Here is a 56396-nt window from a genome sequence, read left to right as displayed (position 1 = left end):
GTCTTGCGCATCGTCCAGCTGGATGATGGCAAGGTCGGTTTCCGGATCGGACAGAAGCACCCGGCCCGAATATTCCCGCCGGTCCGACAACACCACCCGGATTTCATCGGCATTGCCGACCACATGGTTGTTCGACACCACGATCCCGTCGGAACTGACGATCACCCCGGACCCGAGCGAGTTCTGCACCCTCTCGCGTGGTTCCACCTGAAACAGTTGGGAAAAGAACGGGTCATCGGCAAAGGGGCTTTGGCTGCGAACCACGCGGCGGGCGTAGATATTGACCACCGCCGGCCCCGCCTCGCGCACGATCGGCGCAAAGGACAGCTGCACCTCGGCCAGCGATCCCGGCACCCGGTCCTGCGCCTGCACCGGCAGGGCCAACAGTCCTGCCACCAAGAAGATCCAAAGCCTGCGCATCACACCGCCCCCTGCGTTACCTGCCTTCAACAAAGGCCCGGACAGCCGGGAAATCAAGGGGAAGGGCCGCCGCCTGCCGTCAGGAAAGTTGCAGGCGCCGGGCCCGATAGGGCAACTGGCTGGCCCCCTCCCCGTCCGCGACCGCCTGCGACAACCGAAGGCGCAGGTCGGGCGGAAAGGCCGTTCCATGGGGTTTGGGCCGCTGATTTACATGCAATTCAATCATTTCCGAAACGGCGACGGTCGTCGTGCCTTCCTTCATCTCGGACCAAAGGTGAAAGCACTTGTCGTTGAAATCCAGCAGACGGGTTTCCACCTCGACAACCACGCCTTCCTTGACCTCGCGCAGGAACCGTTTGTGATCTTCCAGCAGGTAGATGGTGCAGCCTGTCCGCTCTCGATAGGCGCGGTCGAATCCGACCGCATCCTGGAATCCGTCCACCGCATAGCTGAAGATCAGCCCGTAATAGGCGTCCTGCATATGGCCGTTATAGTCGATCCATTCGGGGCGGACCGTGGTCTGGTATCTGAAAACCTTTGTCATAGCAGCCCGTAGAAACCTGCGGCGGTGTCGTGAAAAATGGCGGCGTGCTGGGCGGCCGGCACGATCTTTTCAATCGCGCGGGTGATTGTCGCGTAGTCGCTGTACAGCGAATCCACCGGAAAATTCGACCCGAACATGCAACGGTCTGGCCCGAACTGGTCCAGACAGGTTTCGACAACGGGCCGGATGCTTTCGGTGGTCCAGCCGTGGTCGAACATCCCCAACCCGGACAGCTTGCAGGTGATCTGGGGCCGGGCCGACAGGGTCCTCAGCCGCGCCGCCCAATCCCTCAGCCCCGCGGCGCTGCGATCATGGGGGGACCCGGCGTGGCACAGCGCGATGGAAGTATCCGGCGCATGGTCAAGGACCCGCGCCATGTCGTCGTAAAGTTCGGGGATCAGTTGCAGGTCGAAGGACAGGCCCCTGCCCCCGACCTGCCGCAAACCATCGGCAAACCGGGGGTCGGCCAAAAGGGCATTGGTGCCGGTCTGCGCATCCTCGCCCGGTGCGCGCCCGACGATCTGGCGCACGCCGCGCAGGGTCGGCAGGGTCTGGAACCGGTCCAGTTGGGCGGCAAGGTCCGGACTTGTCAGGTCACAAAAGGCAACCTGCGCCATGGGCCAGTCCGGCGTGGCATCTGCGACCGACTGGATCCACTGCGCCTCTGCCCAACCATCCGCCGCGCCGACCTGAATGTGCACTGATGCGGAAAACCCCACCGCGTCGCGGCGGTATGCGTCGATCAGGTAATCCCGCTGGATCGGCGAGGGATCGCCAAAGAACCGTTCGACACCACGCGCCATCAGCCACGGATAGTTCACCGCGCTCAGGTCCCAAAGATGGTGATGGGCGTCAATCCGCATGGTCGTATCCGGTTGTTTCTTTCAAGAAGTCCCGCCCCTGCATCTTCCAGAAATGCAGAAGGTCGATAAAGACCCAATTCTCGGCCAGCTTGTTCCCGGCCCGCCGGTAGATGTCGATCACCCGGAACTCTCCGGGCGTGTCGCTGCCCGGCAGCCCCATGAACCCGCCGGTCGGCACGGCGGTGAAATTGGGCCAGCCAAAGAAGCCGCCATAGTGGCCTTCGGCCAGCCGGGCGATATGCGTGGTCTTCGACCGGTTGCCGAACCCCGCGCGGAACGGGCCTGAATGCTGTCTGGCATAGCGTTCGATGGTGTAGGTCGCGCCAACCCCCTCTGGCCCCCACCAGATCATGTCGTCATGCCATGTCCGGGCCAGTTCTTCCTGCAGCGGCAGGCCGGACTTCCACTGTCCAAGGTCAGTGATCATGGCGTTGATCGCCGCAAGTGTCGCCTGACCTTCGGCCTCGGGCTGGGCGGCATACAGCAGCCCGTCGTGGGTGATCGGGCCGGGCTGTACCAGATGCGCCGCAGTCTGATTGGGAAAGGGGCATTGCCCCGCCTGCGTCATCAGGTGCGGAATGTCGAAATACATGGCGGTTTCAGCGATCCGGCCCCCCTCCACCCGGTAGAAGGCGCAATACCGCAGGAACGCCATCTTGCCCGTCGGACGGATCCCCAGCCACGGCTGGTCGAACAGGCCCATCAGATGCCCCATGGACACGACCCATGTACTTTCGAACCCATCCATCTGGTTGAGCCCGGCAAAGAAGATGTCTTCGCGCCGCTGGATCCGGGTCAGGGCAGATTTCAACGGGTCCCAGAAGACCCGGCCAAGGGCGGCGGCGCCGGTTAATTCGCCAAAGGGGTGATAGGCGCGCCACAGGTGATCCGGCGCAAGGAACGGCGCCAGGGATTCGGCAGACGCGCCGGGGCTTGCCCCATCAAGGGCGACGTGAGAGCCGCGGACCAGGTCTTTCGCCGCTTGGAGTTTTGTCATGATTTCAGTCCTGTAGACGCAAAATGCAAACGTATGCAAAAATAGCTTGCCAGACTCGGTCGCCCAAGTCTACCGTATTTGCAAGCGTATGCAAAACGACAGCGACAGGAGGCGGCCTTGGCCGAAATCAAACTATCCGGCGTATCAAAACGCTGGGGGAATTTCGTTGGTGTCGACAAGTTTGACCTGACCATCGAGGATCGCGAATTCCTGGTCCTGCTGGGGCCTTCGGGCTGCGGCAAGACCACGACGATGCGGATGATCGCAGGGCTGGAGGACCCGACGGACGGCCAGATCCTGATCGACGGCAAGGTGGTCAACGACCTGGAGCCGAAAGACCGCGACGTGGCGATGGTGTTCCAAAGCTACGCGCTCTACCCCAACATGAACGTCTATGAAAACATCCGCTTTCCGCTGCGGGTCCGTGGCATTGATCCGTCGACCCACAAGGACAAGGTGATGCGCGCCAGTGCGATGGTCGAACTGGACGATTTCCTGCACCGCAAGCCCGCCGAACTGTCGGGCGGCCAACGCCAGCGTGTGGCCCTTGCCCGTGCCATCGTGCGCGAACCCAACGTGTTTCTGATGGATGAGCCGCTGTCGAACCTTGATGCCAAGCTGCGCGTGTCGACGCGGGCGGAGATCAAGAACCTCAGCCATGAACTATCGGTCACCACGATCTACGTCACACACGACCAGATCGAGGCAATGACGCTCGCCGACCGGGTCGTGGTCATGGAAAAGGGGATCGTGCAGCAGGTCGGCAGCCCGACCGAGATCTACGACCGCCCGGCCAACACCTTTGTCGCAAGCTTCATCGGCAGCCCGGCGATGAACCTGATGCAGGGCGTGATCGAAGGCGGCACGTTCAAGGCCGACCGCGTGTCGATCCCCGGCTTTTCCGCATCCGACGGCCCCGTCACACTTGGGTTCCGGGCCGAGGACGCCACCGTTGGCGGCGCGGGCGCCGAGATTTCCGCGCCAATCTACACGCTGGAACTTCTGGGCGACGCGACCATGGTCAGCGTGCGGATCGGCGGGGCGCTGATCAGCGCGAAGGCCGACAAAACCTTCCGGGCCGAAATCGGCGATGCCGTTTCCATCGGTGTCCCGGCATCCATCTGCCATCTGTTCGACGCCACCACGGGGGCGCGGATCGACGGCTGATCAGACCACCCCGACACATCCGGCGGGGCAAGAAACGATGCGAAAGACAGGCGCATCACAATTCTGAAACAGGGAGCCAAAATGTGTTTCTGAAACAACTGACCACTGCCAGCGCATTCGCTGTTCTGGCCGCGACAAGCGCAACCGCGTGCGAAATCAACGCCCGCGTCAACGTGATCGGCAACGAATTCCCCGCCATCCAAACCGTTGGCGCGGGCGCGCAGGAATGCGCGGGTGCCGAAGTGTCCACCAACCTGACATCGGAACACCAGACCCTGAACGTGCCCGGTATGCAGGGCAACCCGGCCGAATACACTTCGGCGATCATCGCGAACTCTTCCATCGTGGCGCTGATGAACGAAGACGTGATCCGCCCGCTGGATGACCTCGTTGCGGCCCACGGTGGCGCGCTTAAGCAGAACCAGCTGATCACCATCGACGGCAAGATCATGGCCGTGGCCTTCATGGCCAACGCCCAGCACCTTGTGTACCGGTCCGACGTTCTGGAACAGATCGGCGTGGAACCCCCCACCACCTATGAAGAGATGCTTGCCGCGGCGGAAATGATCCGGTCGCAGGGGATCATGGAAAACCCGGTCGGCGGGGCCTATGCCTCTGGTTGGAACCTTGCCCAGGAATTCAACAACATGTTCCTTGGCTACGGTGGCGAATTCTTCAAGCCGGGCAGCGCCGAGCCGAACATCAACACCGAGGCGGGTGTGAACACGCTCAACATGATGAAGGCGCTGTCGGAGTATATGAACCCCGACTTCCTGACCCATGACAGCAACGCGACCAACGCCGAATACCGGGCGGGCAACGTCGCGCTGATGAACATGTGGGGCAGCCGCGCCGCGACCCTCGTGACCGCCGAAGGCGTCCCGCAAGAGGTGATCGACGGTTTTGCCATTGCCGGCCCGATGACCGTCGGCGGCGGCGAAATCCCGGCATCGACCCTGTGGTGGGATGGCTGGACCGTGGCCAAGAACATCTCTGACGAAGAGGCCGAGGCCACCTTTATCGCCATGATGAACGGCATCCGCCCGGACATCATGCAGGACGAGGACATCCGGACCCAGGCGGTCTGGCTGATCGACGGTTACGAGCCGACCCCGGCCGCCGTCGGCGTCTTTGCCGCAGCGAACGCGGGCACCAAGCCCTACCCGATGCTGCCCTACATGGGGCTGCTGCACACGGCGCTCGGCAACGAACTGTCCGACTTCATGCAGGGCAAGGAAAGCGCCGAACAAGCCCTTGCCGATGTCGAAGCCGCCTACATCGCGGCCGCGAAAGAAGCCGGCTACCTGTAGCCCTACCTTTCCGGGTGGAGGGGGCTCTCCTCCACCCGCTCTCTCCCCCTCTCTCACTTTCCTGACGACTGAACGACACTCCATCCCCGACGGCGAGGCCCATGAAACACCGCACCTTCTTCTGGTTCTTTCTGCCGACCGGTCTGGCCATGCTGCTGTTCATCGCAGCGCCAATCGTGTCGGTCGTCACCCAGTCCCTCTATACCCCGCACGAGGCCGTCCTCGTCACCGTCGAAAGCTGCGGCCCCTTCGGCTGCACCCAGGAAACGAGCATCGACCAAGAGGCCACGCGTGCCGTGCGCGAAGCGCAGCCCCTTGGGCGGTTCGTCGGGCTTGATATCTTCCTTGACCGCGGTCACCTTGCCTTTGCCGAAGTGGCCGAGGCCTGGAATACGACGGATAGCCTTGGCGCCTTCTTCAAGCGGCTTGGCAACCTGCCGTTCTACCGGGCAATGGCGTTTACGCTGACCTTTACCTTCACCGTCACCCCGCTTTTGATTGTGCTGGGCCTGATGATCGCGCTTGCCGTCAACCGGGTCAGCGCCCGCCTGAAGGGCATCGTGATCTTCTTCTCGCTGCTGCCGATGATCGTCACGCCGCTCGTCGGATCGCTGATCCTGTTCTGGATGATCGACAGCCGGGGCGTGCTGGGGTCATTGATCCAGTGGATCGCCAATGACCCTTCACTGTCACTCAAGGCGTCGACCGGGCTGACCTGGGTCATGCTGATCGTCTATGGCGTCTGGCACGCCGCGCCCTTTGCCTTTGTCGTCTTCTACGCCGGGCTTCAGACCCTGCCGCAGGACCAGTTGGAAGCGGCACAGATCGACGGTTCCACGCGCTGGCAGCAGGTCCGCTTTGTCACGATCCCGCACCTGATGCCGCTGGTGACCTTTGTCGCCCTGATCCAGCTGATGGACAATTTCCGGGTGCTTGAACCCATCGTCGGCTTCAGCGCCTCGGCCCATGCACAGTCCCTAAGCTGGATGATCCTGAACGATCTGAGCGGGGAAACCCGCCAGCTCTCCGCCGCCTCCGCGACCTCGGTCATGACGATCCTTGGCGTCGCAATCCTCCTGTCGCCTGTCCTTGTCCGGACCTGGCGCGATTTCCGGAGCAAGCACTGATGTCCTCCCAAGCACGACGCACACCGACCGGCCTGAAGATCGCGACCAACGGCTTTGTCCTTGTGTGGCTCCTTCTTGCCGCGTTCCCTTTCGTCTGGACGCTGTGGGGATCGTTCAAGGTCGAACTTGATTTCTTCTCGATCGCGGATTGGACCAACGCGCTGACCGGCAAGAACACCCAAGACACCTATGGATCGCCGGTAACCGGGGCGGGCTACTACGGCGCATGGGTGAAAGAAGAGTTCTGGCGCGCGGTGATCAATACCTTCATCGTCTGCTTCTTCGTTGTCTGCACCTCGCTGACCATCGGCACGCTCGGCGGTTATGCCCTGTCGCGGTCGGGCTATCGCTATACCTTCTGGCTGCTGATCACGGCCTTGATCTTTCGGGCGATGCCGCCGATCACCCTTGTCGCCGGCTACCTTCTGCCGTTCTTCGAATGGAACCTCTGGGGCATCCTGCCAACCACGATCATCGTTCTGGTCGCCATAAACCAGCCGTTCACGCTGTGGATGCTGCATTCCTTCTTTCAGAACATCCCCAAGGAACTGGACGAAAGCGCCAAGGTTGACGGCTGCACCCAGTTTCAGGCCTTCCGCCACGTGATCGTTCCGGTGATGTGGCCGGGGGTCATCACCACCGGGCTGTTCAGCTTCCTTCTGGCCTACAACGACTTCGCCGTGACCTCGATGCTGCTGTCGGAATCCAACCGCACCATGGTGCCCGAAATCGCCGCCTTCCTGGGCACGACCTATACCGAAGGCAACGTGATGTTCGCGGTTGCCGCCGTTGTCTCGGCCACCGCGCCGCTGTTCGTCCTCGTGATGTTCTTCCAGCGCCAGATCGTCAGCGGCCTGACCGCCGGGGCGGTGAAAGGATGACCGGTGCACGCCCCGAACAGGCGGTCCTCAGCCGCGACACCGACCTGTCGAAGACAGGCGAAACCCGCGCCGTGATCGAAGGGATGGTGGACGGGCTGAACGACCACCGCATCGACGATATCGGCAAGTTCTTTGCCGATGGGTTCCGCTGGATGGGCAATCAGGGCTGCGGCACCAAGGTGGGCCTGCAGGCGTTTCAGGACAATTGGCAGCGCCCCTTTCAGGCGGCCTTTTCCGACAAGGTCTGCGTGGATGAGGCGCGGCTTTACATGGGGGAATGGGCCGCGGCCTTTGGCAGGCAAGAGGCCGTGCATTCCGGCGAATTCATGGGCGTCGCCCCCACCGGAAAACGGGTCGAAATCCGCTACATGGATTTCTGGAAGGTCGTGGACGGGAAGATCACCGACAACTGGGTGATGGTCGATTTCCCCCATGTATTGGCCCAGCTGGGCGTCGATGTGTTCGGCGGCCACGGCTGGGAGGCATATGACCGGGGGGACCGCGTCCCGCCGCGTCCGGACGAAGAACAAGGATAAGAACATGGCAATCGAATATCTCAAGCGCAGCAAGCCAGAGGCGGAAAAGGCCGAAGACGATGCAAAGGTCCGCGCGGTCGTCGAACAGACGCTAGGAGATATCGAGGCGCGCGGCGACGCCGCCGTGCACGAACTGGCGGTCAAGTTCGACGGCTACGACCGCCAAAGCTATCGGCTGAGCGCGGCCGAGATCGAGGCGATCATCGCCAAGGTCAGCCCGCGCGACATGGCCGATATCAAATTCGCCCAGGAACAGGTGACGAATTTCGCCCGTGCACAGCGCGCGTCCATGACCGATATCGAGGTCGAAACCCTGCCGGGCGTAATCCTGGGCCACAAGAATATCCCGGTGCAATCGGTGGGTTGCTATGTTCCCGGGGGCAAGTTCCCGATGGTGGCGTCGGCCCATATGTCGGTGGCCACGGCCAAAGTCGCGGGCGTGCCGCGCATCATCGCCTGCACCCCGCCGTTCAACGGCGAACCGAACCCGGCGGTGATTGCCGCCATGCATCTGGGCGGCGCCGATGAGATTTATGTCCTCGGTGGGATTCAGGCGGTGGGCGCGATGGCCATCGGCACGGAAACGATCGAACCGGTGCACCTTCTGGTCGGGCCGGGCAATGCCTTTGTCGCCGAAGCAAAGCGCCAGTTGTTTGGCCGCGTCGGGATCGACCTGTTTGCCGGGCCGACCGAAACCATGGTCATCGCCGATGAAACCGTCGATGCGGAAATGTGCGCGACCGACCTTCTGGGGCAGGCCGAACACGGCTACAACAGCCCGGCCTGCCTGATCACCAACAGCCGCAAGCTGGCCGAGGATACGATGACCGAATGCGAACGGCTTCTGACCATCCTGCCGACGGCCGGGACCGCATCGGTCAGCTGGGCCGACTACGGCGACGTGATCCTCTGCGATACCTATGAAGAGATGCTTCAGGTCGCCAATGACATGGCCTACGAACATGTGCAGGTAATGACCGACCGGGACGATTGGTTCCTTGAACATATGACCTGCTATGGCGCCCTATTCCTTGGTCCTCGCACGAACGTTGCGAACGGCGACAAGGTGATCGGCACCAACCACACCCTGCCGACCAAGAAGGCGGGGCGCTATACCGGCGGCCTGTGGGTCGGCAAATACCTCAAGACCCACAGCTATCAAAAGGTCCTCACCGACGAGGCCGCGGCAATGATCGGCGAATACGGGTCGCGCCTGTGCATGTTGGAAGGCTTTGTCGGCCACGCGGAACAATGCAACCTGCGGGTCCGCCGCTACGGTGGGCGCAACATCCCCTACGGAGCCGCCGCCGAATGACCGACCGGCACACAGCCAATAAGGACATGATCGCGCCCCTGCGCGCCGCCCTGTTCGACTGGGACGATGCCGCAATTTCCGAAACGCTTGGCGCAATCTGCGCCTCTGATGCGCTGTTCCGCCTGTGCCACCCGTTCGGGGATATGGTGGGCGGGGCGGCGTTCAAGGCGCAGGCGCTGGACGTGCTGCGCGCCGCCTGGCCCGATGTGGAACGGCGCGACTGGATCGTCAAGGCGGGTCAGGACGAAGGCGGGGCCGACTGGGTCGGATGTGGCGGGCATTTCATCGGGACCTTCGTGGCCCCCTTTCTTGATATACCCCCGACCGGGCACCTTACCCATATGCGGTATCACGAATTCTTCCGCATCAAGGATGGCAAGATCGTCGAATATCAGGCGATCTGGGACATCCCCGAGGTGATGATGCAGGCCAATGCCTGGCCCCTCGCCCCATCCCTGGGCCGCGAGTTCTGCGTGCCCGCACCGGCCAGCGGCGACGGGATACATCGGGCCCCGCGCGACCCCGACCTCAGCCAGAAAAGCTGTGACCATATCATCGACATGCTCAGCCACATGACGCGGCACCCCGCCCAGGGCGGACCGGAGGTGATGGAGATGGACCGGTTCTGGTCTGATAAGATGAACTGGTATGGACCGGCCGGCATCGGCACCGGCCGGGGTATCGCCGGGTTCCGCAACTGGCACCAGATCCCATTTCTGACCGCTATGCCGGATCGCGGAGGGCACACCGAAGGCACGACCCACCATTTCTTTGGCGACAACGATTATGTCGGCGTGACCGGCTGGCCGAACATGTGCCAGACCCTGTCGCACGGCGGGTGGCTGGGCATTGCACCATCCGGCAAGCGGATCACGCTCCGCAGCCTCGATTTCTGGCGGATCGAAAACCGCAGGATCCGTGAAAACTGGGTGCTGGTTGATCTTCTTGATGCCTACCGACAGCTTGGCGTCGATGTCTTCGCGCGGCTGCGGGAATTCAACAAGGCACGGGTGCCGGGGGCGGTGCCCTTCCCCGTGGGGGTGTCATGATGGAACTTCCGGCAACGCCCAGCTTTCGGCTGACCGGTAAGCGCGCGCTTGTTGTGGGCGCCTCGTCGGGCATTGGGCTGGCCTGCGCGACGGCCCTGGCCGAGGCGGGGGCGGATGTGACCCTTGCCGCCCGCCGGGTCGAGGCGTTGACCGACCTAGCCGGGGCATTTGCCGCGCGGGGATGGGCGTCTTCCGTCCTGCCGCTTGACCTGGCCGATGTCACATCGGTGCAAGGGGCGCTTGCCGCGGCAGAGCCGTTCGACGTGGTGTTGAACGCCGCCGGTTTGGCGCGGCACGGGCCGGCGTTGGATACGACCCCCGAAGATTTCGACGCGGCCATGGGGATCAACCTGCGGGGGGCCTATTTCCTTTTCCAGTCGGCCGCCCGCCGGTTGATCGACCGCGGCAAACCCGGATCGCTGATCAGCATCTCAAGCCAGATGGGCCATGTCGGTGGACAAGACCGCGCGGTCTATTGCGCGTCCAAGCATGGGGTCGAGGGGATGACAAAGGCCATGGCCATCGAATGGGGCCCGCACCAGATCCGCGTCAACACCATCTGCCCCACCTTCATCCTGACAGACCTGACACGCCCGACATTCGACGACCCCGCCAAACGCGCCTGGATCGAAAGCAAGATCAAGCTTGGCCGCGTCGGGAAGGTAGAGGACATCATGGGCGCAGCGGTTTATCTTGCCTCGGACGCGTCGGCCATGGTGACCGGCAGCGCGATGATGATTGACGGGGGTTGGACGGCGGACTGATGACACAAGGCAAGGTCACATCGGCGGAAGTCGCCGCGCGCGCAGGCGTCAGCCAATCGGCGGTCAGCCGGGTTTTCACGCCCGGCGCCTCGGCCTCGGCCAAGACGGTGGCCAAGGTCCGCAAGGCAGCGGAAGAGCTGGGCTACCGCCCGAATGTCCTTGCCCGCGCGATGGTGTCTGGCCGCAGCCGGATCATCGGGCTGGTCGTGGCCTATCTGGAAAACCAGTTCTACCCGATCGCGCTGGAGCTTCTGTCCAACGCGCTTCAGGCGCGCGGCTATCACATCCTGATCTTCACCGCGCCCAATTCGACCGACGGGATCGAAGGTGTGATGCAGGACCTGATGGATTATCAGGTGGACGGTATCATCGCCGCCTCGGTGTCGATGAGTTCGGACCTGAGCGAACGGGCGCAGGCGCTGGGGATCCCGGTGGTGCTGTTCAACCGCAGCCAGAACGACGTGGGCGTTTCGAACGTGACCTCGGCCAACCGGCTGGGCGGACGCAAGGTTGCGGAATTCCTGCTGGCGGGCGGCCATGAACGGATCGCCCATATCGCGGGCTGGCAAGGCAGTTCGACAGGTCGCGACCGGCAGGCCGGGTTCCTCGAGGCGCTGGAAGAGGTCGGACAGGTGCCCTTTGCCCTTGTCGATGGCATGTACAAACGCGAGGTCGCCAAATCCTGCGCCACCCAGCTTCTGTCGGGTCAGACCCGGCCCGACGCAATCTTTGTCGGCAACGACCATATGGCCTTTGCGGTCATCGACGCGGTGCGCGAGGTCGGGCTGACACCGGGCCGGGACATTTCCATCGTGGGCTTCGATGACGTGCCACTGGCCAGTTGGGGGGCCTATGACCTGACCACCCTGCGCCAACCGGTGAACCGGATGGTCGACAGCACGGTCGACCTGATCCTTGGACAGATCGAAAGCGGCGACACAGTGCCCCAGGAAATCGAAATCGAAGGCAAGCTGATCCTGCGCGGATCGGCCAGAATTCCCGAAGGATGGACATCATGAAGGGTTTCGACCCCAAATTCACCGACTTCCCCGACTATATCATCGGGATCACCAAGGAGATTTGGGAAGACCGCGGCATCGCCACGCTGCACCATTACTATGCGCCCGATATTGTGGTGCGGTCACCGGGGTCCGTTGTCGTTGGCAATCAGGGCGTCATCGCCGCGACCATGGCGACGCTGGCCGAATTCCCCGACCGGCAATTGCTGGGCGAGGACGTAATCTGGTCGGGCACCCCCGAAACCGGAATGCTGTCGTCGCACCGCATCATCTCGACCGCGACCCATGCCCGCGACGGGGTCTATGGCGCGGCATCGGGCAAGAAACTGCGCTACCGCATCCTTGCCGACTGCCATGCCAGGGACAACGCCATCGACGACGAATGGCTGATCCGCGACCAGACGGCGATTGTCCGGCAGATCGGCTGGGACCCCACCGACTATGCCCGCGACCTGATCGCCCGCGAGGGCGGGGCCGAGGCCTGCGTCAAGCCATTGTCGCCAACCACCGACAGACCGGGGCCCTATAAGGGCCGGGGCAATGACAACGCATGGGGGCAGCGCCATGCCGAGCTGCTGACCCGGATCATGGGCGCGGATATGGCGGCGATCGAAGCAGAGTACGACCGCGCCGCGACGCTGCATTATCCCGGCGGCGAAACCGGGCACGGCTGGGCCGACGCCGATGGGTTCTGGATGGGACTGCGGGCGGCCTTCCCCGATGCGGACTTCCGGATCGACCACCAGATCGGCCGCGACGATCCCAACATGCCGCCCCGATCCGCGCTTCGCTGGTCGCTGCATGGCAAGCATAGCGGCTGGGGTGCCTTTGGCCGCCCCACCGGGGCCGAGGTCTATCTTCTGGGCATCAGCCACGCGGAATGGGGCGAATTGATCGGCGGGCAGATCAAGCTGCGCCGGGAATGGACCTTGTTCGACGAAACCGCGGTCTGGAAACAGATCCTTCTTCAGACCGGGGCGCTTTGATGCGCCAGCCCGAGGACATCCGTCGGATGCATGTGTTGTTTCAGGCGCGGCGCGCGGAACGGCTCAACCCGCATCCGCCGGGGCATGGGGTCTGACCCTTTCCACCCTCAGACCCCATTTCCAAAGGATACCCGAATGACACCGCAAGACATGGAAACCCGCATCGTCCGCTACGGCGACCTGCAACCCTGCAAGACCGCGTTCATTGATGCGCATACGCCGGGCAGCGACCAGAAGGAAAACTTTACCATCATCGGTGGCGGCGTGTCGGAATCCCCCGACCAGCACGTCCACATCACCATCCCGCATGGCTTCAACATCGGCGCGGCGGGGCAGCCACCGAAGTGCCGCAACTCGCTTCACGATCATCGCACGGCCGAGGCGTTTTTCGTCCTGTCCGGGCGCTGGCGGTTCTTCTGGGGCCGTTGGGGCGACGCGGGCGAAGTGATCCTTGAAAAGGGCGATATCTTCAACATTCCGACCGGCGTGTTTCGGGGGTTCGAAAATATCGGCACCGACTACGGGATGATCATGGCGATCCTTGGCGGCGACGATGCCGGGGGCGGCGTCATGTGGGCGCCGCAGGTGATCGAGGACGCCAAGGACCACGGCTTGATCCTTGGCGAGAACGGCAAGCTGTATGACAGCAAGAAACAGGAACGCCTGCCCGACGGGGTGAAGCCGATGCCGCTGATGTCGGACACTGACCTTGCCAAGCGGGGCGAACCGACCACGGCGCAGGTGCTTCCCAACCACGTCGCCCGCTATCCGGACCTTGTGGCCCTGTCCGACCGCAAACCTGTGACAGTGATTGGCGAGACGGGCGTGCTGCGCGACCGGCCCGGGTTCGAGGTCGATTTCATGACCCGGGCCTCGGCCCGCGACAGCAAGCAGACCGCACCGTATCCGACGGTCCTGATGCCGGTGCATGGCTATTGGAAGGTCACCTGGGATGGCGGCAGCGCGACCCTTGCGCCCGGCGACACGATGAGCGTTCCGGAAAACCTTGGCTATACCGTCGTCCCGTCGATGACGGGCGAGGCATCGCTCTACCGGATCGTCGCGACGGAAGACCCCGCTGGTCCGACCTGGCAAGGCTAAGCGGTAGGCGGCGGCCGGGGTGTCCGGCCGCTGCCCCCAAAGAACGGAGGTTCCCATGGCAAAGATCAAGACGACCCATGTCGGGTCGCTTCCCCGGACGCAGAAGGTGGTGGATTTCATCTTTGCGCGGGAACGCAACGAAACCTACGACCCGGCCGCATTCGACACCGCCATGACCGAGGCGGTGTCCGCCACGGTCCGCCGTCAGGCCGACGCCGGAGTCGGGATCGTGTCGGACGGCGAGACCTCGAAGATCTCATATGCGACCTACGTCAAGGACCGCTACACCGGCTTTGACGGCGACAGCCCCCGCAACGCGCCCGCCGACCTGAAGCTGTTTCCCGGCTTTCTGGAACGCATTGCCAACGAAGGTGGAACCCCGCAATACGCGCGCCCGATGTGCGTGGGCGAGGTGAAGACAAAAGGGCAGGGGGAGTTGCAGAAGGACATTGCCAACCTCAAGGCGGCGATGGCCGAACACGGGGTGGAACGCGGGTTCATGAACGCGGCCAGCCCCGGTGTGATTTCCCTGTTCCTGCAAAACGCCCATTACCCCACGCGCGAGGCCTATCTGGCCGCGCTGGCCGACGCGATGAAGGAGGAATACGAAACCATCGTCGCCTCTGGCCTTGATCTGCAACTGGATTGCCCCGACCTCGCCCTGTCGCGGCACATGCTGTTCACCGACCTGAGCGACGACGAGTTCCTGAAGGTCGCGGCAAGCCATGTCGAGGCGCTGAACCACGCGCTGTCCAATGTGCCGGAAGACCGGGTGCGCATCCATATCTGCTGGGGCAATTACGAAGGGCCGCACGTCTGCGACATTCCCATGGCCAAGATGTTCGACACGCTGATGTCGGCCAAGGCCCGCTATGTGCTGTTCGAAACATCGAACCCGCGCCACGGCCACGAATGGACCGTGTTCCGCGACCGCAAGGCCGACATTCCGGACACCAAGGTGCTTGTGCCCGGCGTCGTGGACACCACGACGAACTTTGTCGAACACCCGGAACTGGTGGCGCAGCGGATCGAACGTTTTGTTGATATCGTCGGCCATGACCGGGTGATCGCTGGCAGCGACTGCGGCTTTGGCACCTTCGCGGGCTATGGCACGGTCGATCCCGATATCGCCTATGCCAAGCTTGGGGCGCTTGCCGAAGGGGCCGCGTTGGTCAAGTGACCCTGCCGCTGATCCTGTTGCCCGGCATGATGTGCGATGCCCGCCTGTTCGGGCCGCAGATCAATTCCCTGTCGCCCGACCGGCCGGTCGGCGTTGTCGATATGATCGGCGCGGACACGGTGTCGGGGCTGGCGGCGCGGGTGCTGGACCAGGCGCCGCCGCGCTTTGCCCTTGCCGGGTTGTCCATGGGTGGGATCGTCGCGATGGAGGTGGTCCGGCAGGCCGCGCAGCGGGTCGTGGGGCTGGCCCTGATGGACACCAACCCGCTGGCCGAGGCCGATACCGTCAGGTCCCGCCGTGGTCCCCAGATGGCGCGGGCCTGTGCCGGGCGGCTCTACGATGTGATGCGGGACGAGATGAAGCCCAATTACCTTGCCCGCGGGCCAGAGCGGCAGAACGTGTTGGACCTCTGCATGGAGATGGCGATGGACCTTGGGCCAGAGGTGTTCTGCACCCAATCCGTTGCCCTGCGCGACCGCCCGGACCAGACCGACACGCTACGCAACTACGCCTGCCCGTCGCTCGTCCTCTGCGGTCGCGAAGACGGGCTGTGCCCGCTGTCCCGCCACGAATTGATGCACGGCCTCTTGCCCCGCTCCACCCTCGTGGTGATCGATGGGGCGGGCCACCTGCCTTGCCTTGAAAACCCCGCCGAGACGACGCGCGCGCTGCGCGACTGGCTAAAGGAGATCGACCATGAACACCGAACTTCTGACCCTGCTGAGGTCGGTTGACACGCCAACCGTCTGCAACGCGATCGAGGTGGTCGAGGGCAAGCGCGGGTTCGACAAGTTCACGCGTGGCACCGTCCTGTGCAGCGACCCGGCGGCGGGCGCCATCGTCGGCTATGCCCGGACCGCCAAGATTGCAGCCCTTGCCCCCCCGACCGAGGCGGCGGAGGTGATCCGCGCCCGCCGGATGGCATATTACCGGCATATGTCCGAAGGCCCGCGTCCCGCCATCGCGGTGGTCGAAGACCTTGATGGGGCCGATGCCATCGGCGCCTATTGGGGAGAGATCAACACGACCGTGCACAAGGGCCTTGGCCTGTCCGGGGCGCTGACCAATGGGGTGATGCGCGATCTGGGCGACCTGCCCGACGGCTTTCCGGTGATCGCCGGATCGGTCGGCCCGTCACATGGGTTCGTCCATGTGCGCGAGGTAGGCACGCCCGTGACGGTCTTCGGACTGACAATCGTCGACGGGGACCTTGTCCATGCGGACAGGCACGGGGCAGTGGTTATCCCCAGCGACTATATCGCCGAAATGGAGCAGGCCGTCCGAAAGCTTCTGGATACCGAACGGCTGATCCTTGAACCCGCCCGGCAACCGGGGTTCGACTTTGCCAAGTTCGAAACCGCCTGGGCGGCGTTTGAAAAGGCCAGAACCTAGGGACAGGACGCTACCGCATCCAGAACCCTTCGGCCTTGATCTTGTTGCGGATCTTCTTTTCCGGGCGCGGCAGGTCGTTCTGGTCGAACAGGGCCCGCACCTTCTGCCCCCGGCCCTGATAGACCATCCGCTTGATCGGCTCGTAGCCCTTCAGCACCTTCTTGATCTTGTTCGGCGCGGTGACCTCTTCCAACACCTGAACCACCTTGTCGCTTTCGCGGGCGTAAAGCAGCGGGAACATCCGGTAGTGGCAGGTCACATCGCCGTCGAGGCCCGCAAGGTCCGGCCCGGGCCGCCCGCCGCCGAAGGAATGGATGACCAGCGGCAGAACCACTTGATCCAGCCAGGGGTCCAGCGATTGCACCGCCAGCTCCTCGGGCCGGTTGTCGCGCACCTCGACTGCCCAGTCGGTGAACCGCTTGCCAAAGGCCGCCGGGTCAGCCCCGAAAAACCAGCCCGCGTTGAAATAGAGGTACCGCTGCCAGTATTCATCGGGCTGCGACAGGTCGAGCGTGCTTTCGAACTCCAGCCCGAATTTGTCGTAAAGCGATTTCCATACAACCGTGTAGCCCGGCCAATACAGCTCTTCCTCGGGCCAGGTCCCTTCGCGGCGCATCGACGCGGCGGGGCGGTTGAAATCGATGGGCAGCGCGGTCAGTTCGTCAAGGATCAGCGTATCACTGTCGAAGAAGACGAAGGGTTCCCCGGCGGGCAGGGCCGCAAGCCCCTCGATCTTGTTGCCATAGGGGTAGACCTCGCCGAAGTGCCGGTTTTCGAACGGAACAATCTCGGCCCCCAGTTCCTCCAGCGCGTCGCGAACCGGCGCGGCGATGCGCGGGTCTTTCATCCAGCGCGGGCCGGGTTGCGGTTCCGCCACGATCAACCGGCCCGAAAACCCCGGCGATTTCGCCCGCAAGGAGGCGGCGAACAACAGCGCCTCGTATTGCAGGCGACCGCCCTGCCCCACCACCATGATGTTGAAATTCTGGCCAGAAGCTTTCTTTCGCGCCATAGTCTGCTCGTACCCGCACTGATTTTGGGACCACTATAGGGCCGGGGCCTGCCCGGCGAAAGCCGCGATAACAGGAAGGATTTGACCATGTGGGAATTGATGCTGCCCTATCTGATCGGAACCGCGCTGGGGATCACGCCCGCGCCCGATGGCATGGCGCCGGACACTATGGCCGCCGCCCCCGCCGCCGCCGAAACCGCGCTGGAAGACCTGTCGGTCCGCGAACCGGAACCGCAGGTGCCCACCGGCAAATTCACCACCGCCGTGGAAATCAAACCAATCCTCGGCATGACCAAGGGCAATTGGGTCGCGGTGCGGCTGTATGAAGGGCAGGACCTTCTCTACTTCACCCATCTTCTGTCCTGGCGCTGTGGCATGTGGGAGGTGCGATATGGGCTGAACGGCGCCCCCGCCGAAACGGTCTTTCCGCTGGAACCCTGCCACGAAGACACCGCCAGCCCGAATTCCATGACCGATATGGTGAACTACCTGCCCTATGTGACGCTGCCGCCGGAAAGCGTGGACAGCATCTATGTCGAGATCTTCTATGACGATGGCACGTCGGATTTCGCCCAGTTCAACCGAAACGAGGTGCTGATCCCCTGATCGGCGCCGCGCAGTTTTGCCCGTGCCCTGCACGGGCAGCGCCCGAACCGCCCCACGGGGCGGGCGCTTCTCGCCCTCCCCTCGGTTCGGACGCGTCGCGTCTGACCATCCCTTAGAACCACCTATCGGGGCACCACGGTAAAGCCTTCGTCCTCCGTAGGCGGGCTGAAGTGCTTTGACACCTGCGCGAATTGCGCCTCGGTCGCGGCAAAGGGGTGGTCGCCCGCCGCGTTGCGGGCGTGCAACCGCTCCAGACAGACCGCGTCCGGCGGGGTCAGCAGGTGCAACCGGTGGTCCGCGCCGCTGTCGTCCAGCACCCGCCGCATCCAGGCCCGCTGCCCCGGCGTGTTGGCCGGAAAATCCAGAACCACAGACACCCCGGCCCACAGCAACCCCGCCACATGCGGCCCCATCGCGGCCTGAAGCCGGGTGGAACAGCGGACATAATCGGCAAGGCTGGTCATCTGGTCCCCGTAAAGCGCGGCAAGCCAGTGATCCTCGGAGATCAGGACCGCCCCCGACTCCTCGGCGATCCGGGCCGCAAGGGTCGACTTGCCCGCGGCGATCTTTCCGCAAAACAGGTGAAGCATGGGACGGGTCGTTGTCATGGGGACATCCTTGCACGAAGACCAAGGGCCCGCGCAATCGTGCCGTCACCATCGTTTTGACCTTGGGGGGATGGTGGGCGACCCTGGAATCGAACCAGGCATGGGTCTCCCCGGCGGAGTTACAGTCCGCTGCCGCACCTTGCAGCTCGTCGCCCGAACGGCGCCCGAAGGGCCGTTGCGAGGGGCTGAATATGCGCAGCACGTAGCCCCGTCAAGGCGAAATTCGCCCCCTTTTCCGGCTTTCCCTTGCACCCCGGCGCGGCCCGTCGCATTCAGGGGGGAACATGCGAAATCACAAGGCGCCATTGCCATGAAGAAACCCAAGTGGGTCGTCGAAAAGGAACAGGCCAAGCGGGCGGCCGCCGCCGAAACCGTCTGGCTGTTCGGGCTGCACGCGGTGCGCGACGCGCTGTTGAACCCCGCGCGGACCCGGCTTCGGCTGGTCGTGACCCTGAACGCCGAGGCGAAACTGGCCGATGCCATCGCCGCCTCCGGCATGACGCCCGAGGTCTCGGACCCGCGCAAATTTGCGGCCCCCGTGCCCGCCGACAGCGTCCATCAGGGCGCCGCGCTCGAGGTCAAACCGCTGGATTGGGGACGGCTGGAGGATGTGGCGATCCCGACGGGCGACCGCCCGGCCCGGATCGTCCTTCTGGACCGGGTGACCGACCCGCATAACGTCGGCGCGATCCTGCGTTCCGCCGAGGTGTTCGGCGCACTGGCAGTCGTCGGCGTGCAGCGCCATTCGGCACCCGAAACCGGGGCGCTGGCCAAGACCGCCAGCGGTGCACTGGAGCGGCAGCCTTATCTGCGCATCCGTAATCTGGCCGAAGGGATGGAGGCGCTGAAGGACATGGGCTACCTCGTGCTTGGCCTTGATGGCGAGGCGGAGCAGACCATCGAACAGGCGATCGCGGGGCAGCGCGACCGGCCCGTGGCGCTGGTCCTCGGGGCCGAGGGGCCGGGGCTGCGCGACAAGACAAAGACCACCTGCGACGCATTGGTGCGGATCGACTTTGCCGGTGGGTTCGGGTCGCTGAACGTCTCGAACGCGGCGGCGGTTGCCCTATATGCATCGAAAGGCTGATGGATAGGAGCGTGCCGTGCCGGTAACCAAGATCGCGACCTGTTGCTACTGCGGAAACCGGGCGGTTCTGGAACTGCGCGGCAAGATCCGGCACGAACTGGCCTGTTCCAGCTGCGGCGCCCCCTTGCACGACCTAAAGCGCATTCCGCGGAAAGACGACACCTCGGCCCGGAAATCGGTCCCGGCGCATCGGTCGGCCCCGGCCCATCCGGCCCGCTCCATGCCCCATGATCCGCCCGACCGGCCGCGCAAGGCGAAACGCAAATCGCGCAAGGGGTTCCGGCTCTGGGGCAAGATCGCCGAGGAAATCTGGGACGGGATCGAAGATATCTTCGACTGAGTTTGGAAGACCGCCTCGCCGGGTCGCGCAGCGGCCCGGCACACGCCCGCCCGCCCCCAAGGCGGGCGTGTTCCACGCCCACCCGGGCGGACGCGTGCCTCATCGACATTTTTGATCCCCCAATCGAAAAGGGGCCGCCTTTCGGCAGCCCCTTCCCGGTGATCCGTTGGATCGGCAGATTACATCATGCCGCCCATGCCGCCCATGTCGGGCATGCCGCCGCCCGCCGGGGCGTCTTTCTGCGGCTTGTCGGCAACCATGGCTTCGGTGGTGATCAGCAGGCCAGCAACCGAGGCCGCGTCTTCCAGAGCGGTCCGGACAACCTTGGCCGGGTCGATCACGCCGAACTTGAACATGTCGCCATATTCTTCGGTCTGCGCGTTGAAGCCGAACTTCACGTCGTCGCTTTCGCGGACCTTGCCGGCAACCACGGCACCGTCAACACCCGCGTTCTGGGCGATCTGGCGCAGCGGCGCTTCGATGGCGCGGCGCACGATGGCGATCCCGGCGTTCTGGTCGGCGTTGGCGCCTTCCAGACCTTCCAGACCCTTGCCAGCCTGAACCAGCGCAACACCACCGCCCACAACGATGCCTTCCTGAACGGCGGCACGGGTGGCGTTGAGCGCGTCATCGACGCGGTCCTTGCGCTCTTTCACTTCAACTTCGGTCATGCCGCCGACGCGGATGACGGCAACACCGCCAGCCAGCTTGGCCACACGTTCCTGAAGCTTCTCGCGGTCGTAGTCCGACGAGGTTTCTTCGATCTGGTTGCGGATCTGGGCCACGCGGGCTTCGATCTCGGCCTTTTCACCGGCGCCGTCGACGATGGTGGTTTCATCCTTGGTGATGGAAACCTTCTTGGCGGTGCCAAGCATGTCGATGGTGACGTTTTCCAGCTTCATGCCGAGGTCTTCCGAGATGACCTGACCGCCGGTCAGGATCGCGATGTCCTGCAGCATGGCCTTGCGGCGATCGCCGAAGCCCGGAGCCTTGACGGCAGCGATCTTCAGGCCGCCACGAAGCTTGTTCACGACGAGGGTTGCAAGGGCTTCGCCTTCCACGTCCTCGGCGATGATCAGAAGCGGCTTCTGCGACTGGATCACCGATTCCAGCAGCGGAACCATCGGCTGCAGCGAAGACAGTTTCTTCTCGTGCAGCAGGATCATGCAGTCTTCCAGCTCGGCAACCATCTTGTCGGTGTTGGTCACGAAGTAGGGCGACAGGTAGCCACGGTCGAACTGCATCCCTTCGACCACATCGGTCTCGGTTTCCAGACCTTTGTTTTCCTCGACGGTGATGACACCTTCGTTGCCGACCTTCTGCATCGCGTCAGCGATCTGACGGCCAATTTCGGCTTCGCCGTTGGCGGAGATGGTGCCGACCTGCGCAACTTCGGCGCTGTCGTTCACGGGGCGCGACGCGGCTTTGATCGCCTCGACAACCTTGGCGGTGGCAAGGTCGATACCACGCTTCAGGTCCATCGGGTTCATGCCGGCGGCAACCGATTTCATGCCTTCGACCACGATGGCCTGGGCCAGAACGGTGGCGGTGGTGGTGCCGTCACCGGCTTCGTCGTTGGTGCGGGAAGCAACTTCCTTCACCATCTGGGCGCCCATGTTCTCGAACTTGTCTTCCAGTTCGATTTCCTTGGCGACAGACACACCGTCCTTGGTGATGCGCGGGGCACCAAACGACTTGTCCAGAACCACGTTGCGGCCTTTCGGGCCCAGGGTCACCTTCACCGCGTTGGCAAGGGTGTTGACGCCCTTGAGCATGCGGTTGCGGGCATCGGTATCGAATTTGACGTCCTTAGCAGCCATTGCTGTATTCCTCGTCTAAAGTTGGTTTCAGGGAAGGGGCGTATCTCAGGCGATGATGCCGAGAATGTCGCTTTCCTTCATGATCAGCAGGTCTTCACCCTCGACGGTGACTTCGGTGCCGGACCACTTGCCGAACAGAACGCGGTCACCGGCCTTGACGGCCATCGCGATCAGTTCGCCGGAATCCTTGCGGGCACCTTCGCCACAGGCCACGATTTCGCCTTCGGCGGGCTTTTCCTTGGCGCTGTCGGGAATGATCAGACCACCCTTGGTTTTTTCGTCGGATTCGACGCGGCGGACCAGAACGCGGTCGTGCAGCGGTTTGAAAGCCATCGTTGCAGCTCCTTGACTGTCAGTTATCTCTGTCAGACCCCTCCTCCGGGGCCGTTAGCACTCATTCAGGTCGAGTGCTAACGGCGGAGAGGTATGGGACGGCCCCGCCTCTGTCAAGAACCGGATGGGCAAAAAAGTCACGCAATCGAGAGGAGAGTTCCAAAGGGCTTTGCGGAATCGTGTCACCGGGCTATCACCCCCTCACTAACCGCCCGAACCCCGGGCCGGAAAAGGAGGCTGCAATGTCGAGAGGTTATAACTTTACCGCCTGCTAGGCCGGTTGCAGCCCTATGGCGGACCGCTTGCCTGTCCGCCTTCGTCTTGAACAGACCCTTTTCCAGGACCAATCCCATGTTTCCCCCGATCTTCGTGGTCGACCATCATGTCGTCCCCGCCCCCTTTCCCGCCGATCCACGGCACAAGGACCGCCCCCATGTCCGGCGCGGGCAACCGGAACGGCTTGACCTGCGGGTCGATCCGCACGCCGCGCCGCATGGCCCCGCCGATGCGCCCATTCCCGATGTGCCCATGGCACAGCACCGGGCGCTTCTGATCGAACTGGCCAGCGACCCCCGCTTTGGCCGCGATGACCGCCCTGCCCCGCGGCCCGGCCTGCGGGTGCGTCTTGGACAGGCGTTGATGCGGCTGGGCTGGCGACTGGTGCGCGGCCCGCACGGCGAACCACGTCAGGCGGGCTGATCCGGTGGACACCGGACCGACCCGCCGCTAGCTTTCCCGAAGACCCGTTTTCAGGAAAGTGTTTACCATCGTGCGCCTGTTGCAGCCCCTCGCCGCCCTTGCCCTGTCCCTTGTCACCGCTGCGCCCGCCGCGGCCCTATGTGACGGCCCGCCGATCACCGAGGACCTGACCAGCGCGGAACTGGCCGACCTTGACGCGCTGATCGCGGCGACCCGCTTTGCCGATGGGCTTTATTGGCAGGCGACCCGCGGGAACGAGACCCTTTATATCCTTGGCACGATCCACTTGCCTGATGCCCGGCTGGCCGGTGTTTTTACAGAGGCCTTTCCCGACCTGTCCGCTGCCGACCTTCTGCTGGTCGAGGCGACGCTGGAGGACCAACGGGCGCTTCAACGGCATATCGTGTCGAACCCGCCGCTGTTCACCATCACCGAAGGCCCCACCCTACCCGATCTCTTGGACCCCGAAGTCTGGGCCGCGCTTGAACAGGCAGCGCTGGCGCGGGGTATCCCCGGCTTCATGGCCGCGAAGATGCAGCCGTGGTTCCTGTCGCTGAATCTGTCTATGGCGCCCTGCGCAACCGCTGCGATGGCCGCCGGGGACGTGGGGCTTGATACCATGCTGATGAACGCGGTGGCCGACACGGACACTCAAGTGCAATCACTGGAAGACTGGCGCACGACATTGGATTTCCTTGCCTCCGGCACCTTCGAGGAACAGATCACCGGGCTGGAAGCCAGCCTGATGCCCAATGACATTCAAGACGCGATGATGGTCGCCCTGACCGACGCCTATTTCGACGGACAGCCGATCCGGGGCTGGTATCTGGCCAAGGTGTCGGGCCGGTTCGTCCCCTCGCTGTCGCCCGAGGAATACGACGCGATGTTCGCCGAGATGGAACAATCCATGCTGGTCGACCGCAACGCCGCATGGATACCCGTGATCGAAACGGCTGCGGCGGCGACCGACGGCCCCGTCTTCGTCGCCTTTGGGGCGGCCCACCTGCCCGGCGACACCGGGGTTCTTGCGCTGTTGCAGGCGGGCGGCTGGACCATCACCCGGCTGGACGGCTGACCGGGACCGCTTGACCCGGTTTCGAAAAAACCGAAACTGTGGCGGCAACCCTTCATGGCAGGTCCGGCATGGAACGATCCCCGCTCAGCCTCAAATGGCTCGAAGCTTTTCAGGCCGTGGCACGGCACGGCACGCTTAGCGACGGGGCGCAGGGGTTGGGCGTGTCAGTCAGCACCGTGTCGCACCACCTGACCTGCCTTGAACAGGCTTTGGGCACGCCGCTACTGGATCATGCCAAACGCCCCATGAGACTGACCCCCGCCGGTGAAACCCTGCTGCGCCGGGTGGACGAGGCGATGTGGCTTTTGCGGATGGGGGTGTCGGACCTGTGGTCCGGCGATCTGGCCAGCGTGGTGCGCCTGTTGCGCATCGCCCATCTGGAAGACTTCGACACCGATGTCGCCCCCGCGCTGGTGCAGCACCTGTCCGCCGCCATGCCGCGCTGCGATTTTTCCATGCTGTCGCGCCCCTCGCACGAGGTGGTCGAGCTTTTGGAAACCGAACAGGTGGACGTGGGCATCGCCGCCGCGATGGACCGTGAATCGCCGGGGCTGATCGAGGAGCCGATCCTGCGCGACCCCTTCATCCTTGTCACGCCCCGGTCCCTGCCCGGCCCCGCCCCCGACCTGACAGCCTTACAGGGACAGGCCGACGCCCTGCCGCTTCTGCGCTACAGCCGCAAGCAGCAGATCGGCCGCCGGATCGAGGCGCAGCTGCGACGGCTGGGCGCGCGGTTTCCGCAACGGATGGAGTTCGAAAGCACCCATGCCATCCTAGCCATGGTCGCCGCCGGGCGGGGCTGGACCATCACTACCGCGCTGACCTTTGCCCGCGCCCAGCGCTATCACGGCGATCTTTGCGCCGCGCCTTTTCCGGGGCGGGCCTTTTCCCGGACCATTGCCCTGATCTGCCGCGAAGACCTGCCCGCCCCGATCCGGACGCTGATCGAAACCGGGTTGCGCGGGGCGGTGCAGCGGCAAGTCATTGACCAGACCGTGGCACGTTACCCGTGGCTGGCCGGCCGGTTCGAGATGCTGGGGGCGGGGTGACCGACCGACAGAGGCAGGCGACCGTCCGGGTGGGCGCAGAATGCGCCCGCCATGGGGCGGGCGGGCGCATGCCGGGCCGCAAGCGACCCGGCGGGGTTACCCCACGGGCCTGATCGGAAACGCCGCCCGGATCGCCCGGTCCTGTTCCGTGCTCAGGTAGTTGGGGCGGTGCGTGTCCAGTATATCCCGCGCGGTTTGCCGTGCCCTGCCCCAGATGTCCGGCGCGCCCTTTTCGGCCCATGTCACCGGCGGGTCGCGGTCGGCCAGCGGGGGATAGTAATAATCCCGCTCCATCGCCGCGTGGGTCTGGGCGTGGCCAAGGAAATGCCCCTCGCCCAGCACGCTGTCGCAAATCGCCTCGAACCCCAGTGTTTCCTCGCTCACCTCGATCCCGCGCAGCGTCCGGTAGATGTGTCCGATCATCTCGTTGTCCAGAACGAAGGCCTCGAAACTTGCCCCCAGAAGCGAGGCGGTCATGCCCGAGCTTTCATAGATCAGGTTGCCCCCGGCCAGACCGGCGGCCAGCGCGGTCAGCCCCTTTTCGGCCCCGTATTGCGCGTCGATCGCCTTGGCATCGGTCATTGACGCGGCCACCCCAGACGGCAGCCCCAGCCAGTTCGACAGTTGGGCAGAGGCGGCGTTCATCACCGCGATCTCGCCACCGCCCCCCGCGAAGGCCCCGGTGCGCAGGTCGATCACCAGCGGCCAGTTGGAAAACACCATCGGAAACCCCGGCCGGATCGCATGGACCATCACAAGGCTCGCCAGCGTTTCCGCCAGCGATTGCGCCAGAAACCCGGCAAGGGTCGCGGGCGCGGTCGCCCCGGATTGCGCGGCGGTGATGCAGGACATGGGGATGTTGTGCCGGATGCATTCATAGACCACATCCACCGCGTCCTCGCCAAACCGCATGGGCGAGATGACCGGGCTGATATGCGCCTTGAGGAAGGGGCGTTTCGAAAACGCGCCATCTCCCCCCGCCACGATATCCAGCAGCGAAACGATGGGGGCCACGTGGTCTGCCACGGTGAAGGAGGTCGCGACCGGCTTCGTCGTGTTGCGGACCAGAGCGTAGGCCGTGTTCACATCGAGGTCGAACACATCCGGAAGGTCGGTGGCGACGCAGCAGCGGGTGAACCAGCTGACATTGTCCAGCCGGTCCTGAAGCCGGGTAAAATCATGCAGGTCCGCAAGGGTCGAGGGGCGGTAAAGCCCGGTCTCAAGGTCCAGCGTCTGCACCGCCGCGCCGCCGGTTCCGAAATGGACCGCCTCGCCGCCCACTGTGATCGACCGGGCCTCGTCCCGTCCGTGCAGGGTGAAAACCCGCGCGGCCGCGGCGATGGCGTCCTCGACCAGCGCGCGGGGAAACAGCACCCGGCCCCGTCCATCCGCGACCGCGCCCACCGCCAGAAGATCAGCGCGCAGGCGGGCGGGCACCTCGCCCATGCCCAGGTCCGCCAGAAGCCGCAGGGCGGTGTCATAGATCGCCCGCAGATCGGGTTCGGACAGGGGCCGGTACTGCCCGCCCCGCTGCCCCGGCGGGCAGGGGTTGTCCGGCCCCGCTGCCCGCAGCGCCAACCGGTCCTGTCGTCCGCCACTGCGCCTGCGCGGCCTGTCCATTGCGCGTCCCTCCTGCCCGTCACGGATCAGCAAAGGCCAGTTCCTGCAGGGGATCAACGAAACTGTCGCGCCTGCGCGTATTTCGCATTCCACATTCGAATATTTCGAAACTGTGCCCCGCCGCTTGATCCTCGGCGGCAAAGCGGCGGACATGGGCGCGACGCAGCCAAGGGGACAGGCGATGAAGACACGGACAAAGGTTGTGGTGATCGGCGGCGGGATCGCGGGCTGTTCGACCCTTTATCACCTGACACAGGAGGGCTGGACCGATGTCATGCTGCTGGAACGGGACGAGCTGACATCCGGCACCACATGGCATTCGGCGGCTCAGGTGACGAATTTCGGCATGAACCAGACGATGGTCGGTCTGAAAAGCCATTCCATCGCGCTGTATAAAGAGCTGTCCGAAGACCCCGACTATCCGATCAATTACCACCACGGCGACGGTGGCATCCGGCTGGCCAATACCGAGGCGCAGATGGACGGCTACCGGCATTTCGCGTCGATGGCCCGCGGCATGGGCGTGCATTTCGAGGTGATCGACGCCGCGGAATGCGCCCGCCGCCACCCGCTGATTTCCACCGACAACCTGATCGGCGGGCTGTGGGACCCGCTGGACGGCGACATCGACCCGGCGCAGCTGTGTCAGGCGCTGGCCCGCCGCGCCCGCACCGCCGGGGCCGAGGTGCACCGCCAGACCCCCGTCACCGCCCTGCGCCAACTGTCCGACGACACATGGGAGGTGGAGACGCCCAAGGGCACGGTGCACGCCGATATCGTCGTCAACGCCTGCGGCTACAGGGTGAACGAGGTCGGAGCGATGATGGGCGTCCACCACCCCGTCATGTCGATGGAGCACCAGTATTTCCTGACCGAGGAAATCCCCGCGATCCGCGACGCGGGCCACCGGATGCCGCTGATCCGCTGCCCGATCAGCGACTATTACTGCCGACAGGAAAAGAACGGCCTTTTGGTCGGGTTCTACGAACAGGGCTGCAAGACATGGGGGATGGACGGGATCGACCCGAATTTCGTCAATGCGCTCTGCCCCGACGATCTGGACCGGGTGACGGATGTGCTGGAAGGGGCCTTTGCCCGGATGCCCGCCCTGACCGAGGTCGGTATCCATACTGTCGTCAACGGGCCGATCACCTATACGATCGACGGCGCGCCGCTGGTCGGGCCAATTCCGGGCAAACGCAACGCCTTTTGCATCATCGGCCTGCGGGCAGGTCTGGGCGAAGGCGGCGGTCACGGCTGGCTTCTGGCGCAGCAGATCGTCCATGGCGAGGCCTGCTATGACACCTGGGTTCTGGACCCGCGCCGGTTCACCGGCCACGCCAATGTGGAACTGACTGCCCTGAAGGCGATCGAGGATTACCAGAACGAATTCCGCTTTCACTATCCGCACGAACACCGGCCCGCCGGACGGCCGATGAAGACCACCCCGTTGACCCCGATCCTTGCCGCCGAGGGGGCGGAATTTGGCGTGGTCAACGGCTGGGAACGGGTCGATTACATCAAACCCGCGCCCGATTTCACCGAGACGCTGGGGTTCCGTTTCAACGAGGCGCACGCGGTCGTCGGCGCCGAGGTGGAGGCCGTTCAGACCGGGGTCGGCCTGACCGAGGTGAACGGGTTCAACCGCTACGAAATCACCGGCAGGGACGCTCAGGGCTTCCTTGACCGGATGATCTGCGGACGTCTGCCGCGCAAGTCCGGGCGGGTCGGCCTTGCCTATCTGCTGAACCACCACGGGATGCTGAAATCCGAGGCGACCATCGCCAACCTGCCCGCCTCGGACCGGGGGCCGGACCGGATCTGGTTCGGGTCGGCGGCGGCGGCGGAATATCACGACATGGACTGGCTGCGGGCGCATCTGCACCCGGGCGAGGATGTGACGATCCGGTCGCTGACCAACGACTGGACCATCCTTGTACTGGCCGGGCCGAAGGCGCGTGATGTGTTGTCGGCCGCGTCGCGTGGCGATTGGTCGGCGGCCGCGTTCCCGTGGCTCTCGGTGCGCGAATGTTTCGTCGGCATCGCCCCGGCCGTGGTCATGGCGGTCAGCTATTCGGGCGAACTGGCCTATGAAATCCACGTGCCCAACGCCCAGCTTTATGCGGCCTATCTTGCGCTGCGCCGCGCAGGCGACGCCCACGGGCTGCGCCTGTTCGGCAGCCGCGCGGTAGATGCGATGCGGCTGGAAAAGGGATACCTGCACTGGAAATCCGACATCCTGACCGAATTTGACCCGTTCGAGGCCGGGCTGGGCCGGTTCGTGACGCTGGACAAGCCCGGCTTTGTCGGACGCGAGACGCTTTTGGCCCGCACCGCCACGGGACCGCGCAGGCGGCTTGTGACACTGGCGGTCGACTGTAACGACCGGTCGGCGCGGCCCGGTTCATCGGTCATGGCCGATGGGCAGGTCGTAGGCACTGTCACCTCGGGCGAATGGGGATACCGAACCGGGCTGAACCTTGCGCTGGCCTATCTGGACCCGGACCGGGCCGAGGTCGGGACGGAAATGGCCATCGACATGCTGGGCACCCATTTCCCCGCCCGCGTCATCCCCCCCTGCCCCTATGACCCGGACAACAGCCGGGTGCGGGCCTGAGCCGGGGAAGGTCAAACAACACAGGCAAGCGACCGCCCCACTTTATCCCCGCCCCGCTTCGTGCCACATAGTCAGGATCAGAAACGCGCGGGGGGAGAGACAGGCATGGCATTCGGCAAGGGGCATCACCTTCACCTGATCGACGGGTCCGCCTTTATCTTTCGGGCCTACCACGCGCTGCCCCCCCTGACCCGCAAATCCGACGGGCTGCCGGTGGGCGCGGTATCGGGGTTCGTCAACATGCTGCAACGTTATGTGGACGGTAACACCGGGCCGGACGCGGCCACCCATGTCGCCGTGATCTTCGATTATTCGGGCAAATCGTTCCGCAACGACATGTATGACCAATACAAGGCCAACCGCCCGCCCGCGCCCGAAGACCTGATCCCGCAGTTCCCCCTGACCCGCGAAGCGACCCGCGCCTTCAACATCGCCTGCGAAGAGATCGAAGGCTACGAGGCCGACGACATCATCGCCACGCTGGCCTGTCAGGCCCGCGATGCCGGGGGCCGTGTCACCATCGTGTCGTCCGACAAGGACCTGATGCAGCTTGTCGGCGGCGGAGTCGAAATGCTTGACCCGATGAAGAACAAGCGGATCGACAGCGACGGTGTGGTCGAGAAATTCGGCGTCGGCCCCGACCGGGTGGTCGATGTGCAGGCGCTGGCCGGTGACAGCGTGGACAACGTCCCCGGCGCGCCCGGCATCGGGATCAAGACCGCCGCCCTTCTGATCAACGAATTCGGCGATCTGGAAAGCCTGCTGGACCGCGCCGAGGAAATCAAACAGCCGAAGCGCCGCCAGACCCTGATCGACAACCGCGCCCAGATCGAACTGTCCAAGAAACTGGTTTCGCTCGATTGCAACACGCCGCTGGATTTCACGCTCGACGATCTGGAGGTGCGCGACCCGGTGCCGGACATCCTGCTGGGGTTCCTGGCCGAAATGGAGTTTCGGACCGTCACCAAGCGGGTCGCGGACAAGCTGGGGGTGGAACCGCCCGTCATCACCGACAAGACCCCGGAAGGGGCCGACCCAGTGGAACCGGACGCCCCGGCACAGGTGCCCTTTGACGTGGACGCCTATGAATGCGTCAGCGACGCCGCCGCCTTGCAACGCTGGATCGACCGGATCCGCGCCCGTGGCTATGTGGCGGTCGATACCGAAACCACCGGGCTTGATGAAATGCGGGTGGACCTTGTGGGCATCTCGCTTTGCGTCGATCCGGGCCGGGCCTGCTATATCCCGCTGATCCATAAATCCAGTGCCGCCGACGACCTGTTCGGCTCCGACGACCTCGCCCCCGGCCAGATGGGCGTGACCGAGGCGCTGGATATGCTGCGCCCGGTGTTGGAGGACGCCTCGATCCTCAAGATCGGGCAGAACATGAAATACGACGCCAAGATTTTCGCCCGATATGGCGTCACCGTCGCCCCCATCGACGACACGATGCTGATGTCCTACGCGATGAATGCGGGCCTGCACGGGCACGGAATGGACCTTTTGTCCGAACAATACCTTGGCCATGCCCCGATCGAGATCAAATCGCTTCTGGGCACCGGCAAATCAGCGATCACCTTTGACCGGGTGCCGGTCGCGGATGCGGTGAAATATGCGGCCGAAGATGCCGACATCACCCTGCGCCTGTGGGAACATCTGAAACCGCAACTGCACCTGAAGCAAGTGACGACGGTCTACGAGACACTGGAACGCCCGCTGGTGCCGGTGCTGGCCCGGATGGAGATGGCGGGGATCAAGGTGGACCGCGATACCCTGTCGCGCATGTCGAACGCCTTTGCCCAGAAGATGGCCGGGTTGGAGGCGGACATTCACGCCCTTGCCGGCCGCCCGTTCAACGTGGGCTCCCCCAAGCAGCTGGGCGAGATCCTGTTCGACGAATTGAGCCTTGAAATGCCCGACGGAAAGAAGCCCGCGCGCGGCAAGACCGGGGCCTATTCCACCGGCGCTGACGTGCTGGAAGACCTTGCCACCATCCACGACCTGCCGCGCCGCATTCTGGACTGGCGGCAACTGGCCAAGCTGAAATCGACCTATACCGACGCGCTTCAGGACCATATCAACCCCGACACCGGGCGGGTCCATACCTCTTACTCCATCGCCGGGGCGAACACCGGGCGTCTGGCCTCGACCGATCCGAACCTGCAAAACATCCCGGTCCGGACCGAGGAAGGCCGCCGCATCCGCGAGGCCTTTGTCGCCGAGCCCGGCAAGGTTCTGGTCAGCCTCGACTACAGCCAGATCGAATTGCGCATCCTTGCCCATGTGGCGGGGATCGACGCGCTGAAACAGGCCTTTGCCGAGGGGCAGGACATTCACGCCGCGACCGCGTCTGAGATGTTCAACGTCCCGCTGGACGAGATGACCCCGGACATCCGTCGGCAGGCCAAGGCGATCAACTTTGGCGTCATCTACGGGATTTCGGGGTTCGGCCTTGCCCGCAACCTGCGCATCCCCCGCGACGAGGCGCAGGGCTTCATCGACCGCTATTTCGAACGCTTCCCGGGCATCCGCGCCTATATGGATGACACCGTGGCCTTCGCCAAGGAACACGGCTACGTCCAGACGCTGTTCGGCCGCAAGATCCACACGCCCGAGATCAACGCCAAGGGGCCCGGCGCGGGCTTTGCCAAGCGCGCGGCGATCAACGCGCCAATTCAGGGGACTGCGGCGGATGTGATCCGGCGCGCCATGGTGCGGATGGACGGGGCGATTGCCGGGCTGCCCGCGAAGATGCTGCTGCAGGTTCACGACGAACTGCTGTTCGAGGTCGAGGAAGACGCGACCGACGCGCTGATCACCCGCGCCCGCGAGGTGATGGAGGGGGCCGCCGAACCGGCGGTGAAACTGGCCGTGACCCTGAAGGCGGACGCCGGACAGGGGGCAAACTGGGCCGAGGCGCATTAGGGATGGATGACTGGTGTCTTGCCCGCCTGCCGCGCAGCGGCGGGCACGCGTCCGCCCGCCCCAAGGCGGGCGCGTTCCGCGCCCACCCGGTCGGACGCTCTGAGCCGGGCATCCCGGCATGAGCCGCCCGCGTCCCCGCCCCCGTGGCCCCAAGGGTCCGACCCGGTTGATCGCCTTCAACAAGCCGATGAACGTGCTGTCGCAGTTCACTGACGATGGCAACTGGCCCGGGCTTGGCCGTTGGCTGGACCTACCGGGGATGTATCCGGCGGGCCGTCTGGACCGCGACAGCGAGGGGCTTTTGCTGCTGACCAATGACGGCATCCTTCAGGCCCGGATCACCGACCCGAAGGACAAGATGCCCAAGACCTATTTCGTCATGGTCGAAGGGACGCCGGATGCGGCGGCCCTTGATGCCCTGCGCAACGGGGTCGAGCTGAAAGACGGGATGACCCGCCCCGCGAAGGTGGATCAGGTCGCGGAACCCGGCTGGCTCTGGGACCGCGACCCGCCGGTGCGGTTCCGCAAATCGGTGCCGGATGCGTGGCTGCGGATCACCATCACCGAGGGGCGCAACCGGCAGGTCCGGCGGATGTGCGCCCATGTGGGCCTGCCCGTGCTGCGGCTGGTGCGCTGGTCGGTCGGGGCCTACACCGTCGAAGGGCTGCGGCCCGGCACATGGGCCGAGGTGGAACCGCCCGCCCGGCAGTAGCCCGCGCATTGCCTGCCCGTGGGGTGGCGAACGGCCCGATTGGCCACGCACTTTATCGCGCCACATCCGAATGACGTCCGGCTTGGGCGGAACCTTTGCCAGATCGCCAGCCCGCCGGGACGGGCAGGCGATGCGCGGGCGGCCTGCGGCCTTGTTCCCGCGCCAACATGCGAACTAGGTCAGGAACGATCCCGCCGTCATTGTCGCGGGCACCTTGACCCCCAGCCGGGTCAGGATCGCGGGGGCCAGCTGCAATTCGTCGATCACCACGTCCGGCGCCGGCCCTTCGCCCGCCCCGAAATAGTAGAGCGCCACGTCCTGCTGGTCCTCGCCCCGCCCGCCGTGGTGGCCGCGGTCCGACTGGCCATGGTCGGCGGTCACGATCACCTCGTATCCCGCCTGTCGCCAGCGGTGGATGAAGGGCGCCAGGACCCCGTCCAGCTTGAAACAGGCCGTGTCCATTTCGGTGCAGTCATGGCCAAACCGGTGCCCCATGCTGTCCAGCGTGCAGGTGTGAAGAATGCCGTAGTCGATCCCCTTCACCTCGGCCAGACGGGTCAGCGTGCCGAACAGATCGTAATCCGCCGGGGTCATCTGGTTGTCATGCCCATAGCCATGCATGGTGTGGAACCGGCCGTGGGTGATCGGCCCCTCGGGTTCGTCGTATTCGATATCCCGCACCACGTCGAAGGGGGCGCGGTTGAAGAACTCGGACCAGTAGGAATGGGTGACAGCCCCGGTCTTCAAACCGGCCTTGGTGGCTTCGGAAAATACATCCGGCAGGTCCAGCCGCCGGATATCGGCATTGTCCCAGATATGATGCACCTGCGGCGGCACCCCGGTGTGGATCGAGGCATAGCAGGAGGCCGAGGTCGAGGGCAGAACCGACCGCATCTTCCAGACCCGCGCCTCGCCCGACTGAACCCAGCCTTCCAGATTGCCGAACAGGCGGCGCCAGTTGCGATAGGGGACACCGTCAAGGATGATCAAAAGCAGTTTGGGCATTGGTTATCCCTGTTTGACTGAACCAGCCCCGCAGCCCGGAGCGTTACAAATGCTTGCGCGGCACGGCATGGGTATAGTCGCGGTGGAACACGATCTCTTCGCCCTCCCAGGCGGTCAGCGTGGCGGTCATGTGCAGCACGGCCGCATCCGCCCACATCCGGGTTTCCGCAACCGTCCGCACCGACCAGTCGCCCCGCGACAGCCGCTGTTCCCAGCGGATATCGGACCGAGCCGACAGGGGATCATTTGGATGGATCGTCCAGCGTTCGGTCAGGTCGTGGCCAGTGATCAGCCCGTGATCGAGGTTTTCCACATCGCTGCTGAAATCCTCGACGATCAGGGTGCGGGTGCCGGTCAGCATATCCTCTTCGATGCGGCGGGTGGCATGGCCGTCCGAGACCGTCCGATGGGCCCAAGGCATCGCGGTTTCCGGCGGTTCGAAATGGCATTCATCCGCCCCGGCGCCGGGATGGACCGGCAGGGACAGGCTGCCCGCAGACAGGGTCAGGGTTGCGTCATGGGCAGTGGGCCAGATGAAGGGCCAATAGGTGGTCGACAGGGCGATCCGCAGCCGATGCCCGGCGGCCAGCCGATAGCCGCATTGGTCAAGCACAAGATCGACATCGACCTCCTCTCCCGGCGTCAGGTCGGTCGGGTCCGCGCGGCTGTCCCGGTGGGTCAGGTTCAGCATCCCGTGGCAGATGCGAACCGAAGACCCATCCGGCGCCACGTCGCACAACCGGGCGACAAGATTGGCGCGCGGCGCGTCCGACGACAGGCGCAGCCGCAGGCGCGGCGCCCCCAGAAGCGCCAGCGGCGCGTCCAAGGGGGCGGTGTCGAAACAGGTGGCCATCGCATCCTCGGGGGCCTGATCGGCGGGCATTTCCGCGTTCAGCCCCATCGGGAAGAATTCGCCCGAATACAGCCCATGATGCTGCGGCGTGTGAACCACGGTCGACAGTGGCCCCGCATCCCCGGCCAGGCCCGCGCCGGTCAGGTAAAGCACCCGGTCGTCGGTGCGCGGCGTAGGCCAGTCGGCCTCGGCCACCCATGTGCCCTTGCGCGCTGGCGTTGACGGGTCCGGCGGTTCGCTGTCCAGCATATAGGCGCGATAGGCCGGGTCGTCCTCTGCGCCGTTCTCGATGCCTTTCAGCCAGCGGTCCCAGAACCGCAGCGCCTCTTGCAGGAATCCGATCCGGGGGCCGGGGGTGGCGGTGTGCGGGTATTGGTGGACCCACGGCCCGACAATCCCCTTGGCCTGTCCGGGCAGGTTGGTCACCAGATGGCTAACCGTGTTCATGTAGTTGTCGGCCCAGCCGCCGAAGGACAGGACCTTGGCGGTGATCCGGCTGTAATCCTCGCAGACCGACCCGTGCTGCCAATAGGCGTCGCGGGATTGATGCGCGGCCCAGACCGGGGCCAGAAACGGGTTCGCCTCCAGCCGGTCCAGCCATGTCTGCCGCCACCCCTGCCGCAGCGCCGGATCTGGCGGGCGCGAGGAATAGGACAGCATCACCGCACCCCAGCCGATGTTTTCACCCAGCAGGCAGCCGCCCTTGAAATGCACGTCGTCGGCATAGCGGTCCACGGTCGAACAAACCGAGATGACGGCCTTCAGCGCGGGCGGCTGAAGAAAGGCGGTTTGCAGGCAGTTGAACCCGCCCCAGCTTTTGCCCATCATCCCCACCGCGCCGGTGCACCAAACCTGCGCGGCCAGCCATGCGATCACGTCGCAGGCATCCTGCAACTCGGTCTCGGTGTATTCGTCATGCATCAGCCCGTCGCTGTCGCCGTTGCCGCGCATGTCCACCCGGACGGTGGCATAGCCGTGCCCGGCCCACCACGGATGCATCATCTCGTCGCGTGGCAGGGTGCCGTCGCGCTTGCGGTAGGGGATATATTCAAGGATCGCGGGAACCGGGTTTTGGCCCGCGTCCTCTGGCATCCAGACCCGCGCCGACAGGGTGGTGCCGTCGGGCATGGGAATGGCCATGTCAGGGGTTTCGACAACACGGTGCGGAAAGTCGGTGCGAATTGCGGTCATGGTGGTCCCCATTACTCGTGGTCTTGCGGGACCCAGCCTAGGGGTGGCCGAAGCGGGAAGAAATCCCTGTTTGCGACAGAGATGCGCATTTTCCCAGATTGAAAGCGTTGCGCACAGGCCGTCTAGCGAAACGTGCCCATGATATCCCGAGCGGCGGTCAATCGAACAAAGACCTCAAGAAATCCGCAAGCCCCTCCGAAAGCTGGTCCAGACGAGCGACCTCGATAGACTGCGGATAGAGATGCGATACCGAGTAGTCTATGCCGATAGCAGCAACTTGGAAACCTTCGGTTTCCGTAAGGTCTGCAACGACCGTCTTAAGGTGCCGCCAGAGGTAGTCACCCCCGTTTTCATGCAGCGTAGAATCGTCAACAGGGGCTCCGTCAGAGATAATCAGGACGATATTGCGGCCCCGCCGCAACGGCTTTAGCCGCTCCGCCGCCCAAAGGATTGCCTCTCCGTCGATGTTCTCTTTCAACAGATCATGACGCAGCAAATTTCGGACAGCCCATGGGACTCCAGGAAATGTGGATGACGCATCCCGATACACGATGTGCAACAAGTCATTCAACCGGCCCGGGTTACGGCGGCGTCCCAACGCCTGCCATTGTTGTCGCGCAAAGCCCCCTTTCCAGGCCCGTGTTGTAAATCCGAGTACTTCGAATTTGACCCCCAACCGGCTCAGGAAATCGCCAATAACTTCGGCAAGAAGGCAGGCAATTATGGCCCGTTGGCCGTGCAACGACCCTGAATGATCGACAAGGATAGACACCGCCACCGTGTCCGCTACATCTGGCAAACGTCTGCGGAGTTCATCAACAACTGGGATCGCGGCCAAAGAGGCCTTTGTGCGCTCTACCGCTGTCGCTGCTTCATAAACAGCGACCTGGTCCAGCCAAACCGCCTTGGCATCCGGTTCAAGATTCCGGGTGAGTTCGCTTCCGGGAACCACGACGTCAAACTTTGTTGTATAGGCCTTGTATTCAGCAGATTTTCCACTCCGAAACCAAGACCACATCAAACCACGCCTCCGAGCATTCGTTCAAAGACAATATTCGGGCGAACACTTGGCATCAATACGCTTGAAAAGAAACGGGGGCCCGAAGGCCCCCGTCGTCCGGTCATCTGGGAGGGACCGGTGAAGTGGAGGTCAGTTGACGGCTTTCGCCTCGACCACGTCCTTTTCGATCGCCGGGGTCCGGGCAATCTCGATGCGGCGGGGTTTCAGCGCCTCGGGCACCTCGCGCACAAGGTCCACATGCAACATGCCATTGTCATGGCTGGCGCCGGTCACGCGCACATGGTCGGCAAGGTGGAAGCGGCGTTCGAAGGCGCGGGTGGCAATGCCACGATGCAGGAAGATGCGGCCCTCGTCGGCCTCATCCTCCGCCTTGCGGGCGGAAATCAGCAGGGCGTTTTCCCGCACCTCGACCGACAGGTCCGCGTCCGAAAACCCGGCGACGGCGACAGAGATACGCCAGCTGTCATCCGCAGTCTTCTCGATGTTGTAGGGCGGGTAGCTTTGGGTGCCGGCGTCATTGGTCAGAACGCGGTCCATCAGGTCGGCGATCTGGTCGAAACCAACGGTGGCACGGTAAAGCGGGGCTAGATCAAAGGTACGCATGGGTCATCCTCCATTGAGCGATAACAAGGGTTTGGTGCCTTCCCACAGGGACAGGCGGTGAAAGCGCAAGGCCCGGATGTGGCGCCCTGCCCCCTTGATCTGGGAAGCAGTCCGAGGTGTTTCAAGACCCCCATCGTCACGGTGGCAAAACCGCCCGCTAACCCTTTGCCGCTAAACCTGTCCCCGGTTGACCCGCGCCTCTGACAAGGGGTGCGCCAAGGATATCCGAACTGGTTGCCGGCCCCGCAAGGGGCGGGACAAGAGCGCGGAAACGGACCTGGGGGCGGATACCCCCACGGCAATCCTTTTTCCCATTCTCGCGGAAAACGGCCGCTGGCCCTGCACCCCGGCGCCCCTTTGGGCGAGACCGGGGCAAGGGCGCAGGGTGGGTCAAGACCCACCTTACCCGGGGGCGCTTCGCCCCCCACCAGATAATTCATGGCCCCCAGAGGATATTTTTGGGCGATTGTATATTTGACAAACCACCTTTTCATGAGTTGATTGCGATGATACCTGTATCGCATGACAGTTGTAAGCCACCCCGCTCCCGGAACTATCGTACGAGTTGATTTGAGCCAAGGTTTTCGGCCACCAGAAATGGTAAAGCGAAGACCAGTGGTAGTGCTTTCTCCGCCTATCAAGGGCAGGCAGCAGTTATGCACGGTGGTGCCGCTAAGCACTACAGCGCCAAACCAGATACTTCCGCACCACATGGAGATCACTCTAGACCCACCTCTGCCGCACCCATACAGCAGTCCTACAATGTGGCTGAAAGGTGATATAGTCCTGACCGTGGCGTTTCATCGCTTGCGACTAATGTTTGACGGTAAGCAAGATGGACAGCGTTCCTACGATGTTAGAGTCCTAGAATCCGCCGTTTTTGAGCAAGTAAAAGCCTGCGTTAGGGCTGGTGTCGGTTTGTGAATTGATTGTTAGGTCCTGCTGGCATATATGTTGATCGTCGCCGGTAGCACCGGCATTTAAGTCCACTCATGTGGCCTCTGTGGATCGGTGATTGCAAACTACCCGCAGCGACAATGGCCCCGCCTAGGCGGGGCCTTGCTACTTCTGGGGCATCTTCTCTTCCGGCTTCGGCTTCACCAGTTTCTTGAGCCGTTCCTCAAAACGCGCTTCGTCGTCGTCCGTCTCTAGCTGTCGGGCGGCTTCTTTGAAGCGGTCTAGTTGGGATTTCTTATCTTCCTGCATGGTGAAACCTCATGTGATTTGACGTGGAGTCTACCACCACCTATATACACAACAAGAGCCGCAACGAGTTTGGACCCCGCGCGGCTCTTGCCTTGGCCCCTTGTGGAAGGGGGCCTGTTACGGTGGAGCGGAAGGGAATCGAACCCTCTGGACGCGGATGGGAAGCCCTGCCAGAGCACCAGCCCCCGCCCCACATTGTTGCCCCGGCCCTAGTGGCCGGGCACACCCCTAGAAGGGGATTTCTGTATCTTCAGCATCGCCGATGCGGTTCGCATATTCACGTATTGTCTCGCCTGAAAGCGGGGAAACTTGCTCTTGTGTCGTGTAGACGCCTTTGCGGCCCTCAACGCTCCATACCATTTCCATGCGATATAACTTATTTTGGACAAAGCGCCGCTTCTGAATGACTTTGAACTTGCGATATAGTCCGACCAGAACTTGGTCGAGTGACGCTTCGCCCCCGTAGGCGTTAATGACCGTCACGATCTGATCTTCAAGCTCGTCCGTTTTGGCGACCGACAATTCGTTACGAAGCTCTTGGGGCAAGTCGAGGATGTTTCCCAGATCAGGTGGCAACGCAGATGTGAGCGCCTCTAGGGCCATCAACCTTTCTGCCACAGCATCAAGGGCCCCAGCATGATCTAAAACACGCTGGGCAACATCTGGGCGCTGCGCATTTCGATCCGCAACATCGCGCAAATACAGCGCAACTGCCTTGACGGAATCCACGGATTCTGACATCTTTACCTCACATAGCTTGAACCATAATAGGCCGCCACAGCCTAGGTTCCGAATCGCCCGACACCAGAAATGGTGTCGGGCTTATTCGTTCATACGACATGAAGATAAGTCCTTCAAGCCAATTTGCTGCTAAAACTTCACTTTTCGTGCTTGGGGTTTTCTATAACCTTGCCATGCAAGCGTTTTGCTTCAAGTTTTGCTTGCGTTAGGCCCTGCATATGTAAGCCGCTTTCCGGACGCATTGCGGAGTGCAATTGCGCCGCGCTCAAGATCGTCAATTCCGTTCGCAACGCGATTGTTGTAACGGAAGTCGAACTCCGCAGCGTAGCGATGCAGGTGCTGCTTGCCGCAGTGCTGATAGACACCCTTCATGCCGCGCTTGAAGATGCTGTAGAAGCCCTCAACCGTGTTGGTGTGAACCTGCGGCTTGTCGCGCTTCACATACTCGCCAGCACCGTGACGGGTGAAATCGTGCTCCGCAAAGGTCTTGCCAAGGCGCTTATACCAAGCGGCCTCGTCAGTGTAGACGGTTGCCTCTCGGTCAATGTTCTCTTGCAGGATAGGAACCAGCGTGTTCGCCTTGAGATCGTCAACCACAATGCTCTTGGCGCGTTTGGTGTCACGATCAACGAGCGTCAGAACCTTCATCTTGTGAGCGCCACCACGGGCGGACTTGGTCTTAATCACGCCCGGCTCCTTGCCGATGAAGGTTTCATCGACTTCAACCGTGCCGCCAGCGCCGCCCATCTGGGCAAGATCACCGGAGCGCATACACTCGCGGATGCGATGGGCGAGGAACCACGCGGTCTTGTAGGTCACTTCCAGAACGCGGTGTAGTTGGTGGGCGCTGACGCCCTTCTTGCTGGACACCATCAGGTGAATAGCTTGCAGCCACTTGAACATTTCAATGTGGCTTTCTTCGAAGATGGTGCCCTTGCGGACAGTAAACTGCTTGCGGCACTCGCGGCACTTCCACAGGCCGTGACGCTCTTTGCCTTCCGGGTTCTTCTTGCTGGGCTTGGTGCGAACGCCCTCAAGCCGATAGGCGCGATCCACAACTCCGCAGTGCGGGCAAACCGGACCTTGGGGCCAGATGATACTTTCGACGTGCGCAAAGGCTGCGGCTTCGTCGTGCATATAGGGTTTGCTGAGAACGGACATGGTGAACTCCTATCGTCTTGATAGAAATATAGGTATTCACCGTGGGTTTGTCAAATATACAATCGCCTATTTTTGACCCAAAGAAGTATGGACTCTCATTTTGCCCCAAATACTCCGGGGTGAATGGCCCAAAGGGCCAGAGGGGCAGCGCCCCTTATCGTAAGGTGGGTTTTAACCCACCATCCCTCAGGGGCTGACGAAACGGGCGCCGGTGTCGTTGCGCTGTCCGGGCACAAGGACCCGCTGCCCGACCCCGCCGGGGCTTTCCTGCATGATCAGCAAAAGCTCTTGCAGGGGCGCATCCAGTTGCACCCCAAGCGCCACTTTCCGGTCGTCCAGCATCGCCATGGCCGACACCACCGACACCACCTGCGCGACCCCGTCCCGGATCCGGAACACGGGCGAGCCGGAGGCGCCCGGGTCCACGTCGCAGCTGAAGACCATCACCCCCTGCTGCTGGCCCAGCACCGTGCAGATGTTTTGCAGGGACGGCGCCTCGGACCGGTTTTCGGCATAGGACACGACCCCAACGGTTTCCCCGCCGCGCGGCTGCGGGGCCACCGGGAAGGGGATGATCCGCGACACGCGGACCGGCTGCGCCAGTTCCAGAAGCGCCAGATCCTGGGCGATCAGCCGCGGGTCGCTGCCGCGCCGGTCGTCGTGGATATAGTCCGGATGCGGCAGCACCCGACGCACCTCGCGGTAGGCCTCGGCCCGGCCGCGCCGGAACCCGGCCAGAAAATGGAACCGCTCTGCCGCGATCACCCGGCCCGCCGGATCATAGACGCAATGCGCCGCCGTCAGCACGATGTTTTCGCGGATCAGCGCGCCGGTGCAGAACCCTTTGCCGTCGATGTCGATCCGGCCCACGGCCTCCCAGCCGCGGCCATCCTGCCCGGTGTCCAGCGATTGCAGCGCGCCGTCCTGCGCGACCGCGCCCAGCGCCGCCCCGATCCACAGGGCCAAACCAAGGAAAATTACCCGCATCCTGCACCTCTCGCCGCCCATCTAGCGCGGGCCTGCGGCAAGATTAGGGCATGACGCTGGCACAGCCAAGCCGGTTCAGCGCAGGATCGGCGCCTCCGGCGCGCGTTTGCCCGGCGCGGTCAGTGCGGGCGGCTGCGGCCCACCGGTGGCCCAGTCCAAAAGCTCGACCGTATGCACGATCGGCACCTCGGTCCCCGACCCGATCTGCATCATGCAGCCGATATTCCCGGCCGAGATGATATCGGGGGTCAGCGCCTCGAGCGTCCTGACCTTGCGGGCCTTCAACTGCCCCGAAATCTCGGGCTGCATCAGGTTGTAGGTGCCCGCAGATCCGCAGCACAGATGCGGGTCCGCCGGTTCCAACACCGTGAAGCCCGCCTTGCGCAACAGCGCCTTGGGTGCGTCCTTTATCTTTTGCCCGTGCTGCAACGAACAGGCGGCGTGATAGGCGACCTTCAGCCCCTTGTCCGCCCCCTCGGGGATGTCGATCTTTTGCAGGATCTCGGACACGTCCATGGCGATGGCCGACACCCGCGCGGCATCACCCGCAAGCGGGTCATTGCGGAACATATGGCCATAGTCCTTGACCGTGGTGCCGCAACCGCTGGTGTTGATCACGATGGCGTCCAGCCCGGCACCGTCCATCTCGGCCGCCCATGCGCGGATGTTTCTGGCCGCCGTGGCGTGGCTTTCGCCCTCCTTGCCCATGTGGTGCGTCAACGCCCCGCAGCAGCCCGCGCCCTTGGCCACCACCACCTCGCAGCCCAGCCTTGTCAGCAGGCGGATGGTGGCGTCATTGATATCGGTGTTCAGCGCCTTCTGGGCACAGCCCGTCATCAGCGCGACCCGCATCCGGCGCGGACCTTTGGGCGCGAAACTTTGCGGGTCGTCGTTGCGGCTGACCGGGGGGATCTGTTTCGGCGCCATGGAAATCATCGCCCGAAGCCGGGGATCGGGCAGGAACCGGGCAAAGGGCCGCCCGATCTTGGCGCCAAGAAGGGCCAGCCGGAACCGCCCCGGATAGGGCAGGATACGGGCCAAAAGCCAGCGCAGCGCCCGGTCGCCCAGGGGCCGCTTGTAGCGCTGTTCGATATAGGCGCGGGCATGGTCCACCAGATGCATGTAGTGCACCCCCGACGGGCAGGTGGTCATGCAGGCAAGACAGGACAGGCAGCGGTCGATATGCTTGACGGTCTTCGCGTCGGGAACCCGTTCGTTTTCCAGCATGTCCTTGATCAGGTAGATCCGGCCACGCGGGCTGTCCAATTCGTCGCCCAGCACCTGATAGGTCGGACAGGTCGCCGTGCAGAACCCGCAATGGACACAGGCCCGCAAAATCTGGTTGGCCCGCGCCGTGCCGGGGTCTTTCAACTGGTCTTCGGTGAATGTGGTTTGCATCGCGCGGCCCCCTAGTGCGTATTTGTCGAGCCAGCGCTCGAAAACCCGACCCTCCGTTCTCGCAAACCTAGATCCAGAAACCGCAGATCAGAACGCGGTAAAAGCCCCATCTTTTCAACGGATTGCTCAATCAACGCCAGACCCAGCTCGATATCTGTCAATGCCAGGTCAAGATAAGAGAAGAATTCACCCTGGCCCGTACAGGCCACACCGCCGACCCCTGCAGTTTCCAACACATGCTGCAGCTGTTCCTCCAACTCACGGCGCTGTACTAGGAACAAAGAAGGATCTTGGTCGTCGCGCGCGATCCGGAGCAGGCAGAACCATTCACAGAACCTAGAATGTGTCGCCGATGCAAATGGTCCATCGGATAGGATCGCTTCGACCAGCCGTGCATCGCATGCCGTCATCGTCAGCAGGTCGCTTCGCGGATGGCTGGGGGGCATCCCATTTGCCCTCCAAAGGTGATGTTCGTTGCCGTCCGTTCTTCCCGCTGAATATGGTTTCGAAGGCGCTTGCTCTTGCGACAATCTCACCGCGCCACGGAATCTGTCCCGAAACTCATCGGGCGACAGCGAAGGTGCGGCTTTGAAACGCGCCAGCAGACCCTTCTTTCTTGGCCTCACATGGACCGGACCCAGCCAATGCCGCTCGGCCCATTCCCCCATGAGGTCGCTGACCAATGCCGTAGCGTGCGATTTCAGCACATCATCTGGCCCATCACCGGATACCTCGATGCCAATCCGCCCGTCCTTCCTTGGGCTGAAAACAGCCTCAGAGATCAAGGGCATGGACCCGAAACGGGCTTCGAAATTTCTCGCAAAGTGTTCCAATGACACTTGCTCGGGCCGGGCATCCATGAAGGTCCAGCCAGACATGTCCGGAGCCCGGCGGACAACCGCCCTCGCCAGTACAAGCATCGCGTCATTAAACTCCGCCGTAATCGACAGACGGTGCCCATCTGGGGCCGCACCAAATTCCCACATCAGATCAGAATGCACCTCGCCAAGCGCTGACATGGTATTGCTCACCACTTCCAAATCTTGGCCCGACTGCCCCCGAAACACAGCATCGAGCGTCGCCGCATTGGTTTCAAACTGTTCCCAGAATCTGTAAATTGCCGATGCCTCGGAGCGGGATATTCGATCAGCCAGATAGTCGTAAGGTGTCATAGCATCAGTCTCGGATTTAGGACTTCTTTGGGGTCGAACCTCTTGCGCAGCCCTTCGGACAGGGCGGCAACCGGCGCGGGCTCTGGTTGGAAGGGGGCGATGGCGGCGCGGGTCTCCGCGCTGGCGCGGATCAGGGTCGCGTGCCCCCCGAAGGCGCCCAGACGCGCCCGCAGGTCCGTGCCCTCGGCCAGCCGCAGCCAGACCAGCCCGCCGCCCCAATCGTACAGCACCTGTTCCGCCCCGGCCCGGGCGACGATCCCCGGCGCATCCGAGGCTTTGACCGACAGCCGCCAGACATCGCCGGGCTGACCGGCCATGGTCTGCACGTCGCGGATCTCGCGCCAGCGGGCACGGACGCCTTCGACATCGTCACTGACCGTGGCCGCACCAAAGGGCGCCAGCAGCTCCGACAGCCGCCCGGCCCGATAGGCCACCGACGTGGCAAAACCTTCGACCCGGATCAGGGTTTCGCCCGCCGTCGGGTCATGGGCCACGCCCGAAACGTCAAAGGGCGATCCCAGCGCCGCCGCCATCGCCCGCACCGCCGTGGCATCGTCAAGACCCGTCAGGGACAGGGTCGCGGCGGCACCCGGGCGCGGCAGCACCTTCAGGCTGACCTCGGTCATCACGCCAAGGGTGCCCCAACTGCCGGTCATCAGTTTCACAAGGTCATAGCCGGTGACGTTCTTCATCACCCGACCGCCGTTCTTCAGGATGCGGCCCGCCCCATCCACAAAGCGGACGCCCAGCATATAGTCTCGCGCCGCCCCCGCCTGCACCCGGCGCGGCCCGCTGATATTGCCCGCGATCACCCCGCCGATGGTCGGCGTGCCAGAGGTGCCCAGCAGCGGACGGTGGTCCATCGGCTCGAACGGCAGGCGCTGGTTCTCGGCCCAAAGCGCAGCTTCGATCTGGTCCAGCGGCGTGCCCGCGCGGACCACCATGGTCAGGGCGCCGGGTTCATAAAGGGTGATCCCTGACAGGCCCGCCACCGACAGGGGCGTTCCCTGAACCGGGCGGCCGATGGGCCGGGTGCCGCCGCCCAGAATACGGAACGGGCCCTCGGCCCCGGCGATGATCCCGGCAAGCTCTTCCTCGGTCGTGGGGCTGGGCACTGGTCTTGTCCTTCTTTGGGTCTCAAATATCCCGGGGGGAGGCCGCGGCACGCGGACGGGGGGCAGCGCCCCCCTACTCTGCCGCCACCCGGCGCGACGCGCTGTCGTCCAGCGGGAACACCTTGGCCGGGTTCAACAGCCAGCCCGGGTCAAACACATCCTTCACGGCCATCTGCACCTCCAGATCCTCGGGCGCGTATTGCACGCGCATCAGGTCGCGCTTTTCGATACCGACCCCGTGTTCGCCGGTCAGGCAGCCGCCCACCTCGACGCAGAGTTTCAGGATATCGGCGCCGAAGGCCTCGCATTTCTCCAGATCGCCGGGCGTGTTGGCATTATACAGGATCAGCGGATGCATATTGCCGTCGCCCGCGTGGAACACATTGCCGACGCCAAGCCCATATTCCTTGGACATCTCGCCGATCCGGCGCAGCACATAGGGCAGTTCGCTGACCGGGATCGTGCCATCAAGGCACATGTAATCGTTGATCTGCCCCATCGCGCCAAAGGCGGATTTCCGGCCCAGCCAGATGCGGGCAGCCTCGTCGGCGCTGGTCGCCTCGCGCAGTTCAACCGGGTTGTGCGCCTGTGCGATCCCCTTGATCAACTCAAGCTGTTCGGCGATCTCCGCGTCGGATCCTTCCACCTCGATGATCAAAAGCGCCTCGCACATCGGATAGCCGGCCTTGGCGAAATCCTCGGTCGCCTCGATGCAGGGGCGGTCCATGAATTCGATCGCCACCGGCAGGACACCCGCCCGGATGATGTCGGACACGCATTGGCCCGCCACCTCGTTGCTGTCAAAGCCGACGAGGACCGGCCGCGCCCCTTCGGGTTTCGGCAGGATGCGCAGGGTCGCCTCGGTCACCACGCCCAACTGCCCCTCGGACCCGCAGATCAGCCCCAGAAGGTCCAGCCCCCCGGCATCCATATGCGCGCCGCCAAGGTCCACCACCGTGCCGTCCATCATCACCATCCGCACGCCCAGAAGGTTGTTGGTGGTGACCCCGTATTTCAGACAATGCGCGCCGCCCGAATTCATCGCGATATTGCCCGCGATGGCGCAGGCAAGCTGCGACGACGGATCGGGGGCGTAAAAGAACCCATCCGCCTCGACCGCGCCGGTCACGGACAGGTTGGTCCGGCCGGTCTGCACCCGGATGAACCGGTTGTCATAGTCGGTTTCCAGAACTGCGTTCAGCCGCGCCACCCCGAGGATCACGCTGTCAGCCGTGGGCAGCGCCCCCCCGGCCAGCGATGTCCCGGACCCGCGCGGCACCACCGGCACGCCGGCCTCGTTGCAGATTTTCAGGACGGCGGCGACCTCTTCGGTCGTGGCGGGCAGGACCGCGCAGAGGGGCGGGCAGCGATAGGCTGACAGGGCGTCGCATTCGTAGGCCCGCGTCTCGGACGGGTCGTCGATCACCGCGCCCTCGGGCAGGACCGCCCGCAGGCGGGCCACGATCCGCGCCTTGTCTGACAGGACACGCGCATTCGGAACTGGCATTTCCATGGCAAACCCTCCGCTTTGGTAAAAATATATTACCAATTTCAGGATATGGCAAGTCGAACTGGTTCATCTTATGGTCGCCACATGTCGCTGATCGATCACCTGACCCTGCTGACCCCGCTGGATGGCTTTGCCGCCCTGTTCCTGCTGCTGTGCTGGGTCGGCATCGGCTGGCGGATCGAACACCCATCGGCGGCAAAGCCTTCGGTCACGCTGCTGATGGCGCGGTATCAGACGGATTGGATGGTGGCGGCGATCACCCGTGAAAACCGGATTGTCGATGCCACGCTTTTGTCCACCCTGCGGCTGGGCACATCGTTCTTTGCCTCGACCTGTCTTTTGGCCATCGGCGGCCTTCTGGCCCTTGTGGGCAACACCCAGCCGCTGGAAACCGTCGCCGAGGAGCTGACCGCCACCGACGCCCCGGCCTTTGTCTGGCAGGTGAAACTGCTGCTTGTGGTCCTGCTTCTGGCGCAGGCCTTCCTGAAATTCGTCTGGTCGCACCGGGTCTATGGCTATGGCACCGTCATGCTGGGCGCGATCCCGAACGACCCCGACACCCCGCTGACCAAGACCCGCGCGGAACAGGCGGGCGCGCTGAACATCCGCGCGGCGCTGAACTTCACCCGCGGGCTGCGGGCGATGTATTTCGCGCTTGGGTCGCTGGCCTGGCTTCTGGGGGCAGTGCCGTTGATCGTGGCCAGTGCGGGGGTCTGCTGGGTCCTGTGGTCGCGCGAATTCGCCTCGACCCCGCGCGGGATTCTGACCCGCCTGGACGGCTGACCCGCCCGGCCCCTGCCCCCTGCGATTTCCCGCTGCCCGCCTTTGTTTCCCCTTCCGGCGCATCTGCCGCCCCTGTATGAAGCGCTCATGACCAATACCGTGCCCCATCTGACTCGTCGTGCCGTCCTTCTGGGCGGGGTAAGCCTTGTCGCGGCCTGCGCCCCGCGCGGCCAGATCACCGTCCTGCCTGCCCTAGATACGGCGGACAAGGTGGATGTGCTTGTCGCCACCAACCGCGCCCCGGTCGAGACCCGCGCCCTGTTTTCCGGCAACCGGTCGACCGTGACCCATTACGCCGAGATCACTGTCTCGGTCCCGCCCCGGCACCGCACCGGCGAGGTCGAAATTCACCGCCGCCGCGCCGACGCGCGCAAGCATTTCGGCATCACCGGGGCCGAACGGCTGTCCGACGCCCGCGCCTTTGGCGCGCGTGTCGCCCGCCGCGCCCTTGACCTGCCCGCCGGTCAGCGCGAGGCCGTGGTCTACGTCCATGGCTTCAACACCAATTTCCCCGAAGCCCTCTATCGTCTTGGCCAGATGGTTCATGACTTCGGCGTCGAAGGGGTGCCGGTGCTGTTCAGCTGGCCTTCTGGCGGCGAGGCGGGCGACTACCTTTATGACCGGGACTCGGTGCTTTTTGCCCGCGACAGCCTTGAGGAACTTCTGACCCAGCTGGACCAGAGCCAGGTGAACCGCATCACCCTGATCGGTCATTCCATGGGATCGCAGCTGATCATGGAGACCCTGCGCCAGCGCGCGATCCGGCGGCAGGGCCTGTGGTCCAAGCTGACCGGGGTGATCCTTGTCGCCCCCGATATCGACGTGGACCTGTTCACCCGTCAGGCGCTGGAGATCGGCACCCTGCCGCAGCCCTTCATCGTCATGACCTCGGACAAGGACCGCGCCTTGCAGCTGTCGGAATGGGTCAGTTCCAGCCGCGCCCGTCTGGGCACCGTCACCAGCAGCGCCGCCGTGGCCGCCCTGCCGGTCACCGTGATCGACACCTCAAGCGAGGCGGACCGCTTTGGCGGCAACCATTCGACCGGCCTGTCGTCGCCCGCGATGATCGCCCTGATCCGGGGTCTGCGCGAGAATGAGATCACCGAAAGCCCCCTGCCCGGGGGCGGGGGCGGCGTCGCCCTGCCCGCGATCCTGTCCGGCAACAACCCGAACTAGCGGTCGCAGGGTCGCGCCCGTCCTGAAGGGGCTTGAGAGCCAGCTTTCGCCGGGGCGCTTGCGGCCCGGCATGCGCCCGCCCGCCCCATGGCGGGCGCATTCGCGCCCACCCGTGCGGCCGCATGCCTTCTGTCATGTCTTCGCCCCCTCACCCTGCAAAATATTTTCCACCGCCCCCAAGGATTGACCTTTGCCGCGCGTCATACCCATCGTGATGCGTATGACAACCAGCGACGAAGCCCTGGCCACGGCGGCCGCGAACGGGGACGGACGTGCCTTTGCCCTCCTGCTCGACCGGCAGTATGACCGGCTGTTCGCCCTGTGCTTTCGCCTGACCGGCAACCGGGCCGAAGCCGAGGACCTAACCCAGGACATCTGCGCTGCCCTGCCCGCCAAGCTGGCCAGCTACAAGGGACAGTCGCGGGTGACCACTTGGCTGTACCGTGTCGCGGTGAACGCCGCCCACGACCGCCGCCGCAGACAGGCCAGCGCCGCCCGCGCCGCCGATGGCTGGGGCGATTGGGAATTGAACCGGCAGGCGGCGAATGCCGAGGCTGCGGACCGGCTGGACTGGCTGACCCGCGCCATGTCGCGCCTGACCGACGATCTTCGCGATACGCTGGCGCTGGTCTTCGACGACCTGACCCACGCCGAGGCGGCAGAGGTGCTGGGCGTGTCCGAGGGCACGATCAGCTGGCGCATATCCGAAGCCAAGAAACGCCTGCGCGCCCTGCGCGAAACGGAGGAGGCGCAATGACCACCGACCGTGACGAATTTGACGATCTGCGCGCCGCGATGACGGCGGCCACCCCCCGCCCGGATGCCGGGAAACGGGCGGAAAACCTGCGTCTGGCGCAGGAAAATTTCGACGTTCTCCAAGGATCGCGGAATGCGGCGCGTCCCAATCCTGCAACCGCCCCCAAGGGGCTATGGCAAGGAGTTGGAGAGATGTTGAAGGCGTTTACCACCAAGGGCGGGCTGACCATCACCACCGCGATCGTCGCCTGCGGCGTGCTGGTCCTGACCCCGCAGGGACGGTCGGTCTGGCAGGACCCGGAGTTCACCGTGACCGAGGGTGATCCGGTGCTGCCGGGACAGGCCGGACGGCAAGAGACCACCGTGGCGGACGCCGCCGAGGAGGCGGCAAGCACCGGCACCGCGCCAACCCTCATGTCAGAACCTCTGCCCGCGCCGGTTGTCGCGGCCCCCGAGGCCCGCATGGCACAACCGCTGGCCGAGTCGCCGTCGCTGTTTAGTGAGACAGCCACGCTTGGCTACAACTCTGCGGATGAGATCGAATTCGCGATACAAGAGACAACTGAAGCCTACCCCTCCGCCGACCCGAACCCGCTGAAGGTCGTCGTGGAAGAGCCCGTGTCCACTTTTTCCATCGACGTGGACACCGCCGCCTATTCCGTCATCCGCAATTCGCTGAACCGGGGCACCCTGCCCCCGGCGGAGGCTGTCCGGGTCGAGGAGATGGTGAATTATTTCCCCTATGACTACCCCGCGCCGGACGCGGATGCCGCCCCCTTCCGCCCCACGATCAGCCTGATGCAGACCCCGTGGAACCCCGATACGCAGCTGCTGCACATCGCGATTCAGGGGGAAATGCCCACGGTTGACGACCGCCCGCCGCTGAACCTTGTGTTCCTGATCGACACATCGGGCAGCATGAACGACGCGGCGAAGCTGCCGCTGCTGAAACAGTCGTTCCGGCTGATGCTGGGCAACCTGCGCCCTGAAGATCAGGTGGCGATCGTCGAATATGCCGGGTCGGCGGGGCTGGTTCTGGCCCCGACCCCGGCGGGCGAGCGTACGGCGATCCTTGCGGCGCTGGACGGGTTGGGCGCGGGCGGGTCCACCAATGGGCAGGGCGGGCTGGAACAGGCCTATGCCGTGGCTGCCACGATGGCCGAGGAGGGCGAGGTCAGCCGGGTGATCCTTGCCACCGACGGGGATTTCAACGTCGGCCTGTCGGACCCCTCGGCGCTTGAGGATTTCATCGCCGACAAGCGGGACACGGGCACCTACCTGTCGGTCCTTGGCTTTGGCCGGGGCAATCTGGACGATGCGACCATGCAGGCGCTGGCCCAGAACGGCAATGGAACGGCGGCCTATATCGACACGCTGAACGAGGCGCAGAAGGTGCTGGTGGACCAGTTGACCGGCGCGCTGTTCCCCATCGCGGGCGATGTGAAGGTGCAGGTGGAGTTCAACCCCGCCACCGTCGCCGAATACCGGCTGATCGGCTATGAAACCCGCGCCCTGAACCGCGAGGATTTCAACAACGACCGGGTCGATGCGGGCGAATTGGGGGCGGGTCATTCGGTGACCGCGATTTACGAGATCACCCCGGTGGGCAGCCCGGCCCGGATGACCGACCCGCTGCGCTATCAACCGGCGGCGGATGCCGGGGACAGCCCCGAAATCGGGTTTCTGAAACTGCGCTGGAAAGAGCCGGGTGAAGATGTCAGCCAGCTGATGGAAACCCCGATCCTGCCCGACATGGGCAGCGCCGGGACCGAGGCGCAGTTCGCCGCCGCCATCGCGGGCTTTGGCCAATTGCTGCGCGGCGACACTGCCCTGGGCGACTGGGGCTGGGCCGAGGCCATTGCGCTGGCCAATGCCAACCGGGGCGCGGACCCCTATGGCTACCGCACCGAGGCGGTGCAGTTGATGCGGCTGGCCGAAAGCCTGTCGGCGCGTTAGGCGGGCTGGCCGTGCTGGGCGGGCTTGGCGACAAGCCTGCCCACCAGTTTCCGGGTCAGCGGCGCCACGACAAGGATCGTCGGGAAGGCCACGGCCCAAGTCACCATCCACGCCCCCATCCATTGCGCCGCGAACCCGTCGATCAGGCCTTTGGCCATCAGGGTCGAGATGCCGGAGACGATAAAGGTCATCAGGCCGGACAGGATCAGGCCGGACAGAACGGGGGCAAAACGGGGATGAATCATCGGGCGCTCCAAATTACATTTGTATTTTGACATATATTTTGCGGCGCGGCCTGACAAGCCCCGATGACGCCCCCCGCGCCTACCTCCGATAGGCTTCCTCGGCGAAGAAATCACGCAGGCGCTTGCCCTTCTCCTCGCGGAAGGGGGTGCCAAGCTCCATGCCTTCGATCCGGTCCAGCCGGAACATGCGGAAATCGTCGCGCAATTCGCACCAGGCGACGACGGTCCAGACCTTGCCCCAGAACCACAGGCCCAGCGGGCGCACCACGCGGTCGGACTTGCGGCCCGCCTCGTCGCCGTAGTGCAGGACCAGCCGGGTGCGGCTGTTGGCGGCGGCTTCGATGTCGTCGATCCGCGCGCGGACCGCGTCGGACATTTCCGGGGCGCCAAAGGCGTGGATCTGCACCGTGTCGGCGCGCTTGCGGGCCTCGTCGGGCAGGACGGCGGCAATCTTGACCAGCGCCTCTTCGGCACTTGCGGCCATGTCGGCCCCGCCCCACGCCCGGATCAGCCGCGCCCCCGCGACCAGCGCCACAATCTCCGAGGCGGTGAACATCAGGGGCGGCAGGTCATAGCCGTCGCGCATAACGTAGCCGACCCCGGCCTCGCCCTCGATGGGCACGCCAGAGCCGATCAGGTCGGCCACGTCCCGGTAGATGGTCCGGGGCGTGACCTCGAGCCGTTCGGCCAGTTGCCCCGCCGTGACGAGCCGCCCACCCCGAAGGTATTGCACGATCTGGAACAGACGGTCGGCGCGGCGCATGGGGGCCTCCTAGGCGGCTTTGGGTTCGAACAGGCCGATGGAATTGCCGTCCGGGTCGATGGCATAGGCAAAGCGGCCCGGAGGAATTTCGATGGCGGGGGAAATCACGGTGCCGCCCGCCTTGGCGCAGGCGGCGATCCCGTCTTCCAGCGATCCGGGCAGGGCAAGGTGGATGGTCGGCCCGTTGCCGCCCTTGGCCGGGGTCCCGGGATAGATATGGCCGCCGGTGCCCTCCATCGTGTTGCCAAACAGGGCCATGGGGTTCGGGCCGGTTGAGTCGATCTGCATGTCATAGCCGAAGACCGCGTTGTAAAAACCCACGGCCCGGTCCATGTCGGTGACGGGCACTTCGGTCCAGACGGTGATTGCTTGGGTGGTCATCTGTTATCTCCTGATAGGGTTGCGATGCCCCCTTCTGACACAGGGCTGCTGACAGCATCCTGTCAGCATGATCACCCGATCCAATCCAATCCTTCATCCGTCCGCCCGGCGGGGTTGTATTCGCCGCTGACCCAGCCGTCATAGCCTTCGGCATCCAGCCGCGCGAAGAACGCGGGATAGTCGATGTCCCCGCCCGCGGGTTCATGCCGTCCCGGAAAGCCCCCCACCTGCACATGGGCGACCCGGTGGCGGCATTTGTCCCATGTGCCCATCACGTCCCCGGTGATCCGCTGGGCGTGGTAGGCATCGAATTGCAGGTGCAGATTGGGGGCCGCAACCGCCTCGAGCACCTCAAGCGCGAGGTCGAAATCGTTCAGGAAATAGCCGGGCATGTCCACGGGGTTGATCGGCTCGATCGTCAGGGACTGTGTCGGGGCCTCTGCCGCCGCCCAGCGCAGGTTGTCGATGAAGGTGGCCCGCGCCGCCGCGCCCTCGGCCACCCCCGCCATCAGGTGCAGGTGATGCGCGCCCAGCGCCTGCCCATAGCGCAGCGTGCGCCTGAAATCATGGCGGAACCGCTCCTCGGCCCCCGGAACGGCGGCAAAGCCCCGTGCCCCGCCGGTATAGTTCGGCGGCGGGCAGTTGATCAGGGCAAGGGTCAGCCCGTTCCGGTTCAGCATATCGCGGACCAATGGCGCGGGTTCGTCATAGGGAAACAGCACCTCGACCGTGTCGAACCCGGCGGACCGGGCCGCACCGAACCGTTCAAGGAACGGGTATTCGGTGAACAGCATCGTGAGGTTGGCGCAAAATCTTGGCATTTCAGGCCTTTTTGGCTGCGGCACGGGGCCGGAAAACGACATTTGGTCGGGAACGGGCAAGACCGGCCAATCGGCCCCCGCCACCGTTCCCCATGGCTGGAACATTACCGACCGGTCCCCAACAGACAACCAAAGAACGGCCCCGCCATGGTTCAGACCCCAGATCCGCTCGGCCCGCCCATCGTGCCGCGTCCGCCCCGGCAATTGCTGGAAGGCAACACGCTTGCCGTCCTGTCGATGGTCGCCTGGGCAGCCGGGTTCCCGGCGGCGGACTACCTGCTGCAAACCTGGGACCCGCTGATGCTGATCACCGCACGGCTGGCGCTGGCGGTAGGGATCCTGATCCCGATCTGGGTGATGCTGGACGGGCCGCTGGCGCTGATCCGGGCCCGTTGGGGCCGGGGCACGGTAGTGGGCGGGATCGCCTTTGGCCTTGGGGCCTACCTGCTGCTTCTGGCGCAGGACTACACCGACCCGGTCACGGTGGCAGTGATCGCCGCCGCCTGCCCCATCGCGGCCACGGTGATCGAGATGATCTTCGAAGACCGCCGGCTGACTATGGGGTTCATCATCGGGCTGCTGGCCTCGGTCGTGGGCGGGGCAATTGCGGCTGGCGGTGGCCCTGTGCTGGACCTCGGGCTGGGGGCCGGGATGGCCGTGGCCGCCTGTTTCCTGTTCAGCTGGGGCAGCTGGGCGACGGTGCGGGATTTCCCCGACCTGTCGCCGGTGGGCCGCACCACGATCACCCTTGCGGGCGGCCTGATGTTCATGGGCTGCATCGCGGTTGGCGCTCGGCTGACCGGCGCGGTCGCCACCCCGCCGGGGCTGTTGGTGCCGGGCACGCTCATGCCGCTGCTGATCTACGCCTTCGGCAGCATGGCCCTGTCGCAGTTCCTCTGGCTGGCCTCGGTCGGGCGGCTCGGCGTCGCGGTGGCGTCGTTTCACATCAACGTCGCCCCGTGCTACGTGATGCTGATCCTTGTCGCGCTCGGGCAAGACTGGAGCTGGGCACAGGCCGTTGGCGCGGCCATCGTCGCCTCGGGCGTGGTGATCGCGCAGCGCGGCCCGCGCTAGAGGCCCCCGCCGCAGGGATAGGCACCCTGAACTGTCTAACCGCCGTGCACGAACCGAGGGGCGGGAAGCAAAGCGCCCGCCCCGTGGGGGCGGTTCGGGCGCTGCCAAATCTGCGATTTGGCACTGGAGCTACGCATGTGGTCAAGTGCCGCGCCCGTCGGGTGGGTTGAAACCCATCTTACGCCCGTTCCCCAACCTTACAGGTCTGGCCCGAAAATGCGGACCTGAATGTAAGGTGGGTTTCAACCCACCTCCCCCTTTTCCTTGCGGCCACGCCGCCCTAGGCTCTGCCCATGGTCACCGTTTCCGAACAATACGAAGCCTTCCCCTATCCCGCCCGCGACCCGGCCGAGGAAAAGTCCCGGCTGGTTACCGGCTCTCCATCAAACCCGGTCGAGATGGATCACTTCCTTTGGGGCGGCCAGCGGGACTGGTCCAAGCGCCTGCGCGTCCTCGTGGCGGGCGGCGGCACCGGCGACGGGCTGATCCAACTGGCGCAGCTGATGACGGACGCGCGCCGCCCCTATGACATCACCTATGTCGACCTCTCCCGCGCGTCGCGCGGGGTGGCGGAGGCGCGGGCAAAGGTCCGGGGGTTGAAGAATATCCGGTTCCTGACAGGCAGCCTTCTGGACGCGCCTGATCTTGGCCAGTTCGACTACATCGACTGTTGCGGGGTGCTGCACCACCTGCCCGACCCTGCGGCGGGCTTTCGGGCTCTGCGCGCCGCCTGCGCCCCCGGCGGGGGGCTGGGGTTCATGGTCTATGCGCCATTGGGCCGGTCCGGGGTCTATCCCCTGCAACGGGCCTTTGGCGCGATGTTCGACGGGCTGCCGCCCGAAGACCGGCTGACCGCCGCCCGCAAGGTTTTTGTCGCCCTGCCCGACGCGCATCCGTTCAAGCGCAACCCGAACCTTGGCGATCACAAGTCGTCGGACGCGGGGTTCTATGATCTTCTGCTGCATGGGCAGGACCGCGCCTATTCGGTGCCGGACCTGCTGGCGGAACTGGCGGGCGCGGGCTGGGCCCTGTCCGATTTCGCATCGCCCGGGCAATATGACCCCAGCCGGTTCGGCCCCGTTCCCGACGCGATGGACCGGCCCGCCCGGATGGCACTGGCCGAAGACCTGTCGGGTACGTTGAAGGTCCATGTCGGCTATGCCGTGCCGGCGGACGACCCCCGCCAGCCTGCTGGTGGCGCTGCGCCCGACCTGATCCCGCACCTGAAAGGCGGCCCGCCGCAGGCACTGGCCGGGGCCGTGGCGCAGGGCCGCCCGATCCCGATCAAAAGCGGGCAGGAAACCATCACCCTGTCCCTGCCGCC

General features: G+C 64.3%; 55 protein-coding genes and 1 tRNA gene (2 of these 56 cut by a window edge). 30 read left to right on the top strand and 26 right to left on the bottom strand.

Annotation, left to right across the window (positions count from 1 at the left end):
* The 4 genes from U3648_RS14350 to U3648_RS14335 all read right to left on the bottom strand — a co-directional run.
* A protein-coding gene (locus U3648_RS14350) for a trypsin-like peptidase domain-containing protein (RefSeq protein WP_420859916.1) crosses the window boundary here: on the bottom strand, positions 1-420 show its 5' end (the start). 987 nt of this gene lie to the left of the window's left edge; 420 of the gene's 1407 nt are visible here — the first part of the coding sequence; it begins with the start codon at positions 418-420; its stop codon lies beyond the left edge, outside the window.
* 79 nt (positions 421-499) lie between these two features.
* Positions 500-964 carry a thioesterase family protein gene (locus U3648_RS14345; RefSeq protein ID WP_420859915.1) on the bottom strand — a complete coding sequence of 155 codons (465 nt, stop codon included), beginning with the start codon at positions 962-964 and terminating at the stop codon, positions 500-502.
* Positions 961-1827, bottom strand: coding sequence for an amidohydrolase family protein (locus U3648_RS14340; RefSeq protein WP_420859914.1), 867 nt, complete (start codon positions 1825-1827; stop codon positions 961-963). Before U3648_RS14340 ends, U3648_RS14345 begins: the two co-directional genes overlap by 4 nt.
* The gene (locus U3648_RS14335; protein WP_420859913.1) at positions 1817-2824 is read right to left on the bottom strand and encodes a nuclear transport factor 2 family protein; all 1008 of its coding nucleotides are present in this window, start codon (positions 2822-2824) and stop codon (positions 1817-1819) included. Before U3648_RS14335 ends, U3648_RS14340 begins: the two co-directional genes overlap by 11 nt.
* Positions 2825-2941: 117 nt before the next feature.
* On the opposite strand from U3648_RS14335, the gene U3648_RS14330 reads away from it, so the two are divergent.
* From U3648_RS14330 to U3648_RS14265, 14 genes are all read left to right on the top strand, one after another.
* Positions 2942-3991 carry an ABC transporter ATP-binding protein gene (locus tag U3648_RS14330; protein ID WP_420859912.1) on the top strand — a complete coding sequence of 350 codons (1050 nt, stop codon included), beginning with the start codon at positions 2942-2944 and terminating at the stop codon, positions 3989-3991.
* 83 nt (positions 3992-4074) lie between these two features.
* Positions 4075-5301, top strand: coding sequence for an extracellular solute-binding protein (locus U3648_RS14325; RefSeq protein ID WP_420859911.1), 1227 nt, complete (start codon positions 4075-4077; stop codon positions 5299-5301).
* A 101-nt stretch (positions 5302-5402) separates the two neighbouring features.
* Complete coding sequence (locus U3648_RS14320) at positions 5403-6428, top strand: carbohydrate ABC transporter permease (protein WP_420859910.1); 1026 nt, start codon at positions 5403-5405, stop codon at positions 6426-6428.
* A complete protein-coding gene (locus U3648_RS14315) occupies positions 6428-7309 on the top strand; it encodes a carbohydrate ABC transporter permease (protein ID WP_420859909.1) in 882 nt (293 codons plus the stop codon). Before U3648_RS14320 ends, U3648_RS14315 begins: the two co-directional genes overlap by 1 nt.
* Positions 7306-7845, top strand: coding sequence for an ester cyclase (locus U3648_RS14310; RefSeq protein ID WP_420859908.1), 540 nt, complete (start codon positions 7306-7308; stop codon positions 7843-7845). Before U3648_RS14315 ends, U3648_RS14310 begins: the two co-directional genes overlap by 4 nt.
* A 4-nt stretch (positions 7846-7849) precedes the next feature.
* A complete protein-coding gene (hisD, locus tag U3648_RS14305; protein WP_420859907.1) occupies positions 7850-9160 on the top strand; it encodes a histidinol dehydrogenase in 1311 nt (436 codons plus the stop codon).
* Positions 9157-10209 carry an ester cyclase gene (locus U3648_RS14300; protein WP_420859906.1) on the top strand — a complete coding sequence of 351 codons (1053 nt, stop codon included), beginning with the start codon at positions 9157-9159 and terminating at the stop codon, positions 10207-10209. The genes hisD and U3648_RS14300 overlap by 4 nt, the downstream gene beginning before the upstream one ends.
* Positions 10206-10973, top strand: a complete 768-nt coding sequence (locus tag U3648_RS14295; protein WP_420859905.1) for an SDR family NAD(P)-dependent oxidoreductase — start codon at positions 10206-10208, stop codon at positions 10971-10973. Before U3648_RS14300 ends, U3648_RS14295 begins: the two co-directional genes overlap by 4 nt.
* A complete protein-coding gene (locus U3648_RS14290; RefSeq protein ID WP_420859904.1) occupies positions 10973-11992 on the top strand; it encodes a LacI family DNA-binding transcriptional regulator in 1020 nt (339 codons plus the stop codon). The genes U3648_RS14295 and U3648_RS14290 overlap by 1 nt, the downstream gene beginning before the upstream one ends.
* On the top strand, positions 11989-12978 hold the full coding sequence (locus U3648_RS14285; protein ID WP_420859903.1) for a nuclear transport factor 2 family protein: 990 nt from the start codon (positions 11989-11991) through the stop codon (positions 12976-12978). The genes U3648_RS14290 and U3648_RS14285 overlap by 4 nt, the downstream gene beginning before the upstream one ends.
* A gap of 135 nt (positions 12979-13113) precedes the next feature.
* Complete coding sequence (locus U3648_RS14280; RefSeq protein ID WP_420859902.1) at positions 13114-14079, top strand: cupin domain-containing protein; 966 nt, start codon at positions 13114-13116, stop codon at positions 14077-14079.
* A 55-nt stretch (positions 14080-14134) separates the two neighbouring features.
* A complete protein-coding gene (locus U3648_RS14275; protein WP_420859901.1) occupies positions 14135-15259 on the top strand; it encodes a cobalamin-independent methionine synthase II family protein in 1125 nt (374 codons plus the stop codon).
* Positions 15260-15288: 29 nt separating this feature from the next.
* Positions 15289-15993 carry an alpha/beta fold hydrolase gene (locus U3648_RS14270; RefSeq protein WP_420859922.1) on the top strand — a complete coding sequence of 235 codons (705 nt, stop codon included), beginning with the start codon at positions 15289-15291 and terminating at the stop codon, positions 15991-15993.
* Complete coding sequence (locus tag U3648_RS14265; protein WP_420859900.1) at positions 15956-16651, top strand: RraA family protein; 696 nt, start codon at positions 15956-15958, stop codon at positions 16649-16651. The genes U3648_RS14270 and U3648_RS14265 overlap by 38 nt, the downstream gene beginning before the upstream one ends.
* A 10-nt stretch (positions 16652-16661) precedes the next feature.
* Here the strand turns inward: U3648_RS14265 and U3648_RS14260 are convergent, their stop codons facing one another.
* A complete protein-coding gene (locus U3648_RS14260) occupies positions 16662-17663 on the bottom strand; it encodes a hypothetical protein (protein ID WP_420859899.1) in 1002 nt (333 codons plus the stop codon).
* A gap of 87 nt (positions 17664-17750) precedes the next feature.
* Here U3648_RS14260 and U3648_RS14255 point away from each other — a divergent pair, with 87 nt between their 5' ends.
* Positions 17751-18269, top strand: a complete 519-nt coding sequence (locus U3648_RS14255; protein WP_420859898.1) for a hypothetical protein — start codon at positions 17751-17753, stop codon at positions 18267-18269.
* Positions 18270-18391: 122 nt separating this feature from the next.
* On the opposite strand, the gene U3648_RS14250 is transcribed toward U3648_RS14255, so the two are convergent.
* On the bottom strand, positions 18392-18877 hold the full coding sequence (locus U3648_RS14250) for a P-loop nucleotide/nucleoside kinase family protein (protein ID WP_420859897.1): 486 nt from the start codon (positions 18875-18877) through the stop codon (positions 18392-18394).
* A gap of 71 nt (positions 18878-18948) precedes the next feature.
* A tRNA-Tyr gene (locus U3648_RS14245) sits at positions 18949-19032 on the bottom strand.
* Between the two features lie 155 nt (positions 19033-19187).
* On the opposite strand from U3648_RS14245, the gene rlmB reads away from it, so the two are divergent.
* Positions 19188-19964 carry a 23S rRNA (guanosine(2251)-2'-O)-methyltransferase RlmB gene (rlmB, locus tag U3648_RS14240; protein WP_420859896.1) on the top strand — a complete coding sequence of 259 codons (777 nt, stop codon included), beginning with the start codon at positions 19188-19190 and terminating at the stop codon, positions 19962-19964.
* Positions 19965-19980: 16 nt separating this feature from the next.
* Entirely contained in the window at positions 19981-20304 is a 324-nt protein-coding gene (locus U3648_RS14235; protein WP_420859895.1) for a hypothetical protein, read from the top strand.
* A gap of 179 nt (positions 20305-20483) precedes the next feature.
* Here the strand turns inward: U3648_RS14235 and groL are convergent, their stop codons facing one another.
* Both groL and U3648_RS14225 read right to left on the bottom strand, forming a co-directional pair.
* The gene (groL, locus tag U3648_RS14230) at positions 20484-22124 is read right to left on the bottom strand and encodes a chaperonin GroEL (protein WP_420859894.1); all 1641 of its coding nucleotides are present in this window, start codon (positions 22122-22124) and stop codon (positions 20484-20486) included.
* Positions 22125-22169: 45 nt separating this feature from the next.
* A complete protein-coding gene (locus U3648_RS14225) occupies positions 22170-22457 on the bottom strand; it encodes a co-chaperone GroES (RefSeq protein WP_129679424.1) in 288 nt (95 codons plus the stop codon).
* A 351-nt stretch (positions 22458-22808) separates the two neighbouring features.
* Here U3648_RS14225 and U3648_RS14220 point away from each other — a divergent pair, with 351 nt between their 5' ends.
* The 3 genes from U3648_RS14220 (at position 22809) to U3648_RS14210 (ending at position 25280) form a co-directional block, all read left to right on the top strand.
* Positions 22809-23156 carry a hypothetical protein gene (locus U3648_RS14220; RefSeq protein WP_420859893.1) on the top strand — a complete coding sequence of 116 codons (348 nt, stop codon included), beginning with the start codon at positions 22809-22811 and terminating at the stop codon, positions 23154-23156.
* A gap of 58 nt (positions 23157-23214) precedes the next feature.
* Positions 23215-24231 (top strand): TraB/GumN family protein, encoded by a 1017-nt coding sequence (locus U3648_RS14215; protein WP_420859892.1) that lies wholly within the window; start codon positions 23215-23217, stop codon positions 24229-24231.
* 68 nt (positions 24232-24299) lie between these two features.
* Positions 24300-25280 (top strand): LysR family transcriptional regulator, encoded by a 981-nt coding sequence (locus U3648_RS14210; RefSeq protein ID WP_420859891.1) that lies wholly within the window; start codon positions 24300-24302, stop codon positions 25278-25280.
* Positions 25281-25376: 96 nt separating this feature from the next.
* Here U3648_RS14210 and U3648_RS14205 read toward each other — a convergent pair whose 3' ends face one another.
* Positions 25377-26900: a trimethylamine methyltransferase family protein gene (locus U3648_RS14205; RefSeq protein ID WP_420859890.1), complete on the bottom strand. Its 1524-nt coding sequence runs from the start codon at positions 26898-26900 to the stop codon at positions 25377-25379.
* A 181-nt stretch (positions 26901-27081) separates the two neighbouring features.
* Here U3648_RS14205 and U3648_RS14200 point away from each other — a divergent pair, with 181 nt between their 5' ends.
* The 3 genes from U3648_RS14200 (at position 27082) to U3648_RS14190 (ending at position 33154) form a co-directional block, all read left to right on the top strand.
* Positions 27082-29517: a GcvT family protein gene (locus U3648_RS14200; RefSeq protein ID WP_420859889.1), complete on the top strand. Its 2436-nt coding sequence runs from the start codon at positions 27082-27084 to the stop codon at positions 29515-29517.
* A gap of 105 nt (positions 29518-29622) precedes the next feature.
* Positions 29623-32442: a DNA polymerase I gene (gene polA / locus U3648_RS14195; RefSeq protein ID WP_420859888.1), complete on the top strand. Its 2820-nt coding sequence runs from the start codon at positions 29623-29625 to the stop codon at positions 32440-32442.
* A gap of 118 nt (positions 32443-32560) precedes the next feature.
* Entirely contained in the window at positions 32561-33154 is a 594-nt protein-coding gene (locus tag U3648_RS14190) for a pseudouridine synthase (protein WP_420859887.1), read from the top strand.
* 174 nt (positions 33155-33328) lie between these two features.
* Here the strand turns inward: U3648_RS14190 and U3648_RS14185 are convergent, their stop codons facing one another.
* The 4 genes from U3648_RS14185 to U3648_RS14170 form a co-directional block, all read right to left on the bottom strand.
* On the bottom strand, positions 33329-34159 hold the full coding sequence (locus U3648_RS14185; RefSeq protein ID WP_420859886.1) for an alkaline phosphatase family protein: 831 nt from the start codon (positions 34157-34159) through the stop codon (positions 33329-33331).
* 43 nt (positions 34160-34202) lie between these two features.
* Positions 34203-36203, bottom strand: coding sequence for a CocE/NonD family hydrolase (locus tag U3648_RS14180; RefSeq protein ID WP_420859885.1), 2001 nt, complete (start codon positions 36201-36203; stop codon positions 34203-34205).
* Positions 36204-36360: 157 nt separating this feature from the next.
* Entirely contained in the window at positions 36361-37221 is an 861-nt protein-coding gene (locus U3648_RS14175) for a cobaltochelatase CobT-related protein (RefSeq protein ID WP_420859884.1), read from the bottom strand.
* 132 nt (positions 37222-37353) lie between these two features.
* Positions 37354-37827, bottom strand: coding sequence for an Hsp20 family protein (locus U3648_RS14170; protein ID WP_420859883.1), 474 nt, complete (start codon positions 37825-37827; stop codon positions 37354-37356).
* A 522-nt stretch (positions 37828-38349) separates the two neighbouring features.
* Here U3648_RS14170 and U3648_RS14165 point away from each other — a divergent pair.
* The gene (locus U3648_RS14165; protein WP_420859882.1) at positions 38350-38751 is read left to right on the top strand and encodes a type II toxin-antitoxin system PemK/MazF family toxin; all 402 of its coding nucleotides are present in this window, start codon (positions 38350-38352) and stop codon (positions 38749-38751) included.
* 138 nt (positions 38752-38889) lie between these two features.
* On the opposite strand, the gene U3648_RS14160 is transcribed toward U3648_RS14165, so the two are convergent.
* The 8 genes from U3648_RS14160 to U3648_RS14125 all read right to left on the bottom strand — a co-directional run bounded on the left by U3648_RS14160 (position 38890) and on the right by U3648_RS14125 (position 47120).
* Positions 38890-39033 carry a hypothetical protein gene (locus U3648_RS14160; RefSeq protein ID WP_420859881.1) on the bottom strand — a complete coding sequence of 48 codons (144 nt, stop codon included), beginning with the start codon at positions 39031-39033 and terminating at the stop codon, positions 38890-38892.
* A 228-nt stretch (positions 39034-39261) separates the two neighbouring features.
* Positions 39262-39774, bottom strand: a complete 513-nt coding sequence (locus U3648_RS14155; RefSeq protein ID WP_420859880.1) for a hypothetical protein — start codon at positions 39772-39774, stop codon at positions 39262-39264.
* 189 nt (positions 39775-39963) lie between these two features.
* Positions 39964-40935 carry an IS1595 family transposase gene (locus U3648_RS14150; protein WP_420859879.1) on the bottom strand — a complete coding sequence of 324 codons (972 nt, stop codon included), beginning with the start codon at positions 40933-40935 and terminating at the stop codon, positions 39964-39966.
* Positions 40936-41121: 186 nt separating this feature from the next.
* Entirely contained in the window at positions 41122-41922 is an 801-nt protein-coding gene (locus U3648_RS14145) for a trypsin-like serine peptidase (protein ID WP_420859878.1), read from the bottom strand.
* A gap of 75 nt (positions 41923-41997) precedes the next feature.
* Positions 41998-43320 (bottom strand): glycolate oxidase subunit GlcF, encoded by a 1323-nt coding sequence (gene glcF / locus U3648_RS14140; protein WP_420859877.1) that lies wholly within the window; start codon positions 43318-43320, stop codon positions 41998-42000.
* 11 nt (positions 43321-43331) lie between these two features.
* Positions 43332-44492, bottom strand: a complete 1161-nt coding sequence (locus U3648_RS14135) for a hypothetical protein (RefSeq protein WP_420859876.1) — start codon at positions 44490-44492, stop codon at positions 43332-43334.
* The gene (locus U3648_RS14130; RefSeq protein ID WP_420859875.1) at positions 44489-45607 is read right to left on the bottom strand and encodes an FAD-binding protein; all 1119 of its coding nucleotides are present in this window, start codon (positions 45605-45607) and stop codon (positions 44489-44491) included. Before U3648_RS14130 ends, U3648_RS14135 begins: the two co-directional genes overlap by 4 nt.
* A 73-nt stretch (positions 45608-45680) precedes the next feature.
* Positions 45681-47120, bottom strand: coding sequence for an FAD-linked oxidase C-terminal domain-containing protein (locus tag U3648_RS14125; RefSeq protein ID WP_420859874.1), 1440 nt, complete (start codon positions 47118-47120; stop codon positions 45681-45683).
* Between the two features lie 81 nt (positions 47121-47201).
* Between U3648_RS14125 and U3648_RS14120 the strand changes: the two genes are divergently transcribed.
* The 4 genes from U3648_RS14120 (at position 47202) to U3648_RS14105 (ending at position 51788) form a co-directional block, all read left to right on the top strand.
* Positions 47202-47900, top strand: coding sequence for a DUF599 domain-containing protein (locus U3648_RS14120; protein ID WP_420859873.1), 699 nt, complete (start codon positions 47202-47204; stop codon positions 47898-47900).
* Positions 47901-47987: 87 nt separating this feature from the next.
* On the top strand, positions 47988-49076 hold the full coding sequence (locus U3648_RS14115) for an alpha/beta hydrolase (RefSeq protein ID WP_420859872.1): 1089 nt from the start codon (positions 47988-47990) through the stop codon (positions 49074-49076).
* A 220-nt stretch (positions 49077-49296) separates the two neighbouring features.
* Positions 49297-49833, top strand: coding sequence for an RNA polymerase sigma factor (locus U3648_RS14110; RefSeq protein WP_420859921.1), 537 nt, complete (start codon positions 49297-49299; stop codon positions 49831-49833).
* A 38-nt stretch (positions 49834-49871) separates the two neighbouring features.
* On the top strand, positions 49872-51788 hold the full coding sequence (locus tag U3648_RS14105) for a vWA domain-containing protein (protein WP_420859920.1): 1917 nt from the start codon (positions 49872-49874) through the stop codon (positions 51786-51788).
* Here the strand turns inward: U3648_RS14105 and U3648_RS14100 are convergent.
* From U3648_RS14100 to U3648_RS14085, 4 genes are all read right to left on the bottom strand, one after another.
* Positions 51785-52033, bottom strand: a complete 249-nt coding sequence (locus U3648_RS14100; protein ID WP_129679382.1) for a DUF2798 domain-containing protein — start codon at positions 52031-52033, stop codon at positions 51785-51787. The genes U3648_RS14105 and U3648_RS14100 overlap by 4 nt on opposite strands.
* Before the next feature lie 79 nt (positions 52034-52112).
* Entirely contained in the window at positions 52113-52796 is a 684-nt protein-coding gene (locus tag U3648_RS14095; RefSeq protein ID WP_420859871.1) for a helix-turn-helix transcriptional regulator, read from the bottom strand.
* Between the two features lie 9 nt (positions 52797-52805).
* The gene (locus tag U3648_RS14090; protein ID WP_420859870.1) at positions 52806-53177 is read right to left on the bottom strand and encodes a VOC family protein; all 372 of its coding nucleotides are present in this window, start codon (positions 53175-53177) and stop codon (positions 52806-52808) included.
* A gap of 71 nt (positions 53178-53248) precedes the next feature.
* On the bottom strand, positions 53249-53998 hold the full coding sequence (locus tag U3648_RS14085) for a hydroxypyruvate isomerase family protein (RefSeq protein ID WP_420859869.1): 750 nt from the start codon (positions 53996-53998) through the stop codon (positions 53249-53251).
* A 147-nt stretch (positions 53999-54145) separates the two neighbouring features.
* On the opposite strand from U3648_RS14085, the gene U3648_RS14080 reads away from it, so the two are divergent.
* Both U3648_RS14080 and U3648_RS14075 read left to right on the top strand, forming a co-directional pair.
* Positions 54146-55072, top strand: a complete 927-nt coding sequence (locus U3648_RS14080; RefSeq protein WP_420859868.1) for a DMT family transporter — start codon at positions 54146-54148, stop codon at positions 55070-55072.
* A gap of 293 nt (positions 55073-55365) precedes the next feature.
* Positions 55366-56396, top strand: partial view of a class I SAM-dependent methyltransferase gene (locus U3648_RS14075; protein WP_420859867.1) — the 5' portion only. Its footprint extends 175 nt past the window's final position; the window shows 1031 of its 1206 coding nt (coding positions 1-1031); its start codon is at positions 55366-55368; its stop codon lies off the right edge, out of view.

The organism is Marivivens marinus, assembly GCF_035969385.1.
GTDB lineage: Bacteria > Pseudomonadota > Alphaproteobacteria > Rhodobacterales > Rhodobacteraceae > SELP01.
Note: the sequence above shows the minus strand (reverse complement) of the source record. Positions and strands in the feature narration are given on the sequence as shown.

Coding starts and splice junctions, on each gene's coding strand:
- groL (WP_420859894.1), bottom strand. CDS start 22,124: ATGGCTGCTAAGGACGTCAAATTCGATACCGATGCCCGCAACCGCATG.
- glcF (WP_420859877.1), bottom strand. CDS start 43,320: ATGCAAACCACATTCACCGAAGACCAGTTGAAAGACCCCGGCACGGCG.
- U3648_RS14205 (WP_420859890.1), bottom strand. CDS start 26,900: ATGGACAGGCCGCGCAGGCGCAGTGGCGGACGACAGGACCGGTTGGCG.
- U3648_RS14250 (WP_420859897.1), bottom strand. CDS start 18,877: ATGACAACGACCCGTCCCATGCTTCACCTGTTTTGCGGAAAGATCGCC.
- U3648_RS14315 (WP_420859909.1), top strand. CDS start 6,428: ATGTCCTCCCAAGCACGACGCACACCGACCGGCCTGAAGATCGCGACC.
- U3648_RS14135 (WP_420859876.1), bottom strand. CDS start 44,492: ATGACACCTTACGACTATCTGGCTGATCGAATATCCCGCTCCGAGGCA.
- U3648_RS14190 (WP_420859887.1), top strand. CDS start 32,561: ATGAGCCGCCCGCGTCCCCGCCCCCGTGGCCCCAAGGGTCCGACCCGG.
- U3648_RS14080 (WP_420859868.1), top strand. CDS start 54,146: ATGGTTCAGACCCCAGATCCGCTCGGCCCGCCCATCGTGCCGCGTCCG.
- U3648_RS14160 (WP_420859881.1), bottom strand. CDS start 39,033: ATGCAGGAAGATAAGAAATCCCAACTAGACCGCTTCAAAGAAGCCGCC.
- U3648_RS14285 (WP_420859903.1), top strand. CDS start 11,989: ATGAAGGGTTTCGACCCCAAATTCACCGACTTCCCCGACTATATCATC.
- U3648_RS14090 (WP_420859870.1), bottom strand. CDS start 53,177: ATGACCACCCAAGCAATCACCGTCTGGACCGAAGTGCCCGTCACCGAC.
- U3648_RS14150 (WP_420859879.1), bottom strand. CDS start 40,935: ATGTCCGTTCTCAGCAAACCCTATATGCACGACGAAGCCGCAGCCTTT.
- U3648_RS14260 (WP_420859899.1), bottom strand. CDS start 17,663: ATGGCGCGAAAGAAAGCTTCTGGCCAGAATTTCAACATCATGGTGGTG.
- rlmB (WP_420859896.1), top strand. CDS start 19,188: ATGAAGAAACCCAAGTGGGTCGTCGAAAAGGAACAGGCCAAGCGGGCG.
- U3648_RS14165 (WP_420859882.1), top strand. CDS start 38,350: ATGACAGTTGTAAGCCACCCCGCTCCCGGAACTATCGTACGAGTTGAT.
- U3648_RS14210 (WP_420859891.1), top strand. CDS start 24,300: ATGGAACGATCCCCGCTCAGCCTCAAATGGCTCGAAGCTTTTCAGGCC.
- hisD (WP_420859907.1), top strand. CDS start 7,850: ATGGCAATCGAATATCTCAAGCGCAGCAAGCCAGAGGCGGAAAAGGCC.
- U3648_RS14185 (WP_420859886.1), bottom strand. CDS start 34,159: ATGCCCAAACTGCTTTTGATCATCCTTGACGGTGTCCCCTATCGCAAC.
- U3648_RS14295 (WP_420859905.1), top strand. CDS start 10,206: ATGATGGAACTTCCGGCAACGCCCAGCTTTCGGCTGACCGGTAAGCGC.
- U3648_RS14335 (WP_420859913.1), bottom strand. CDS start 2,824: ATGACAAAACTCCAAGCGGCGAAAGACCTGGTCCGCGGCTCTCACGTC.
- U3648_RS14105 (WP_420859920.1), top strand. CDS start 49,872: ATGACGGCGGCCACCCCCCGCCCGGATGCCGGGAAACGGGCGGAAAAC.
- U3648_RS14155 (WP_420859880.1), bottom strand. CDS start 39,774: ATGTCAGAATCCGTGGATTCCGTCAAGGCAGTTGCGCTGTATTTGCGC.
- U3648_RS14170 (WP_420859883.1), bottom strand. CDS start 37,827: ATGCGTACCTTTGATCTAGCCCCGCTTTACCGTGCCACCGTTGGTTTC.
- U3648_RS14085 (WP_420859869.1), bottom strand. CDS start 53,998: ATGCCAAGATTTTGCGCCAACCTCACGATGCTGTTCACCGAATACCCG.
- U3648_RS14100 (WP_129679382.1), bottom strand. CDS start 52,033: ATGATTCATCCCCGTTTTGCCCCCGTTCTGTCCGGCCTGATCCTGTCC.
- U3648_RS14340 (WP_420859914.1), bottom strand. CDS start 1,827: ATGCGGATTGACGCCCATCACCATCTTTGGGACCTGAGCGCGGTGAAC.
- U3648_RS14115 (WP_420859872.1), top strand. CDS start 47,988: ATGACCAATACCGTGCCCCATCTGACTCGTCGTGCCGTCCTTCTGGGC.
- U3648_RS14200 (WP_420859889.1), top strand. CDS start 27,082: ATGAAGACACGGACAAAGGTTGTGGTGATCGGCGGCGGGATCGCGGGC.
- U3648_RS14145 (WP_420859878.1), bottom strand. CDS start 41,922: ATGCGGGTAATTTTCCTTGGTTTGGCCCTGTGGATCGGGGCGGCGCTG.
- U3648_RS14300 (WP_420859906.1), top strand. CDS start 9,157: ATGACCGACCGGCACACAGCCAATAAGGACATGATCGCGCCCCTGCGC.
- U3648_RS14290 (WP_420859904.1), top strand. CDS start 10,973: ATGACACAAGGCAAGGTCACATCGGCGGAAGTCGCCGCGCGCGCAGGC.
- U3648_RS14265 (WP_420859900.1), top strand. CDS start 15,956: ATGAACACCGAACTTCTGACCCTGCTGAGGTCGGTTGACACGCCAACC.
- U3648_RS14220 (WP_420859893.1), top strand. CDS start 22,809: ATGTTTCCCCCGATCTTCGTGGTCGACCATCATGTCGTCCCCGCCCCC.
- U3648_RS14110 (WP_420859921.1), top strand. CDS start 49,297: ATGACAACCAGCGACGAAGCCCTGGCCACGGCGGCCGCGAACGGGGAC.
- U3648_RS14180 (WP_420859885.1), bottom strand. CDS start 36,203: ATGACCGCAATTCGCACCGACTTTCCGCACCGTGTTGTCGAAACCCCT.
- U3648_RS14275 (WP_420859901.1), top strand. CDS start 14,135: ATGGCAAAGATCAAGACGACCCATGTCGGGTCGCTTCCCCGGACGCAG.
- U3648_RS14125 (WP_420859874.1), bottom strand. CDS start 47,120: ATGGAAATGCCAGTTCCGAATGCGCGTGTCCTGTCAGACAAGGCGCGG.
- U3648_RS14255 (WP_420859898.1), top strand. CDS start 17,751: ATGTGGGAATTGATGCTGCCCTATCTGATCGGAACCGCGCTGGGGATC.
- U3648_RS14280 (WP_420859902.1), top strand. CDS start 13,114: ATGACACCGCAAGACATGGAAACCCGCATCGTCCGCTACGGCGACCTG.
- U3648_RS14345 (WP_420859915.1), bottom strand. CDS start 964: ATGACAAAGGTTTTCAGATACCAGACCACGGTCCGCCCCGAATGGATC.
- U3648_RS14095 (WP_420859871.1), bottom strand. CDS start 52,796: ATGCGCCGCGCCGACCGTCTGTTCCAGATCGTGCAATACCTTCGGGGT.
- U3648_RS14225 (WP_129679424.1), bottom strand. CDS start 22,457: ATGGCTTTCAAACCGCTGCACGACCGCGTTCTGGTCCGCCGCGTCGAA.
- polA (WP_420859888.1), top strand. CDS start 29,623: ATGGCATTCGGCAAGGGGCATCACCTTCACCTGATCGACGGGTCCGCC.
- U3648_RS14175 (WP_420859884.1), bottom strand. CDS start 37,221: ATGTGGTCTTGGTTTCGGAGTGGAAAATCTGCTGAATACAAGGCCTAT.
- U3648_RS14120 (WP_420859873.1), top strand. CDS start 47,202: ATGTCGCTGATCGATCACCTGACCCTGCTGACCCCGCTGGATGGCTTT.
- U3648_RS14270 (WP_420859922.1), top strand. CDS start 15,289: ATGTGCGATGCCCGCCTGTTCGGGCCGCAGATCAATTCCCTGTCGCCC.
- U3648_RS14310 (WP_420859908.1), top strand. CDS start 7,306: ATGACCGGTGCACGCCCCGAACAGGCGGTCCTCAGCCGCGACACCGAC.
- U3648_RS14320 (WP_420859910.1), top strand. CDS start 5,403: ATGAAACACCGCACCTTCTTCTGGTTCTTTCTGCCGACCGGTCTGGCC.